The organism is Candidatus Jettenia sp. AMX1, assembly GCF_030263775.1.
Taxonomy (GTDB): domain Bacteria; phylum Planctomycetota; class Brocadiia; order Brocadiales; family Brocadiaceae; genus Jettenia; species Jettenia caeni.
In genome coordinates this window covers 1-57,671 of record NZ_SZPP01000027.1, presented here as the reverse complement: position 1 = coordinate 57,671, position 57,671 = coordinate 1, and the positions used below count along the sequence as shown (strand labels likewise).

At 38.9% G+C, this 57,671-nt stretch carries 50 protein-coding genes (1 of these 50 running past the window's edge); 15 read left to right on the top strand and 35 right to left on the bottom strand.

The genetic code is table 11. From position 1 onward, the window contains the following. Window positions 1-3,154, top strand: the 3' portion of a protein-coding gene (locus tag FBQ94_RS09660; RefSeq protein WP_007222978.1) for an HAD-IC family P-type ATPase. Its footprint begins 812 nt before the window's first position; 3,154 of the gene's 3,966 nt are visible here — the last part of the coding sequence; its start codon lies off the left edge, out of view; the stop codon is at window positions 3,152-3,154. Window positions 3,155-3,198: 44 nt separating this feature from the next. Here FBQ94_RS09660 and FBQ94_RS09655 read toward each other — a convergent pair whose 3' ends face one another. Beyond that, window positions 3,199-5,292 carry a PAS domain-containing sensor histidine kinase gene (locus FBQ94_RS09655; protein WP_285442110.1) on the bottom strand — a complete coding sequence of 698 codons (2,094 nt, stop codon included), beginning with the start codon at window positions 5,290-5,292 and terminating at the stop codon, window positions 3,199-3,201. Window positions 5,293-5,904: 612 nt separating this feature from the next. Here FBQ94_RS09655 and FBQ94_RS09650 point away from each other — a divergent pair. From FBQ94_RS09650 to otsB, 3 genes are all read left to right on the top strand, one after another. Next, complete coding sequence (locus FBQ94_RS09650; protein ID WP_007222980.1) at window positions 5,905-6,309, top strand: phosphate-starvation-inducible PsiE family protein; 405 nt, start codon at window positions 5,905-5,907, stop codon at window positions 6,307-6,309. A 460-nt stretch (window positions 6,310-6,769) separates the two neighbouring features. Further along, complete coding sequence (locus FBQ94_RS09645) at window positions 6,770-8,242, top strand: alpha,alpha-trehalose-phosphate synthase (UDP-forming) (RefSeq protein ID WP_040544907.1); 1,473 nt, start codon at window positions 6,770-6,772, stop codon at window positions 8,240-8,242. Further along, window positions 8,239-9,054, top strand: a complete 816-nt coding sequence (otsB, locus tag FBQ94_RS09640) for a trehalose-phosphatase (RefSeq protein WP_007222982.1) — start codon at window positions 8,239-8,241, stop codon at window positions 9,052-9,054. Before FBQ94_RS09645 ends, otsB begins: the two co-directional genes overlap by 4 nt. Here the strand turns inward: otsB and FBQ94_RS09635 are convergent. The 25 genes from FBQ94_RS09635 to argH all read right to left on the bottom strand — a co-directional run bounded on the left by FBQ94_RS09635 (window position 9,049) and on the right by argH (window position 35,128). Beyond that, window positions 9,049-9,834, bottom strand: coding sequence for a hypothetical protein (locus FBQ94_RS09635; protein ID WP_007222983.1), 786 nt, complete (start codon window positions 9,832-9,834; stop codon window positions 9,049-9,051). The genes otsB and FBQ94_RS09635 overlap by 6 nt on opposite strands. 870 nt (window positions 9,835-10,704) lie before the next feature. Continuing rightward, the gene (locus tag FBQ94_RS09630; RefSeq protein ID WP_007222985.1) at window positions 10,705-11,283 is read right to left on the bottom strand and encodes a hypothetical protein; all 579 of its coding nucleotides are present in this window, start codon (window positions 11,281-11,283) and stop codon (window positions 10,705-10,707) included. 4 nt (window positions 11,284-11,287) lie between these two features. Then, window positions 11,288-11,905 carry a reeler domain-containing protein gene (locus FBQ94_RS09625; protein WP_285442109.1) on the bottom strand — a complete coding sequence of 206 codons (618 nt, stop codon included), beginning with the start codon at window positions 11,903-11,905 and terminating at the stop codon, window positions 11,288-11,290. Window positions 11,906-11,987: 82 nt separating this feature from the next. Beyond that, a complete protein-coding gene (locus FBQ94_RS09620; RefSeq protein WP_007222987.1) occupies window positions 11,988-13,358 on the bottom strand; it encodes a trypsin-like peptidase domain-containing protein in 1,371 nt (456 codons plus the stop codon). A gap of 198 nt (window positions 13,359-13,556) precedes the next feature. Beyond that, window positions 13,557-13,892 carry a phosphoribosyltransferase gene (locus tag FBQ94_RS09615; RefSeq protein WP_285442108.1) on the bottom strand — a complete coding sequence of 112 codons (336 nt, stop codon included), beginning with the start codon at window positions 13,890-13,892 and terminating at the stop codon, window positions 13,557-13,559. A gap of 174 nt (window positions 13,893-14,066) precedes the next feature. Beyond that, on the bottom strand, window positions 14,067-14,807 hold the full coding sequence (locus tag FBQ94_RS09610) for a tetratricopeptide repeat protein (RefSeq protein WP_007222989.1): 741 nt from the start codon (window positions 14,805-14,807) through the stop codon (window positions 14,067-14,069). A gap of 21 nt (window positions 14,808-14,828) precedes the next feature. Further along, a complete protein-coding gene (locus FBQ94_RS09605) occupies window positions 14,829-15,782 on the bottom strand; it encodes a diguanylate cyclase (protein WP_007222990.1) in 954 nt (317 codons plus the stop codon). Beyond that, a complete protein-coding gene (locus FBQ94_RS09600; RefSeq protein ID WP_083849323.1) occupies window positions 15,733-17,679 on the bottom strand; it encodes an ATP-binding protein in 1,947 nt (648 codons plus the stop codon). The genes FBQ94_RS09605 and FBQ94_RS09600 overlap by 50 nt, the downstream gene beginning before the upstream one ends. A gap of 3 nt (window positions 17,680-17,682) precedes the next feature. Then, window positions 17,683-18,726, bottom strand: a complete 1,044-nt coding sequence (locus tag FBQ94_RS09595; RefSeq protein ID WP_007222992.1) for an ABC transporter substrate-binding protein — start codon at window positions 18,724-18,726, stop codon at window positions 17,683-17,685. 99 nt (window positions 18,727-18,825) lie between these two features. Then, a complete protein-coding gene (locus FBQ94_RS09590; RefSeq protein ID WP_007222993.1) occupies window positions 18,826-20,325 on the bottom strand; it encodes an alginate export family protein in 1,500 nt (499 codons plus the stop codon). Between the two features lie 11 nt (window positions 20,326-20,336). Next, window positions 20,337-21,263, bottom strand: a complete 927-nt coding sequence (speB, locus tag FBQ94_RS09585; RefSeq protein WP_007222994.1) for an agmatinase — start codon at window positions 21,261-21,263, stop codon at window positions 20,337-20,339. Between the two features lie 93 nt (window positions 21,264-21,356). Next, window positions 21,357-23,102 (bottom strand): multiheme c-type cytochrome, encoded by a 1,746-nt coding sequence (locus FBQ94_RS09580; protein WP_007222995.1) that lies wholly within the window; start codon window positions 23,100-23,102, stop codon window positions 21,357-21,359. Between the two features lie 106 nt (window positions 23,103-23,208). Continuing rightward, window positions 23,209-24,243, bottom strand: coding sequence for a multiheme c-type cytochrome (locus tag FBQ94_RS09575; protein ID WP_285442107.1), 1,035 nt, complete (start codon window positions 24,241-24,243; stop codon window positions 23,209-23,211). A 107-nt stretch (window positions 24,244-24,350) separates the two neighbouring features. Next, window positions 24,351-25,067: a hypothetical protein gene (locus tag FBQ94_RS09570; protein ID WP_007222997.1), complete on the bottom strand. Its 717-nt coding sequence runs from the start codon at window positions 25,065-25,067 to the stop codon at window positions 24,351-24,353. Window positions 25,068-25,122: 55 nt separating this feature from the next. Next, window positions 25,123-25,893 carry a cytochrome b N-terminal domain-containing protein gene (locus tag FBQ94_RS09565; RefSeq protein WP_007222998.1) on the bottom strand — a complete coding sequence of 257 codons (771 nt, stop codon included), beginning with the start codon at window positions 25,891-25,893 and terminating at the stop codon, window positions 25,123-25,125. An 81-nt stretch (window positions 25,894-25,974) separates the two neighbouring features. Continuing rightward, window positions 25,975-27,720 (bottom strand): NAD(P)-binding protein, encoded by a 1,746-nt coding sequence (locus tag FBQ94_RS09560; protein WP_007222999.1) that lies wholly within the window; start codon window positions 27,718-27,720, stop codon window positions 25,975-25,977. A 41-nt stretch (window positions 27,721-27,761) separates the two neighbouring features. Beyond that, the gene (locus FBQ94_RS09555; protein WP_007223000.1) at window positions 27,762-28,280 is read right to left on the bottom strand and encodes a QcrA and Rieske domain-containing protein; all 519 of its coding nucleotides are present in this window, start codon (window positions 28,278-28,280) and stop codon (window positions 27,762-27,764) included. Between the two features lie 153 nt (window positions 28,281-28,433). Then, window positions 28,434-28,679 (bottom strand): sulfurtransferase TusA family protein, encoded by a 246-nt coding sequence (locus tag FBQ94_RS09550; RefSeq protein WP_007223001.1) that lies wholly within the window; start codon window positions 28,677-28,679, stop codon window positions 28,434-28,436. Window positions 28,680-28,702: 23 nt separating this feature from the next. Continuing rightward, window positions 28,703-29,125 carry a M67 family metallopeptidase gene (locus FBQ94_RS09545; protein ID WP_007223002.1) on the bottom strand — a complete coding sequence of 141 codons (423 nt, stop codon included), beginning with the start codon at window positions 29,123-29,125 and terminating at the stop codon, window positions 28,703-28,705. Between the two features lie 32 nt (window positions 29,126-29,157). Beyond that, entirely contained in the window at window positions 29,158-30,114 is a 957-nt protein-coding gene (locus FBQ94_RS09540; protein ID WP_007223003.1) for a PLP-dependent cysteine synthase family protein, read from the bottom strand. Between the two features lie 19 nt (window positions 30,115-30,133). Next, entirely contained in the window at window positions 30,134-30,553 is a 420-nt protein-coding gene (locus FBQ94_RS09535) for a DsrE/DsrF/DrsH-like family protein (RefSeq protein WP_007223004.1), read from the bottom strand. A gap of 13 nt (window positions 30,554-30,566) precedes the next feature. Continuing rightward, complete coding sequence (locus FBQ94_RS09530; RefSeq protein WP_007223005.1) at window positions 30,567-31,457, bottom strand: ferredoxin-like domain-containing protein; 891 nt, start codon at window positions 31,455-31,457, stop codon at window positions 30,567-30,569. 154 nt (window positions 31,458-31,611) lie between these two features. Continuing rightward, complete coding sequence (locus FBQ94_RS09525) at window positions 31,612-32,247, bottom strand: precorrin-2 dehydrogenase/sirohydrochlorin ferrochelatase family protein (RefSeq protein WP_007223006.1); 636 nt, start codon at window positions 32,245-32,247, stop codon at window positions 31,612-31,614. A 50-nt stretch (window positions 32,248-32,297) separates the two neighbouring features. Next, the gene (lysA, locus tag FBQ94_RS09520; RefSeq protein ID WP_040544528.1) at window positions 32,298-33,584 is read right to left on the bottom strand and encodes a diaminopimelate decarboxylase; all 1,287 of its coding nucleotides are present in this window, start codon (window positions 33,582-33,584) and stop codon (window positions 32,298-32,300) included. A gap of 137 nt (window positions 33,585-33,721) precedes the next feature. Beyond that, the gene (argH, locus tag FBQ94_RS09515) at window positions 33,722-35,128 is read right to left on the bottom strand and encodes an argininosuccinate lyase (protein ID WP_040544530.1); all 1,407 of its coding nucleotides are present in this window, start codon (window positions 35,126-35,128) and stop codon (window positions 33,722-33,724) included. Between the two features lie 351 nt (window positions 35,129-35,479). On the opposite strand from argH, the gene FBQ94_RS09510 reads away from it, so the two are divergent. The 6 genes from FBQ94_RS09510 (at window position 35,480) to FBQ94_RS09485 (ending at window position 41,624) form a co-directional block, all read left to right on the top strand. Beyond that, a complete protein-coding gene (locus tag FBQ94_RS09510; protein WP_040544534.1) occupies window positions 35,480-36,436 on the top strand; it encodes a CPBP family intramembrane glutamic endopeptidase in 957 nt (318 codons plus the stop codon). Window positions 36,437-36,517: 81 nt separating this feature from the next. Continuing rightward, the gene (lpxD, locus tag FBQ94_RS09505; RefSeq protein ID WP_007223010.1) at window positions 36,518-37,558 is read left to right on the top strand and encodes a UDP-3-O-(3-hydroxymyristoyl)glucosamine N-acyltransferase; all 1,041 of its coding nucleotides are present in this window, start codon (window positions 36,518-36,520) and stop codon (window positions 37,556-37,558) included. Beyond that, a complete protein-coding gene (locus FBQ94_RS09500) occupies window positions 37,540-38,358 on the top strand; it encodes an LpxI family protein (RefSeq protein WP_007223011.1) in 819 nt (272 codons plus the stop codon). The genes lpxD and FBQ94_RS09500 overlap by 19 nt, the downstream gene beginning before the upstream one ends. A gap of 54 nt (window positions 38,359-38,412) precedes the next feature. Next, window positions 38,413-39,480: a WD40/YVTN/BNR-like repeat-containing protein gene (locus tag FBQ94_RS09495; protein WP_007223012.1), complete on the top strand. Its 1,068-nt coding sequence runs from the start codon at window positions 38,413-38,415 to the stop codon at window positions 39,478-39,480. 148 nt (window positions 39,481-39,628) lie between these two features. After that, complete coding sequence (locus FBQ94_RS09490; protein ID WP_007223013.1) at window positions 39,629-40,249, top strand: hypothetical protein; 621 nt, start codon at window positions 39,629-39,631, stop codon at window positions 40,247-40,249. 334 nt (window positions 40,250-40,583) lie between these two features. Further along, window positions 40,584-41,624, top strand: a complete 1,041-nt coding sequence (locus FBQ94_RS09485) for a tetratricopeptide repeat protein (RefSeq protein WP_007223014.1) — start codon at window positions 40,584-40,586, stop codon at window positions 41,622-41,624. Window positions 41,625-41,735: 111 nt separating this feature from the next. On the opposite strand, the gene ilvC is transcribed toward FBQ94_RS09485, so the two are convergent. From ilvC to FBQ94_RS09460, 5 genes are all read right to left on the bottom strand, one after another. Next, window positions 41,736-42,737, bottom strand: coding sequence for a ketol-acid reductoisomerase (gene ilvC / locus FBQ94_RS09480; RefSeq protein WP_007223015.1), 1,002 nt, complete (start codon window positions 42,735-42,737; stop codon window positions 41,736-41,738). Between the two features lie 26 nt (window positions 42,738-42,763). Beyond that, window positions 42,764-43,243, bottom strand: coding sequence for an acetolactate synthase small subunit (gene ilvN, locus FBQ94_RS09475; RefSeq protein ID WP_007223016.1), 480 nt, complete (start codon window positions 43,241-43,243; stop codon window positions 42,764-42,766). Between the two features lie 3 nt (window positions 43,244-43,246). Continuing rightward, on the bottom strand, window positions 43,247-43,885 hold the full coding sequence (locus FBQ94_RS09470; RefSeq protein ID WP_007223017.1) for an electron transport complex protein RnfA: 639 nt from the start codon (window positions 43,883-43,885) through the stop codon (window positions 43,247-43,249). Next, window positions 43,878-44,513, bottom strand: coding sequence for an electron transport complex subunit RsxE (gene rsxE, locus FBQ94_RS09465; protein ID WP_007223018.1), 636 nt, complete (start codon window positions 44,511-44,513; stop codon window positions 43,878-43,880). Before rsxE ends, FBQ94_RS09470 begins: the two co-directional genes overlap by 8 nt. A gap of 67 nt (window positions 44,514-44,580) precedes the next feature. Then, window positions 44,581-44,835 (bottom strand): glutaredoxin family protein, encoded by a 255-nt coding sequence (locus tag FBQ94_RS09460; RefSeq protein ID WP_040544537.1) that lies wholly within the window; start codon window positions 44,833-44,835, stop codon window positions 44,581-44,583. 370 nt (window positions 44,836-45,205) lie between these two features. Here FBQ94_RS09460 and purH point away from each other — a divergent pair, with 370 nt between their 5' ends. The 4 genes from purH (at window position 45,206) to FBQ94_RS09440 (ending at window position 50,356) form a co-directional block, all read left to right on the top strand. Continuing rightward, window positions 45,206-46,783, top strand: a complete 1,578-nt coding sequence (gene purH, locus FBQ94_RS09455) for a bifunctional phosphoribosylaminoimidazolecarboxamide formyltransferase/IMP cyclohydrolase (protein WP_007223020.1) — start codon at window positions 45,206-45,208, stop codon at window positions 46,781-46,783. Then, window positions 46,783-47,412, top strand: a complete 630-nt coding sequence (locus FBQ94_RS09450) for a phosphoribosylanthranilate isomerase (RefSeq protein ID WP_040544539.1) — start codon at window positions 46,783-46,785, stop codon at window positions 47,410-47,412. Before purH ends, FBQ94_RS09450 begins: the two co-directional genes overlap by 1 nt. A 101-nt stretch (window positions 47,413-47,513) precedes the next feature. Continuing rightward, on the top strand, window positions 47,514-49,283 hold the full coding sequence (locus FBQ94_RS09445) for a DEAD/DEAH box helicase (protein WP_083849325.1): 1,770 nt from the start codon (window positions 47,514-47,516) through the stop codon (window positions 49,281-49,283). A 2-nt stretch (window positions 49,284-49,285) separates the two neighbouring features. Continuing rightward, a complete protein-coding gene (locus FBQ94_RS09440) occupies window positions 49,286-50,356 on the top strand; it encodes a cell envelope integrity TolA family protein (protein WP_007223023.1) in 1,071 nt (356 codons plus the stop codon). A 268-nt stretch (window positions 50,357-50,624) separates the two neighbouring features. Here the strand turns inward: FBQ94_RS09440 and FBQ94_RS09435 are convergent, their stop codons facing one another. The 3 genes from FBQ94_RS09435 to FBQ94_RS09425 form a co-directional block, all read right to left on the bottom strand. Beyond that, window positions 50,625-51,734, bottom strand: coding sequence for a tellurite resistance/C4-dicarboxylate transporter family protein (locus FBQ94_RS09435; protein ID WP_285442105.1), 1,110 nt, complete (start codon window positions 51,732-51,734; stop codon window positions 50,625-50,627). 287 nt (window positions 51,735-52,021) lie between these two features. After that, on the bottom strand, window positions 52,022-52,420 hold the full coding sequence (locus tag FBQ94_RS09430) for a hypothetical protein (protein WP_007223025.1): 399 nt from the start codon (window positions 52,418-52,420) through the stop codon (window positions 52,022-52,024). 29 nt (window positions 52,421-52,449) lie between these two features. Beyond that, complete coding sequence (locus tag FBQ94_RS09425; RefSeq protein WP_007223026.1) at window positions 52,450-53,130, bottom strand: hypothetical protein; 681 nt, start codon at window positions 53,128-53,130, stop codon at window positions 52,450-52,452. 653 nt (window positions 53,131-53,783) lie between these two features. Here FBQ94_RS09425 and FBQ94_RS09420 point away from each other — a divergent pair. Next, on the top strand, window positions 53,784-55,634 hold the full coding sequence (locus FBQ94_RS09420) for a carboxypeptidase-like regulatory domain-containing protein (RefSeq protein WP_007223027.1): 1,851 nt from the start codon (window positions 53,784-53,786) through the stop codon (window positions 55,632-55,634). A 397-nt stretch (window positions 55,635-56,031) separates the two neighbouring features. Here the strand turns inward: FBQ94_RS09420 and FBQ94_RS09415 are convergent, their stop codons facing one another. Continuing rightward, window positions 56,032-57,543, bottom strand: coding sequence for a class I SAM-dependent methyltransferase (locus tag FBQ94_RS09415; protein WP_007223028.1), 1,512 nt, complete (start codon window positions 57,541-57,543; stop codon window positions 56,032-56,034). Window positions 57,544-57,671: the final 128 nt, after the last annotated feature.

The window sequence follows — 57,671 nt, the reverse complement described above, 5'->3', positions numbered from 1 at the left end:
GACGGCTGTTGCTGCCACCGTGGCGGCGATACCAGAGGGGCTTCCCATCGTTGTAACCATAGCAATGGCTATCGCTGTGGCAAGGATGGCAAGGCAAAATGCCATCGTAAGGAAGCTTCCCGCAGCAGAGACCCTCGGAAGTACTACGGTCATATGTTCAGACAAAACCGGAACACTCACAAAAAACGAAATGACCGTAAAGCTTGTCTACGATGGAAAACATACCTATGAGGTAACAGGAAGCGGATATGAGCCAAAAGGTGAAATACTCCATGAGGATATGCCCATCGAAGCAAAGGAAAAAAAGATACTCCTTCAGGTTTTACGCATAGGACTTCTCTGCAACGAGTCAAATATTTATGAGGAAGAAGATCAATACAAGGTTGACGGTGACCCTACAGAGGCAGCCCTTATTGTTTCTTCAATGAAGGCAGGTCTTAGCCAGGAAGAAGAAAAAAGGCACTATCCACAAATTGGAATCATACCCTTTGAGTCTGAACGCGGTTACATGGCAACGCTCCATAAACATGGAGGGAAAAAATTCATATTCGTTAAAGGGGCACCCGAAAAGGTACTTGACATGTGTACCGCATGCATGGCGGCTGATAACCTTAACAAGAAAGAGATATCACATATTGCTGCCAATTTTGCCAAAGAAGGCTTACGGGTACTTGCTTTTGCCTATAAAGAAGTTCCCCATGATACGGAAGAGATTAGTCACCATGATATAGAATCAGACCTAATCCTTGCCGGTCTCCAGGGGATGATGGACCCACCAAGACCAGAATCCATCGAAGCCGTTAAAGGGTGTAAAAAAGCAGGGATCAGGGTTGTAATGATTACAGGAGATCATGCCGTTACCGCAAAGGCCATTGCAAAAAGGCTGGATATCATTGGTGAAAATGCAGACGTTCTCACGGGCAAAGAACTCAATGAAATGAACGACTCAACACTTTTTGAAAAGGTCAAAACAGTCTCGATATATGCACGGGTAGCGCCAGAGCATAAACTGAGAATAGTAAAACAGTTAAAAAAACACGGCGAGATAGTTGCAGTGACCGGTGACGGCGTTAACGATGCGCCAGCCCTCAAAGAGGCACATATAGGCATCGCCATGGGGAGAACGGGAACTGATGTTGCAAAAGAGGCATCAGATATGGTTCTTACAGACGATAACTTTGCAACCATGTTTAATGCCGTAAAAGAGGGACGTGTCCTATTCGATAACATTCGCAAGGTTGTCTTTTTTCTTATACCAACAGGTATAGCAGCGATACTCTCCATTATTGCTACCATAATTCTGGGCGTACCAATGCCCTATGTCCCTACCCAGCTTCTCTGGTTAAATATTGTTACAAATGGTTTGCAAGATATTGCCCTTGCCTTTGAACCGGGAGAAAAAGGAGTAATAGACAGGCCGCCCCGGAATCCAAAGGAAGGAATAATGTCTCGTGTTCTTATTGAAAGAACTATACTTGTAAGCTTCGTAATCTCTCTCGGTGTTATCTTTAATTTCATCTCTGCTTTACATGAAGGGGTACCCATAGAAAAGGCAAGGACAACGGCACTAACGACTATGGTATTTTTCCAATTTTTTCAGGCATGGAATTCCCGCTCCGAGACCCAGTCTGTCTTCCGGATGAACCCCATAAGTAATCCCTTTCTCTTTTACAGCATGATTGCAGCCATTTTCGCCCAGCTTGCAGTATTATACGTACCCCCCCTTCAGTGGATTTTCAGGACACAACCGCTAACATCAAGTGAATGGATACATGTGGGAATAGCAAGTGTTACCATTATCGTTATTATTGAATTTGACAAATGGATAAGAAGAAGGAAAGGAAAAGCAGCCGTTATAGAAGCCGGAAGAAGAAAAATACTCACACCAGCAAATATACTTCTCTCATTCGTTTGTATTTTCCTTATGCTATGGATTGCTTATACATTTTTCAGGCCTAAAAAGGAGGATGAAATTGTTTTTAGCATTGGAGCTGAAAGCAAGGAGATTGATTTCATAAGAAATCTCTTAAACGATTTTGAAGATAAAAACCCTTCTGTAAAAGTTAAACTAAATATCCTTCCCGCACCTACTGATCAGCAACACCATTATTATCTCACTACTTTAGGAGCCAGATCAACTGACATTGATGTATTGAGAGTTGATACGATTTGGATTGCCGAATTTGCATCAGCAGGATGGTTAGAGCCATTAGAAACATATATCAATCCTGGATATAAAGCATCATTTATTCCCATAATTGATAAGACAAACAGATACCGTGATCGTTTATATGCCATTCCCTGGAATGCCGATATTGGACTTTTCTATTATCGACGGGATTTATTAAAGAAATATCAGGTATCTCCACCGAAAACATGGGAAGAGCTTATTGAAATAGGTACAAAAATTTCTCCCACTGAGCCTGTGTATGGGTATCTCTGGCAGGGAAAACAATATGAGGGATTGGTATGTAACTTTATTGAATTTATCGGAAGTAACAATGGAGAGATTATCAACGAAGAAGGAAAGATAGTTGTTAATTCTCCACAAAATAAAATAGCTTTAGACCTTATGCATGATTTAATATGGAAATATAGGATATCGCCACCCAATACCCCCGGTGAACTTATGGAAGAATCTTCAAGGCATCTTTTTCAACAAGAAAAAGGCCTTTTTCTCAGAAACTGGACTTACGTATGGGATTTAAGTCAGAGAGACCAATCAACGAAAGGTAAGATAGGCGTAACCCGGCTGCCAAGATTCCCGGATGGAAAATCAACATCGGTATATGCAGGCTGGCACCTCGCCATAAACACCAATTCAATGAAGAAGGAACAAGCATGGCAACTTATTAACTTCTTAACCTCGCGCCGGATACAAAAAGAGTTGGCCTTACATTTAGCATGGGCACCGACACGAAACGCATTATACAAAAATCCAAGGTTGCTTCGAAAATTACCTTTTCTCCCCATAGTAGAAGAATCTTTTCACACTATTCAAATACGACCCAATCTCCCATATTATCAGCGGATCAGCGACGTCATACAAAATGAGGTTAATAAAGTGTTATCGAATCAGTTAGACAGCCAAAAAGCATTGCAAACTATTCAGACAGAATTAGAACGGGTTCAACATGAATTTATCAAAGACTAAATTGCCTTACCCCTTCTTATTGACTGCTCTAAGGGAGTACAATTTTAGCTTACAGGCAGAATAATTGAAATGCTGGTAAATTTTCCCTCAGCACTATCAATGGTAAGCTTACCACCATGATCATTTATAATATTATGGCAAATACTTAAACCTAATCCTGTTCCTTCACCAGCAGGTTTCGTCGTAAAAAATGGGTTCATTACTTTATCTCTTATATGAGCAGGTATGCCAGTACCGTGATCATAAAAAGTAATCTTTACATAAGAATGACTATTTATAGCTATTTTTTCACCTAAAATTTCAAGGATCTTATCATCGTGCCGTCCCGGGTATTTTTGATTGAGGGCATATCGTGCATTATTCGTAAGGTTCAAGAAGACCTGGTGAATTTCTTGGGAATTCGCAAGTATTTTTGGTAAGTCTTCAGGCATATCTAACTTTATTTTGGTACCTTCTTTTCGTAACTGTGGTCCTGTAAGAATAAGGGCATCAGATACTATTTCATGTACACTCATTATACTTTGCTCCTTTTTATCCTTAGTCCTAGCAAAAGAAAGGAGTTTACTAACAATATGAGCGATACGATCCCCCTCTTTTATAATCCTGCGAGTAAGATCTTTTTCTCTACTTCCTTCACTCGCTTTATTAGATAACATCTGAGCACAATTAATAATACCTGTTATGGGATTATTGATCTCATGAGCTACGCCTGCTGCTAATTCACCTATTAGCGCAAGATGTCTAGACAGTTGTATCTCCTTTTCCAGATTTACTTTTTCAGTGATATCCAAGGAAGCGCCTAATATACCAACACACTCACCCTTTTCATTTTTTATAGGAATTTTAATAGTATGAACAATTAATTCTTGTCTATTTATAATATATGTATCTTCTATATCCTTTCTGTACCCCGATTCTATAACCTCCCTGTCATCTGTTCTATATTTTTCACTAAGTTCTTTAGAGAAAAAATCATAATCTGTTTTTCCTGTAATTTCTTCAGGCATTATATGTAAATCCCTGGCGTAATTTTCATTACAGGATTGATATACCAGATTTCTATCCTTATAGAATATTCTTAAAGGAAGATTTTCATAGAGAAACCGGCACTTACTTTCACTCACATGCAGCACTTCTGCAATCTGTTTAAGTTCATTGATTTTATTTGCGAGTTCTTCTGCCATAATATTAAAACTCTTACTCAAATTGCCAATTTCATCATTACGAATTATATTTATTCTGTAATCTAAGTCCCCTTTTGTAAATTTCTCTGTTACATCCCTTAAATCTACAATAGGTCTTGATGTTGAAAGGGCAAAGGTAACACCAACACTGGTAACTACAGCAGCGCAAATTATTCCTAAAGTTAAGACAATAGTATTCGATGTCTTTAAAGGTGCAAATACCTCTGATTTGTCTATCTTTGCCATAAGTATCCAATTATACTCTGGTATATCCATAGAGACACCAATAACAGGTATACCTCTGTAGTCCGGGTAAATACCGCCCCATTCTTTATTTTCTTCAATGATCTTACGAATTGGCATTGTATTTATCGTTTGCTTAAGGGGAAGATTTTCTACAAACTTTGATTTAGTAATCATTGTTTTATTATCTTTATTTACTAAATATACTTCGCCAGTATTTCCTATTCCTATAAGATTAGCAGTAATCTCATTTAGAAATGAAAGGTTGTAGGTATTGATAATGGCGCCTAGTGGCTTAGTATCATTGTCTGAAATAATCGGTGCTGAGATACATATGCAATTGATATCATAGTAAGAAGAAAAATGAGGCTGACTTACAAAGGTCTCACCATAACGCTTCATTATTCCTTGTATGAATGCTTCATCATGCGATATATCTCTACCAATTAACTTCTCATTCGTCGATGAAATAACCTTGCCAAATTTGTCTACAATAGTTACTGCAACAAGATGGGGTTGTGCTGGCACAATCTTTAAGGCATTTGAAAGATAATTATTTAAATTAGTTACCGTGTTTTGCATGGAAACTTCATTCTGAGTAATTGTTCTGAGTTCTTCTCTTATAAAGTTATCAATACTAAAATCAGATGTATGTATTCGCTCTGCCTCTATACAGTCCAAAACGTGAAGCCTTTTTGCTTGTACTATCATTTGTAAATCTTGAAAGGTTTTTTGTCTTAAAATACTTCTGGTATGAAAATAGTATATTGTAGTAATTATTACGATCGGTATAAGTGAAATAGAAAGACCAAAAGTAAGCATTTTAGATTTAATTGATGAGAATATTTTCATCTGAACACCTATATATAATGAAATAAAGATTATCTTTGTTATTATAAGACTTAAATCAATGTATAACTATCGTGGAACAAATCAGGTTTTCGAGATTTGAGTACCGATAATTTGAGAATTTTCTGCCAAAAGGGTATGTAATTTCTCTTGACAGAGACTGATGTCCTGAAGGAAGTTTAAGTACACTATCCTAAACTTTTCGTATGTATCATACTATGTATTATAAAGGGGCTTTTCGTAAAAGAACTTCTATTATTTGCTCACAAGTTTAGCCTAAATCGAGAAGAAGAACGGTATGGTTTTGATTCTGTCTGCGTTACGTTGAAATTGTTCTTTTTTGTACTCTTTTGAGTTCATTACGTTGCTCTGAATTCGGAAAATCTCCTATAATTAATGTGTAACAAATATTCATATGAATTGTAAGAAAAATTTTCGAAAAATAAATGCTTTTAGTTATAACAAGGAGTATATATGCTTGATTATTTAAAAAAGATCGAGAAGATAATTGTTATCTCGCTTATTCTGATGATGATAATTGTGCTGTTTCTCTCCACCTTGGACTTGGGTTTGATTATCGTAAAATCTATTCTTACCCCGCCACAATTTTTACTTGATATTAATGAGCTATTAGACATTTTTGGACTTTTTTTATTGGTTTTAATAGGCATTGAATTATTGGAGTCTGTCAAAACATACCTTTTGGAAAAAGAGATTCATGTTGAAGTGGTATTTACTGTGGCCTTGATTGCGATTGCACGTAAGGTTATCATTCTTGATATTAAAGAGATTCCAAGCAATACTCTCCTTGGCATAGCTGCTATCGTCATAGCCCTTTCAATCGGATATTATCTTTTAAAACAGAGTCACCGATGCTAAACTTCCAGCATGAAAACTCCAAAATGAACTAAATTATGCTTCTCCAAGGGTGCTTTAAATAAAAATATTACAGAGAAATTCAAAATAAATCTAGCCATTCAATTATCTTTAATTAAATTTTCCTATAGATGAATCTCAGGAAAAAATTAAAATTTTTTGCCATAAATTTTACTACTCAAATCTTATTTTTTCCCTAATGTATGGCTATTTATGTTCATTTTTAATGTTGAGACAATTTCCTTGCATAGGCTACCTATTCCACCTTATACTATCGTACTTATAAGTTTATAATAGTTAACATACAGGAGAATACAGCAATAAAAGGTCATAAGCAGAAGATAATAAGTTGAAAATGCATGACATGGTCTTTATAATACCTGCAGTCTCTTTGGTCATTATGATTGGTCATATGATTAAAAAGTTGGTAATTACTCAAACTAAGGATTTCTTTTAACTGGATATGATATCTACGCGTGAGTCATTAAAAGAGCTGATTTCGAGCAAGCTGAAAGGTTACAAGCTTATAGTGGTATCGAATCGTGAACCTTACATTCACAATTATGTTGGTGATGAGATTCATTATATTGTTCCTGCAAGTGGAATGGTTACGGCTTTGGACCCTATTATTCGTGCAGAAGGCGGAACATGGGTTGCTTATGGAAGTGGAGACGCCGATAAGGAGGTTGTCGACAGGAACGACCGCATTGCAGTACCACCAGATCATCCACAATATACCCTTCGAAGGGTTTGGCTTACCCGTGAGGAGGAAGAACGGTTTTATTACGGGTTTTCCAATGAGGCGCTCTGGCCTCTGTGCCATATTGTGTATGTCAAACCGAAATTTAATGAGGCAGATTGGTTAGCCTATAAGTCGGTAAATCAAAAGTTTGCCAAGGTTATTCTGGAAGAGGCAGGAAATGAAAAAGCGTTTGTTTTCATTCAGGACTATCATTTTACCCTGCTTCCGAAGATGCTCAAGGAGATTAGACCTGACTTGCTTGTTGCACAATTCTGGCATATCCCGTGGCCAAATAGAGAGGCGTTTCGCATATGTCCATGGGGTCAAGAAATTCTTGAGGGACTTTTAGGAAATGATCTTTTAGGATTTCACATACAATACCATTGTAATAATTTCCTTGATACGGTAGACCGGAATCTGGAGTCAAAGATAGATTATGGAATATTTGCAGCTACAAAGGGTGGAAAGACAACCCATATTCGTCCCTTCCCCATTAGTATTGATTTTGATGAATTAAACATGCAGGCACAGGGAAAAGAGGTTGAGTCTGAGATGGTCCGTATCAGGAAAGAACTGGGTTTAAAGGGACAGATTATTGGGATAGGACTGGACCGGGTAGATTATACCAAGGGCATTTCAGAACGATTTATGGCGATTGACCGATTTCTTGAAAAGTATCCTGAGTACCGAAATAAATTTACATTTGTTCAGGCTGGCACCTTAAGCCGGATTCATATTGCAGACTACCGGGATTATAACGATACGATCTACGATCAGATGAATGAGATAAATCATAAATACCATAGCGGCAGATGGACGCCAATACGGTTAGTAAAATCACATTTTCATCGGGTAAGTATTCAGGCGTTATACCGTTTATCGGACGTTTGTATCGTGAGTTCCCTGCATGATGGTATGAATCTGGTTGCAAAGGAGTTTGTAGCCTCCCGTTCCGATGAGCTTGGCGTGCTTTTACTCAGCCGGTTTACCGGTGCTGCTTCAGAACTTACCGGCTGCATTGAAATTAATCCGTATGCCACAGATACCTTTGCAGAGGCGATAAAGATAGCCATAGAAATACCTGAGGAGGAAAAGAGAAAAAGAATGCAGCGAATGAGAAAATACGTATCTGAACATAACGTGTACCATTGGAGTCAAAATATTGTAAACGAATTGACGAAATTACACCAATGAGATATCTGTTCGATAATATTCAAACGGTTCATGAACTTCTTCATAGCAAGAAAAGGATACTCCTTTTATCCGATTATGACGGCACCTTAACGCCGATTCAGGAGCATCCGGATCTCGCTATACCTTCAGAAAAAGTTCGTGAACTTCTCATAAAATTTTCTTCTCACAAAGCATTTCGTTTAGGCATAGTTACAGGACGTTCTTTACAGCAAATAAAAAAATTAATTAATATACAAAAAGCGCTGTATGTTGCAAACTATGGAGTAGAAATAGAAGGACCTGATATATATTTCATTAGCCCAGAAGCTAAAAAGGCACGCTATATCCTTTGGAACATTTACCTACAACTCTTGAAGTCTCTAAGACACATTGAAGGAGTATATATAGAAGATAAAGGTCTTTCCATCAGTTTGCATTACCGTTTAGTAAAAACAACCCATGATATGGAATATATCACGAAAACCTTTCATACTATAACAAAACCTTTTTTAGACAAGGAAATGCTTTGTCTAAGCACAGGAAAGATGGTTTATGAAATACGGCCTCCCGTGAAGTGGAACAAGGCAACAAGAATTACATGGCTGTTGGCTCATTATTTCCCCCCAGAATTCAGTAACGATGCACTCATTATATATTTAGGAGATGATAGTGCAGATAAAGAGGTATTTACAGCACTAAACGAAAAAGGATTAAAGATTTTTGTAGGAGAGCCGCCAAATACATCTTCGGCAGATTACTTTGTTCATTCCCCTGAAGAGGTAGTTGCTTTTTTAGAGTATCTCTATAAACAGAAATCACAAACTCCTTTATGAATATTCAACAACAACAGGATCGACGTCCAGAGAAAAACAAGTATCAGATACCAATTCAATCCTTGCAATACTGTAAGACAGAGAATAGAAAACAATCATCGGTGATAACACGTCTAAAAAAGGAGCACCCACGTGCAAATCATATTCAGTAATGAATCCCAACACATTCGTTGCAAAAAGATTCCGTATAATGAAGAATATATACAGCATGAGAGCAACAGCCTTATGTGCGGCTAAATATTGACAATACACATACACAAAAATAAGAGGGGAACAGAGCTTAATTATGTCATTCAAAATATTCAATGCAAAGGATGTTATTGTGGTATTCTCAATAAAGATTACCTCTAAAATAGGCGAAAAAAAATATCTTGAGAAAAAATATAATCCAAAACCTGTAATTGTTGTAAAAAAGAATCTTTTTGATCTCTGAAGACCATCCTCTAAATGCCGGGTGACTCCTCTATCATAGAGATACATCGGTATATCAGTAACAGTGTTTTTTAAGCGTGCAGATGTATGAAACAAATATGCAATCGTAAACACGATAACCATTACTGTCTCTCCACACATATCGGGTATGCTTGGTGTATGTATATCATACCTTTGATTCTGATCCAGAGGCTGCAGGATATTAAAGAAAATAAGGGCATTCATGATATTTTCCGTAATAAATCTTAGATTAATGCCTATAAACGTTAGTAAATCGCTTATTCTTAAATTCCTTAAAGCAGCATTGATAGTTGTGCGTTGGCCAGCAGGAGCTGGTATGCCAGGCACTGATTCCTCAGTTATATATGTCCCATAAGTTTTCATGTATTTTTTAGATACAAAAATTGAATTTTTTATACGATCCTATGGTAATGACAGATTAAGTAACACCTATAAAAGTAATAGCAGTGATATTGAGATTAATACCTTTTTTTATTAATCCTAACCCTTACCACACAACAGTAATTTTTCTATTTTCTTCAGGTATTATTGGATGAGTTGCAAAATGTGTAATTACTCAGGTTTTTTACAAAGATAGATAAACATAACGAGTAAACTTTGCATCAGGATTGTTGTTCTTTGATAATACTACTACCCCCCATTAACGAAGATTTAATGGAGAGTCAATGAGGGCGTTTTAATACCCTCTGTGGTCTTTCTGGATTGCTTGTGAACTGAGGAGATAAACTTCCGGATTCGACAAAAACATTCTGCCATTTCTTTATTGTAAAATGTTTCTGAGATCTTTTGTTTTAACCTGGCCATTCTCATATCGTGTTTGGCCAGTTTATTATTAAAAGACAGAAGCTGGTAAGTTTTTAAATAAGTTGGCATAGTTTTCAGATTTGTTCCCTATGGTATTGAAAATGTATATTTTCAACACTTCTTAATGATATTAAGATTTTTATTTTAATTAAGTTTAAGAGAATTCTCTTTCTGTATCCAGTAAAAAATTTAAAATATTTACTCGCTATTTAGCCTTATATCCAAAAAGGAGAGGACAGGTTTCATGAGAATGGCATTTACATCTCTGATATATGACGTTATGTATACATTTTGATAATCACTGGCATCTGGCACATCTGTTCATGTCATTACGATTGACAGCTTGCAGCTAAAGCAGACATTCTCACATCGTTTAAAAAATGTATCAATTCATCACCAATCTCTTGATTCAAACTCATATGAGCGATGAGAAGCATCTTTAGACATCCCATGCTCAATGAGTTTCCAATGATCAAACTCTTTTTCATAGGTGATTTTATAAGAATAATCAATCATCCTCCAACGCCAGAAAAAGAAATGGGATATGCCGGTTACAAATATATCAAGGCGTTTGACCTTTGGATCTATATCCTCAAACATCGCTATACAATGCTTTGTCGTTTTAGGAGCTAATTCCCCTTTTGCTATGATAGCACATTGATATTTTTTACCTTCCTGATAATCTTCATCCAGCTTTGCTACATGTTCCATAATGTCTGGATAGTAAGTATCCAGACATTTCTCTCCGGTATCCGTCATTAAAAATACTTCGATCGGTACTAGTATAGGTTTTTCTAAAGTATTTCCCAAATTATAGAACCATATTATATATCTGATTTCTCCGCTTGTACCTTCATTATGTACATACGTTTTCGGTGCATTCCATGAAAAATCAAGTGGAGAAGCATCAATTCTATATGATATACTCAGGATAATCATCAGAAATCCTACAAGTAGTATTTTTACTTTCATAAAATTACTCCTTCATTAAAGCCCGAACCTGTTTTTTTTGTTCTTTCTTTTGTTCTACAATAATAAGCCTTGTTGCCTTGTAAATATAATCACCCATAGCAGTACCATCATTGTCAGCCTCGATTCCCATCGCATAAAACCTTACGGGGTTGGCGATCCAAAAATCAGCAGGAGGTGCTTGCCATTTTACATGCCAAAATTTTTGTTGTGTTCCTTTCTTTGTATGAGTTGCATAATTTCCTCTCGCTTCCACCTGTGTATCTTCGTCATCCCCTACGTTAACAAATGTACCCACCAGTCGATTATAATACCGGTCCTGTGCAGTAATTTGAAAGCCATGAAAATCTGTATCTGTTTGTTTAAAAGAGACAAGGATGTCAACAATTTCTCCCGGCTCGCATTTATCCAGTACAAACAACATAAACTTACCCTTTCCGGAACCAATGGGATATTGATAGTGACAACCTAAATTACCACAAGTAAAATTATCCGGAGCATAAAAGTTCCAATTAAATTTATCAACCCCGCTGCCAAGACAGGACAAAGGAGAACCATCAGAATGTGCATATAAAGAGTTACAAAACATACCCAAGGTAAAGATACATAAGATTACAAAATACATCTTCCTGAATCTCCTTTTTGTAAGCCCCGCGCTATCCCTACCTTTATTTTTGATCAAAAAAGACAGATAACTATTTCTCATTTTAATCCTTCTTACTTAATGATGTTGATGTAATTGATTTAATCAGTTCTATACCGTAGCTGATCGGAACACCAAAACTTGATCCCCGAAATCCTGGAAAAATTCCGTAACTAATCCCAATAACCTTCCCTTTATTATTAAAGATAGGCCCTCCACTACCACCTGCAGTTGTTTGCGCATCATAAACAATCCTGTTTCTCATAACATCACTTAAATGACCCTGTGTTGAAAGTGGCCGTATCAAGCCCCAATTCGAAAGTTCCTGTACCAGGGGAATAAACGGCAAGTTAAAAAGCTGCTTAACAGTTTCAGGGTCTGCCTTTGCAAAAATGGCATTAACTCCTGCCGGATATCCCAGTAATACAATAGGCTCACCAACCACTGCGCCACTCCCCGTAGTATCTAATTCTAAAACAGGCATACGAGAACCACGAGGGTCTATACGAAGGAGTGCAACATCTACCTCTTCAGAAATCTTTTCAATTTTTAAAGAAAAAGGCTCTTTAACACCAGGAAAAAATGCCCTGAATTCTTCAAGTTTAGGTTTAATCGTAGGCCCTATATGGATGTAAGGAGACACTTCCATCTCCCACCACGGTTCAACAATATGGCGGTTTGTTAGAATCAGGCCATCTGCACTGACTAAAAATCCACTGCCTGTGTATTCATTAATACCCCGCGGCCCTCTCCCCATCATCATAAGTGTCTCCCCCGTCTCTTCATCAAAAAAATAAAAAGTTCCCTGGATAAAGCAAACACCATTACTATATTTTTTGATGATATTTTCAGCAACCGATTTTTCAATCTCAAAGAGCCGCACCTTTTCTGCTGTCTTTGAGAGTCTTACATATTGCAGGGAAAAAAATGTTATTACGATGCCAGAGGCGAGAAAGAGAACAATGAAAGCACTTACCTTGAAAAGCCGGGAGGATTGGGTAAACGCCTCCCTTAAAAGCTGCCTAAAAAATGCGGTTGCAGTAGTGAGTCTTCCCCTGGGAGATGTGCGAGCTATGCCTAAAGAATCCTCCAGCATCTCCATCCATGGTTTACATACATCAGCATCATCCGGCTTAATACGGAATCGAATTCTGGGGCCGCCAGAACCAAACTCTATCAAATCACCATCTTTCAATACAATTTCACTAACCAGCCTATTGTTTACTAAGGTGCCTTTTGAACTCCCTTTATCATGTAATACATAATCACAACCTTTTAATTGTATCTCAGCATGATGGTTTGATGTATTCTTATCCATTTCTGAATTAAAACAAAGATCATTTGAAGTGTCTGTGCCAATAGATATCTTTTCAGAAACAAAAACTTCTGTATTTCCACGGCGGCTACCTGACAAATGAACAAAAATGGCTTTCAACGAGGCCTTCCTTATATTTTAATTCATCCTGATACGATAAACTTTAGCGCCGGTAACATTCATCTTTGAGAACACCAATAAAGGGAAGATTCCGATATTTATTATTATAGTCTAATCCATATCCGACAACAAAATCATCCCCAATATCAAAACAACAGTACTCTGGATGAATGTGGTGCCGCCGCCTGCTCAACCGATTTAAGAGAACACAACTCTTGTACTACCCGTATCAATAATATCATCAATCACCAATACATGTTTATCTTCTATATCAATTTTAAATTGATGTACGACCTTTGTCTCTCCTTTGGGAAAAGTATATTCACCATACGTAGCGGCATCAATAGTATCTAATCTGATAGGAAAGGGAATTAACCGAATTAAATCAGCAAGAAATACAAGACTTCCATTGAGGATTGCAATGATCGTCCACTCTTTACCCTGATAATCATGAATTAGCGTCTTTGATAATTCGTGAAGTTTATTCCGAATCTGCTCTTCTCTGATTATTACCCTTGCAATATCCTTCTCCATTCCACGCCCTCCACCTCATTTTCATATTTTTAGAATTTAACAAGATCAGAAGCATCTTGACACTATCGCATAATAGACCCATTACGATATCATACTGCTCATTGATATCGCCTGTTTGCCTTAGTTTCTGGAGCAAGAGATCGCTCAAGTATTTTTAAATCATTCTCTCTATTCCTACTTTTTTGAATATCTTTCATCGTTCTCCCTTTCAAATGAGAGTTGCCTCAGGATACGATTTTGTTCCATAACCTCGTTAACCATTCCAAGCTTATCATAAATTACAGAAAGAACACTATGTGCCTTTTCTGATTTAGGGTTTAACTGAACGGCTTTTTTAAGCTCTGCTATAGAATCATCAAACATATTCTTTTTAAAATAGCAAACACCCATGAAATAATGTCCATCCTCCAGGTTTGGATTAATCTCCAGAGCCCTTTTACATGCAATAAAAGCCTCTTCATTCTTTTCGATTAAACTATACGTAATAGCCAGGTACAAATATCCCTCCGCCTCTTTTTTGTCCTTTTTTACTGCAAACAGATCTATTGCTTTTTGGTATTCAGAAATTGCATCCTCAAATTTCTTATTGGCTACATAAGCAAAAGCAATATTATAATGTGCCTTTGGCTCATCAGGATTTGCGTCAATTGCCTTTTTTAGTTCCGCTATCGATTCATTTACCATACCTTTTGTATAATAAACAACTCCCAAATCGAAACGGGCATTGTAATGGTTGGGGTTCACTTCCAATGCTTTCTTAAATTCTGCAATTGACTCATCATATTTCCTCTGATTATAGAGGGCAAGCCCTTTCCTGTCATGGTAACTTGCTTTATCCCCGCACCCTGTTACCAGAAAACATATCAGAAGTAATCCAGCGATTATCTTCACAAGAATTATATGCTGCTTTATCATAAATTCACCTTATAGAGTTATCTATTCAACTTCGACAATTACATCTTCCTTAAAATAACATACCCTATTTTTACCTAATCTTTTTGCATGATACATAGCATCATCAGCTTTTCTGATTAAATCATCTTTTGATAAGGCATCTTTTGGATATGCCACCATACCCATACTCATGGTAATCCCTTTGTTGGAGAGAATATCTGCATACATCCATTTTTTAGACCGTACTTCTTTCATGATCCGGTTCGCCACGCCTAAACCGGCATTTATAGTCGTTTCAGGTAAAACAACCGTAAATTCCTCACCACCATACCGGGCTACAAAATCTGTCTTTCGTGTTGTATTTAAAAATATAGAGGCTAACTCACGGAGTATTTCATCTCCGGCTAGATGGCCATTCAAGTCATTGTAGACCTTAAAATCATCAACATCGGCAAATAAGAGAGAGAATGTACTCGAATTTCTTTTTGCCTTTTGTAGTTCACGCTCTATAAATTCATGAAAATGTCTGTAATTATAAACCTTGGTTAGACCATCAGTAATGGAAAGATGCCTATAAAATTCCAACATCCGGGATTCCCGTAACAGCCACTGTCTTTCTACAGCTTTCTCTACAACGATTTTCATCTCTTCCAGTTCAAAGGGTTTACAAATATAGTCATACGCACCTAACTTCATTGCATTAACTGCCGATTCTACCGTACCATAGGCAGTCATAATTAATACACATACATCAGGGTTCATCTTGAGTACATGCTGTAATAATTCTATACCACTTATGCCAGGCATCCTAAGATCAGTAATCACGATTTCAAAAGGCTCATTTTCAATTTGCTTAACCGCATCTCTTCCGTTTATTGCAACCTTTACTTTATATCCCGTTTGGGAGAGCGCATCATAAAGTAAATCACGAATTATCTCTTCATCGTCAACAATGAGTATTCGTACAGGTTCCTTCGCCTCTATCGATTTGTTCATTACTCTCATCATCCTTCTGTATCGGTACTGGCAGTATGATAGTAAAAATAGCCCCTTTTCCCATTTTACTACTCACCATAATATTTCCATTATGCCTTTTTATAATATCATAGCATATTGATAATCCAAGTCCAGTCCCTTTCCAATCCATCTTTGTTGTAAAAAAAGGTTCAAATATTCGCTCCATATGTTCCTCAGCAATTCCACAACCCGTATCTTTAAATTCAGCCTCTACAACTCTGCCCTTTCTTCTCGTCGAAATAAACAGATGTCCTCCTTTAGGCATTGCCTGCTGAGCATTCAGTATTATATTAATAAATACCTGTTGTAGCTGATTAGCATTTCCATCAATCGGATCTACGTCATTCACTAAATTCTTCACCACTTCGATCTTATTCGCTACCAGCGGGCCTTTTATGAGAGATAACGTATCTGCTATAACATTGTTTATATTCAAAGGTTCAAAAATTTCATTCGATTTTCTTGCGAATTGAAGCAAATTTTGCACTATATCCCTGCAACGATATGTGCTATTTTCTATGTGTTGTAAACACTTCCTAAAGGTAGAAATATCTTCTGTCCTTACATTTTCCTTTGATACTTTCTCTAGCATATATTGTGTATAGCCCAGGATACCTGTCATGGGATTATTCAACTCATGAGCAACACCAGCCCCCAACTGACCAATAGCTGCCAGTTTACCAGACTGAATCAACTGAAATTGTTTTTCTTTCAATTCTTTCGTCCGATGCTCTACTTTTTTCTCCAGATTAACGTTTAATTCGTTAATTTGGTTAAATGCATCGCGCAATGCCTCTGTTTTTCTCTGTATTTCAGCCCTTGCTTTGCCTAACCGCATTATCATATCGTTGAAAGATATCCCTAACAAGCCAATTTCATCTCTATTCTTTATATTTGTTTTGTAGTTTAAATCACCATCAGATACTTTCTCCATCCCGTGAATCAAGGTATGTATAGGTTTTACTACACCTTTTGAGACTATAATACTCATGAGTATTACCAATAAAAAGCTACTGCTTAAAACATATACAACATTTTTTTTCAACCTCAATATATTGGATAACGCATCCCTTCTCTCTTGTGCAACAATAACCCGCCAGTTAGGAAACTCATACTCTGAGTTACCCACGTATCTCTCTGAACTGTAAATAAACGTTTTAAAATCAGGTTCTATCGCATTAACAACCCCGGATTGTTTATCCGGATCAAAAGGTGCATGCTGAAATAACTTCTTCTTTCTGGGGTGAGCAATGAAGTAATGTAAGTTATTAACAATTGCGATAATCCCGGTATTCCCTATGGTTATAGTATCTACAATCTCCCATATACGTTTCATATTAAGCTGTCCAACAATGGCTGCCTGTATCTTCCCCTTATCATCCACGAGCGGAACAGCAATGGCAACGACAACCTCATAAGGATCAAGGATAATATGTGCATCAGAAATATATACCTTACCGTTTATCGCCTCTTGAAACCATTTTTTCGATTTCCATTCACCCTGATAATTGTATGCTGTAGATGTTATTACACGGCCTTTTACATCGATCATCGTAATATCTTCAAAACGCTTGTAATATTCTTGGATTCTTTTCATTTCAGATAATTTCTTATCGACAGATATATGTGTACTTCTCATACTTTCGCTCTCTGCCAGCATTTTCATATCTGTCACGCAGCTTTCTATAAAACGATGTATCTCTTCTTTTGTATTTTTAGCTAGCATGCCAAGATTGTTAAGGACTTCATCTTTTATAAAACTCTCAGTACTTTTAAACAAAAAAAATAAACCAATAAACAACGGCAAAAGCCCTACAAGAGAAATACATGAGGCCATTTTAAACCCTAATCGTCTAAATACGCTTATTTTTCTCATTGCCTAATCTGAAACGAGTTCTGCCCAACATTCATTGAACTTTTTCTGAACATTAGAATTCAAAATTTCATATACTTCCAACGTATCGATTATTTTTTCATTTATATAAATATAAGGATTCTTTAACAATTCCTTATTAACAAACACTCGCGCCTTTTTATTACAATTTGCATAATAAGAATAATTAGTATGCTTTCCACTAATTTCCGGACGAAGCATAAAATTAATAAACTTTTCTGCAAGTCGTTTGTGTTTTGCGCCAATAGTAACCGCTATGTTGTCTGTCCAAAAGCCTGTACCTTCTTTCGGTAATATGAACTTTATGGCATTATTTCTTTCATTAACGAATGCAGCATCTCCATTGTAACACTGAGCAATCCATAATACTTCGCTTATTAACCCTTCATCAATCTTATTATAAGAAATAAACCCCTCTTTCAGAAGGAGAGGTTTTAATGTTTTCAATATCTTTAATGATTCGTCTGCATCCTTAGGATCCGTAGGTTTTAATGAATAACCCAACCCTTTTAGTCCGACAGTCATTACATCGTACATATTATTTGAAAGCGCCATCCTGCCCCTATATCTTTTGTCCCAAAAAACACCCCAACTATCAACGGGACCTTTCACGTATTTTGTATTATATGCAATACCAGTAACACCCCAATCAATAGGAACGCTGTATCTTCTCCACTTTCTATTTGAAATAGTCCTGAATCTTGCTTTAAGATTTTTCTTATTGGGTATCTGATGCATATCAAGTTTTGATAGCAATTTAGATTTTATCATCACATCCGTTAAGGAATCACTCGGAAAGATAACATCGTATCGTTCTGGCTGCGATTGAACCAAAGAAAACATTGCCTCTTCATCATCGTAAAAATCAACATGTACTTTCACATGAAATTCTTTCTCAAAATCGGAAAAGATCTCAGGATCGATATAGTCGACCCATGTATATACATTAAGCTCTGTATCAGAGCCACATACATGAGGAATAATGAACCCGAACCATATGATGAAGACAACAGGAAAAAGTATTTTCATTGCATTTTTTATATCCAAAACGCATAAAGATGTTCAAGGAATAATTTTGCTTAAATTTACTTCTCTTCAATAACTCTATGATGAAACAATCTCTTTATTTCAAAATATGATTTCCGTTACCAATTCAATTTGATAAGCAGGGTCTGCATCTCCATCAAAACGAGGCGCAGGTGCTAAACCCAAAATGTCTCCATCATTCCTCTTTTCATGATAATATCTACCGGGAAAGAAAATACCTGTCTGAAGACTAAAAGAAATATGATCCGTTAAGTCATAGCTGCTATAAAAATCCAATTCATGCCCTAAATCAGAGCTTAAGGTAATAGGATGATTATTAAGAATGCCTATGGCATGTTCAAAACTTCTCAGGTACCAATAATCAAGAGATAATAACCATGTATCTGTTATTTGTATATCTATTCCTATATTCGGTAGAATAAGATTATTCAACTGATACGGGTCACCAAAAGTGCCTGGCCGAACAATACCATAATTCAAGCCGTAACTTCCGCCTGTTGCTACAAACGGACCATAAGCTGCCGGATAGATAGTATCCGAAAGGTTTATATTTGTAGGAGAATAAACAGAGAAGGCATTGTTACTATGGGAATTGAAACAGCCTTGTACTACATCATCGGCATCCATCTTATTACCGGAACTCATAAGCAGTTTTGACCTGGGCGTAAATTTTTCAAAATTATAAAAAATATCGGCATAGGCCATATATCCTTTATGGATTATATCATCGCGATCATCTAAAACATTTGCACTACCAAAATTTTTTGCAACTTCAAATCCAACATGGAGTGTATCAAAATATATTTCTGTATCAATACCAATAGTAAACAAATTATCCTCATTTACAGGAAAAGGAATCGTGCTAACCCTGCGATTGCTTGGTGTTGTATCGTGCAACAATCCAATATAAGGTTGAAGTAAACCATTATCGCGCTTCATAAGAACATCAAAACTCACAAAATGGGCGTTAGAATCGTATTCTACATCTAGAGACCTTTCTTGAGGCACTTGAGGCCCCAGGATAATTTTATTAACAACATCGGGTTTTACGTAAGAGAAAGTCCATTTGAAATCTTCGCTCATACTGTAGGCACTAAAACCACAATTCTCATAGTATCCTCCAAGTGCATAACCATTCCCCACGTGATAGGCATATTGCCCTAATTTAAGCCTTGCAGGTAAATGAAAAATTAAAGAGTCTATCCAATACTCTTCAACCCGTGGAATTATTTCAGGAACACTATAATTATCAACTTCTCCAAAGAGGGTATTGACTTTTTTGTCTGATAGAATTGGAGCATCATAGTCAAAAGGGCCGCTACTCTCAAATCTTATAAAAGATATCAGGAAATCTTTATAAGTAATATTAAATTCCGTATCATACGTGTATCCTACATAAGTAACGCCATCACTCTTTTTGCTATCTAAGTCCAGGTTATTTCCTATAGAATTACCTGAAAATCGCAGGTGGTTTTTTATAAAAAGTTTTAGATTTGGGGATATGTTACAGAACGTTTCAGAGAAAGTAAAGGGGGGAAACACAAATATCATGACAAGGATATAGGGAATCTTTTTTATCATAACTACTATAGTTAAGATAAAAGGGTATATTTATTATAGAATCCTATATTTTTATACACAAGATTGGCAGCTAAAAAATTTGGCGCTTCATTTCCCGGATTGGGTTTCAACTCAACCACATCGAATCCAACCACTTTTCGATTCGTATATACTTTGCGTAAAAAATCCAGTGTCCGATACCATCCCAAACCACCAGGAACAGGCGTCCCTGTAGCAGGCATAATCGATATATCGAAGCCATCCACATCCAAAGTAATATATACATAATCTTCTAATGTTTCTATGGCTTCCTCATGCCAGTCATCATTATTATAAATATCTCTTGCATAAAACACAGACACGGCGTTTTTACTCTTTTCTACAAACTCCTGTTCTTCCTTCGATACCACTCTTACGCCAAAACTGGTCACTTTACATCTCAGGTCTTCAGCAACCCTTCTTGATACACTCGCATGGCTGTAGGGAGTACCGCCAAACTGCTCCATTAAATCAAGATGCGCATCCAGTTGAAGCACAGATAATTTCTTGTATTTTTCTTTATATGCTTTTATTACACCTTGTGAAATCGAATGTTCACCACCTAACGTTACCAAAAACTTACTATCTTTTACAATTCCTTTACTGACATGGTAGACTGCCTCAATAACCTTTTTTGCATCCGTATGAATTTCCTCTAAATTAAGTATTCCCACAGTAAAAATACCTGCAGAATAGATATCACCTAACTCGTCATCATACGGTTCTACATTAATAGATGCATTAAGTATCGCATAAGGACCTACTTTGGTTCCTGTTTGATAGGTAGCCGTACCATCAAAAGGTACTCCCATAATGATAATCTTAGAATGTTTGTAAGCATCACTATCACTTTTAAAATCGTAAGGAAATGCCCCAAACTGTAATGAACTTAGCACATATTGTCTGATATCACGCAGCATAGAATTCTCCAGCATAAATAAAATAGCTATAAAACAAAAAAGGCATCTTCAACAAAGATGCCTTTTTTTGCCTCTATTCTAAAAACACTACTCTTATTCGTGATTAGTCTCACGTCTCTTTTTCCATAATGCAGCGCCAAACATTAATACCGCAACGATTCCAATAATACTTCCTATAATACCAGCAAATTTTTTCCTGTCCTTAGCTTTCAGGATCTCATGAAACTCTTTATCATGTTTAAGTGCAGCGGCCTGGCTTTCCAGTATATTAATCTTCTGATATACCTTGGCAGCGCCATACCACCATGAAATATCCTGCTGACCATGAGCTACACCTTTATAGGCGTGAGCTTTATCCCCAAACCACATATCAGCATAGGTAATTTCAATTTCTGAAGGATTATTTCTTCCCGTTGCAAACAAACCATGCAAGCCAAGGATAGGTCCAATAACAGGCACTTTTCCAGCCTTTGTTTTAAAGGCTTTATACACTGACTCTCCCAACAATCCAGGCCCAAGCGCATCGGCAAGTATATCTCCAAGCGGAAAGATGTCTCTCTCTTTAATAGGTACCTCGAAAGCGTCTAACTCAACAATTTCGTCTAAGATAAGCTGGGCTCTGTCCTGCAACTTCCACATCTCGAACATGAAATCGTTTAAATTTTCACGATATAACCTGGCAAATCTTGGGCTGTGACATTTGCTACACACTGCAACCCATTGCTCTGACCTTTGTTTATTTTCAGGAGAATAAATATCAAGACTATAATTCAGAGGGGGAAGATTGATACCATGCGGGTAATCTTTTAACGATGATTTGTAATCTACCCCTTTTGGTGGAACTGTTCCCATCCTCCACACACCTTTTGTAACCGGGTTGTGGGCGAACTTGCCATTTCCTTGGTCAAAATGGCAAAACTGGCATGTTGGTGTTCTGTAGTCTTTACCAGGCACAATTTCTGCTAACGGTTTTTCCCAATCCCAGTGCTCTCCCTCCAAATGATAAATATATCCCATCTTTGATTCACCATAGGTTTCTGCATCTGGATGATCAAAACCCATATGACAACTCATACAGGCCTCCGGTCTTCTGCCCTCTGCTGCTGCAAACTTATGTCTTGTATGACAAATGTTGCATCGATCGGTTGCATGGCAAAGGTCACATCCAAACTGAGCTGTTGGATACCCCCTCCGGAACATCTCGGGATACCAGGGTGGAATAACGTTTGCTGCCAGTCCCTCAATATGATTTGGACGTCCACGATCAGCCTCGCTCATAAATTCAGTTGTTTCCTTAGGATGACATTCTCCACACTTAGCTGGTGTAGGCATAACAAGCTCTTTATGGTCCTGACCATGGCAATCTTTACAGAGCACTTGTTTTAGTTCTCTGCCAATTAACTTCTCTATTTGTTGCGTTTTTTCTGCAATTCTAGGATTTTTCCGTAAATTTGCATGTGTAGACTCTTCCCAGTCGTGTACAAAACCAGGCGTTACCTCTTTATGACATTCTACGCAATCAGAGGGTTTATATTTTTCCAGCAATTGATCATAATATGTCCCGTCAGGCTTTACGTAATGCCTTACAGGAAACCAATACATTTGTAATGGTACAGGCTTATAGATATTTTGCCAGGGGCCTGCACCCTTCTCCAGTCCAACATTATTAACAAACCAATCTTTTAACGTATCAGTTGGATACAAAGCATCATAGTAGCTCATAGCCTTTTTTTGCATTTCTTTTAATTCAGTTTCTGACTGTGCTTGTAGGCTTCCAGTCAGCGAACCCCACATTAAAGGGGCGGCAAGTAAAACCGCTCCCAACCTCATTAAATTCATTATAAGCCTCCTCCCCTTAAAATCTGCAAATAGTATATACTAATTCTAAGTAGTTCGTTGTAGTTCGTTTTTAGCTAGCTGCTCTTTACAATACACACATCGATTTTTAAAAGATTTTTGGCAATGGCTCTGGTCCAGATGCTTCTTTTTTTTCCATAAGACCTGTTTTATACGGCCTTGTATGTTCGGGAAAAAACCACTCATCAGGACTATTTTTTTCCTGGAAAAATTTCAGTCGCATTTCATGGTTACGCGTATGATGACAAGGCCCGCATATATTAAATGCTGTACCGTATGTTCCTACCTTAGCTATCTTCTGTCCTTCCGGCGCCTTTCCAATATCCATAAAATAACTAAACACTTCTCCTGCCCCATGACAGGCCTCACAAGTAACGCCCTCCTCTGAGTATTTTCCTGTGCTCTCATCATAACCAGTTGTATGACATTTTAAACATGTCTTTCGATATGCATCATTTCCTGCAATATAATCAGGAGCTTCTTTTACACGATCAAAGGTTTTAAACTTGATCCTCATCCATCTTTCAACATGCGGGGATGTTAACCCTGTATGGCACTTGAGACATTTTTGACTGCCTACATAAATAGCTTTATCTCCTGTAATGCTATATTTTTTAAAATTGCCCATTTCTACCCTTTCATTCGGGTCGGTCTCTTCTGGCGTTAAAGTTGCCAATTCTTCCCAAAAGTCAAACATTGCCTCAGCCACAACGAGTTTCTGCTCCATCTGCCTTTTATGATAATACATGCCCTCATGTGCGCTCTCCTCGCTCAATGCTCTTCCATTCCCCCCGTGGCATACAGTACATCCGTAAACATCAAAGGGTAATTCCTTTGTATGAGAATGTTTTGCTTTCAGCTTATCCTCGTCAATATGACAGGTCATACAACGGTCAACCTTGATTCCATTTTGCTTTTTTTCCCAACTGTAGTCACCTTTGAGCAGGATCTGTTTAATCTCATAAAGGGGATAACGCATTGCCGTAAGGCGCTTACCCAACAACTCCTTTTCTTTTACAGATGAGGCTGCTAAAAATTCCTTCTCAACCTTCAATGCCTGTTCTTCATAATACTCCTTTTGGTATTTTTTCCAATTTGGATTAAATTCATCTTTAATCCACATAGAAGAGCCTATAAAAAACAAAACGCTCAAAACAAAAAAAATAAACCTTTGTAAGCTCATAAATCACCTGTTCTAAAAATACTCAATGTTAAGTATCTTGAAATAAATTATATATTGATCCAAGGTGTAGCAATGATATATTTTACATTAAACGCTAGCCTAAAAATCATTTTAATTACCGTACCTATCATGGTTAGAAGAAGCCCCATCGTTAATACATACCTGACGACACCAAGTTTATAAAAAAAATCTTTTTTTACAAGCGCAGGAAGAACCAACCCTAAGAAATAAAATCCTATCATGAGCGCAATTCCCAATGGCAAGGGTAAATCATGTAAAGGTGGCGGGGTAGGAAAATCGTGTGTCCACTTTTCCCAAGGCCAGAAAAATGCCCAGAATGGACCTCGAAGCGCAGTGCCAATGTATATCAAAACATACCAAAAAACATAGCCGAAAACAAAGACAGATACCGCAAATTTTCTCTCTTTAAATGTATAATAACCATTCCCTTTAGGATTATTGTCTAAATAGGGGATGAGTATTAAGCCAAGAATGATAATGCTGGGAAGTACAACACCAGCATACCATGGATCAAAATAAACTAATGCCTCCTGTAAACCTAAAAAATACCACGGCGCCTTTGCCGGGTTCTCGGCTTGCCCGGGATTTGACAATTCTCTTAACGGAGCGTCCACTACATACGAATAAAAAAGCAGCCCTACCGTGACAAAAATAGCAGCTAAGAACTCCTTAGCCACTAAATTGGGCCAGGTAAAAACTCTATCATCTTTAACTTCTCTTCCCTTCTCCTCCATAACCTCCATGGAATGACTCCTCAGAAATATCTTCAGTTAACTTATAGAAACTTCAACGATAGAACTATAATGGACCTGAAATACCACCATCTTTACGCACTCTCCAGAAATGCACCATCATCAGCGCTGAAGCCATCACAGGAATTGCTATACAGTGCCATACATAGGCTCGCAGTAAGGCAGGAGCTTCAATCATTGTTCCACCTAACAAAGCAAAGCGAACATCATTGTCAGCTCTCATACCCAGTATGTAGGAGAATGGTCCCTCATGGCCTAAAAACGGTGTCGCACGCGCCATATTCGTACCAACGGTAATAGCCCAGTATCCTAATTGATCCCAAGGCAACAAATAACCGGTAAAACTTAACAAAAATGTAAGAACTAACAGGATCACACCAACCACCCAGTTAAACTGCCGTGGCGGTTTATATGAGCCTGTTAAGAAAACCCGAAACATATGGATACTCACAGTAATAACCATTGCGTGAGCACCCCATCGGTGAGAATTTCTTAAAAATCTGCCAAAAGGTACTACATACATTAAATCCACAATATCTGCATACGCCCTGTTTACATCAGGAACATAGTAAAACATTAGCAGAATACCTGTTATTGTCTCAAACAGGAATATAAAAAATGTAATCCCTCCCATACACCAGGTAAAGCGAATCTTCGTACCATGCTCTCGCACCTTTGCCGGATGTAAATGCAACCATATATTGCTGATAATCTGAAGAACCCTGTTTCTAGGCGTATCTGCATATCCATGACGAAATACAGATCTCCAAATTTCATTATCTGTAATTTTCTTTATTAAATCAGGAATTAATTTCATGTGAGCAACCCTCTCTCCTTTTCACTTTTTCGCAATTTCCCTTCATAACGAAAAAAATTATCTTTCTGCTTCTCCCCTTTCTTATAACATTTTATTAATTTCTTCATTAGGTTTCCAAAGCACACGCTTTAAGGATATAACACTTACCGGACAATCCTTGCAATTTCCACATCGAATACACTTATCAGTATATTTAATTACCATGCCGTCTTTGCTAACAAACGGCTGATACCCTTTATTTTCATCATACGCATCAACTTGCTTCAATGCACCAACAGGACACACCATACTGCACCGGCCGCACAGTACGCATTCGTTTGTTTCTACATTAATATTAAGATCGCATTTCAAACAACGTAATGCTTCAATTTTTGCCTGAGCTTCGGTAAGACCGAGTTCTACTAAATTAAAAGTGCCCTCTCTATCCTCCACAGGCAGCATTTGCATCTGCTGGCGAGGAACGGCATCATAATTTTCTTCACGTAAATCAAATTCATTATCTAAGAGTGTAACCCAGGCTTTTTTCTTAGGTTCCTGAATCTCTTCTCCTCTTATGAATCTATCAATGGCCTTTGCAGCAACATGTCCTTGCGCAATACATTCAATGACAGTACTTGGCCCTAACGTTACATCGCCTCCGGCAAAAATCCCCTTTTTATTGGTCATAAGAGTATCACTAACAGCAAGCGTTCCCCATTTTGTAACATCTAAACCATGATCGTCTCCAAGAAACTTCAGGTCTGATTCCTGACTAATTGCGGTAATGATGCAATCTGTTTCAATGGTAAATTCAGAATTAGGAACTGGCTCTGGTCTTCTTCTTCCGCTATTATCAGGCTTACCTAATCGCATCTTGATGCACTCCAAAGCCTTTACCCTCCCATTTTCAGTTAAAACCCTGACAGGCGCTGCTAAAAAATGGAACTGGATCCCTTCATGATCAGCCTCTTCGACTTCCCATGGTAAGGCTGGCATCTCTTCTCGTGTCCTTCTGTATACAATGTAAACTTCAGGGCCCAGCCGGTGAGCAGTCCTCGCTGCGTCTATAGCAGAATTTCCACCACCAATAACAACTACTTTTTTACCCGGACTTCTCGTATCGCCATCATTCACATTTTTCAAAAACTCCAAACAATCCACGACCCCTTCTGTTCCGTCTTCTCCGGGAATTTCAAGCCTTTTTCCTTTTTGTGCACCGACAGCTATGAATACGGATTTATATCCTTCGTTAAATAAATCAGAAATCGTTTTTCCCGGACTTCCAATCGGCGTATTCGTCCTGATATCAACACCGCGCTCTAAAATATGGCTTACATCAAACATAATTTGATCACGGGGAAGTCTGTATGAGGGAATCGCCCACATCATCATGCCGCCTACTTGGGATTCTTTTTCAAAAACAGTTACCTTGTACCCCATACCGGCAAGGTCATTGGCAGCAGTTAGTCCTGCAGGACCAGCTCCAATGATAGCAACTTTTTCCTCCCTTTGCTTTATTTTTAGAGAGGAAACCCTTATCTTATTTTTGTAAATATAATCCGTAACAAACCGCTTTAAAGCATCAATTGCTACAGGTCTGTCAAAATCGCCACGTTTACATCTGCTCTCACAGGGATGCGGGCATATGTAGCCACAAACGGCTGGAAATGGATTAGTCTCTTTCATCAATTCGTAAGATTCTCGGTACTTTCCTTCCTGAATCAAACGAATATAACCGGGCACATCCATGTGCGCCGGGCATCGGTGCTGACAACGAATATTTTCCTTTAACCAATCCAAATCAACAAGCGCCCGTATTCCCCGTTTTGGTAATGTTGCTTGTTCCATAAATATAACCTTCTTTAAAGAATGTCTATTGAAATTTCATACTAAACAATTAATTCTGTCTCAATAGGTACAATTTTACTTGTATCTACAACTAATTTTCCACTATCGGATAAAACAACTTCAAAGTGACTTAAAGGACGGGGAGCTGGTCCGGCAAAATTCACACCGTTTCGATAGTATTTACTTCCATGGCACGGACACTCAAAGATATTCTTTTCCTTTGAAAATTCCACCGCACATCCCAGGTGTTGACATACTACCGAAATCGCCTTAAAACTGTTGCCATCTCGCACAACAAATATCTTTCTTGATTTAAGCGTGGTTACCGAATTTTCAGGAAAAGATTTAGGCTCTCCTACAGCAAATTTCGGTGAAGGCTCGAAAAGTACCTTAGGATAAAAAAAACCCTTATATCCGAGAATTTGCGATAAATAAGCACCTATGGTTGCAAAAAACAATCCCCATCCTGCTACTGTTAAAAAATTTCTACGGGAGAAATTAAACCAAATCCTTCCTTCGGTTTCCGACGTATTGCGTCTGGTCTTTTCTTTCGCTTCCATAATATAAACCTCCTGCTAAAATCCTTATCTAATTACTTAAATTGTATTATTTTTATATTTTTCCAAAACAAAATTTCTTATAGTACTTAAAAGCCGCATATTATATTTAACAATGAAAAAAGTCAAGTACATTTTAGAGAACTCAAATATAGTTTATGCCTTTTTAACGAGCAAACGGTAAGCACCTCGAAGATTTTCTACTTTAATAATTTTATGACCCTCTTCTTTCAAACTTCGAGGAACACTTCTTATCGGTTCTCCATCGTCTAATATTACTTCTAAGACCTGACCAGAATCCATCATTTCCAGTTTTAACTTTGTTTTTACAAAGTTAATAGGACAAAGCACCCCTCTTAAGTCAATCTGCTCATCAGGATTAATGTTTCCATCTTCTACCATGTATAAAACTCCAAATATTTATGTTATATCCTAGTTATCTCTTCTTCCTCAAACTGCTTCTTTACTTCATCATAAATCCATGATCTGACTTCAATCTTTTTGCCTTTCTCGATAGCAATAATCATGTAGGAATAACCAAACCATGCGTGTTCCGTATCAAAAGCAGATGGTATTGCAGGATGGTCCGGGTGGGAATGGTATATTCCTATAATCTGAAGACCCTTTTTTGCTGCTTCCTTATCAACCCTTGTAAACTCTTTGCCGTCTATTTCATATCTATCATGGGTTCTTTCTGTATTTTTGTTCTGTACAGGATAAACTTCAACCACCTTTTTTTCAGATGTATTTGTACCAATTAACAACCCACAACATTCCAGAGGATAACTCTTTCTTACCTCATTCTCTATGTCGTAAAGTTTACGAGCATCAATACACAATGATCCCATGGATTCCTCTTGAATTCTTACAGATTTTACCTTTACACACCTGCCCAAAAACTTGTACTCAAATAACGGTCTCCCCTATCAGGAAAAATCGTAACAATCAGACCTTTCTCGAGTTCACTTGCCACTTTCAATGATGCCATAAGTGCAGCGCCGGAAGAATATCCCACAAAAAATCCTTCTTCTGCTGCAAGTTTCTTAATAATCGTATAAGCATCTTCTGTCTCTACTGCAATTTTTTTGTCAGGGAAATGATCATCATAAATACCAGGAACAACAGAGGTACTCATGTGTTTCATACCTTCCAGCCCATGAATTGAGGCAGAAGGCTCGACCGCTATTACTTGAATGCAAGGGTTATATTCTTTAAGGCGCCGCCCGGTACCCATAAGAGTACCACTTGTCCCTAAACATGCAATAAAGTGAGTTACCTCACCCGCCGTTTGTTTCCATATTTCCACACCCGTAGTATCATAATGCGCTTTCCAATTTGCAGGGTTATTATACTGATCGGCATAAAAATATTTTGAAGGATCTTCGTTTACCATTCTTTTCGCTTCTAACATTGCACCGTCTGAACCAAGCAATGGATCAGTAAATATAATCTTGGCTCCAAAGGCACGTATGATCCTCTTCCGCTCCTCACTAACATTCAAAGGCATCACTAAGGTTACTTTATACCCTCTTGAAGCACCAATGAGAGCATAGGCAATGCCCGTATTCCCCGATGTTGAATCTATAATAATCTTATCGTAGTTAAGCTTTCCCGTTTTTTCAGCTTCTTCTATAATTCGCAAAGCTGGACGATCTTTTACAGAACCTCCCGGATTAAACCATTCGGCCTTGGCATAGATCTCCACATCTTTATCTCTCAATTCCTTTGCAATTCTATTAATTCTTAAGAGAGGAGTATTTCCTACATTATCCAAAAGTGAACTATTCGGAATCCGCTTTGATATGCATTTTGTATTCTTTATAGCAGTACTCACCACGACACTACCTCATCTTGCGTTATATAAATAATTGTGTTTCTGCACCATCTGCTAGTTCCAATAAAGTAGTTAATCCCACAATATCATCTACTTTAGATTTAACTACAGATTCCTCTAATTCCATAAGCTTCACGGCTGTAGTGCAGGCATAAATTTTTAAATTCCCCATCGCTCGCACATCATCGAGTATTTCTTTCAGTGAAATCGGATTGATCTCACGAATCCTCCTGGATAACTGTTCACCTTCCTTGCCAAACTCATTTGATAACTTTGTTAGATCAAAATCTTCATTCACGAACCTCTTCAATGCCCAAAAGAAGAGGAAAATATACGTATCCCTTCCCATAGAGGCCGCTGTAATAGCTAAAGTAACTATCTGATAGAGCTTATCATAAGTACCGCTATGAGCAAATATAATAAACTTCTTTCTACTTTTCATCGGGGGTCCTTCATTAGGTTTTTTCAAATGTATCCACAACTTCTTTTTTAAATTTGTCTAATCCTATGCGTTCTATAGAAGTACCGATTCTTTCCTTCGGCTTGCCATTCTCTTTATACCATTTCAAAGTTGCTGCAATAAAATCATTTACTTTGTGATCAGGGAGAAAATTAATTACCTGATCAGCCTCTCGGGGGTGTCTGCCATGTTTCCCGCCAGTACGCACAAGCCAGCCCTTCTTCTTATCCTTCCAGGCATCGGTAGGACATGCTCTTATACAATCCCCGCAATAGACACATTTCGATTCATCGAAGACCGGTTTGCCCTCTTTATCTGCAATAATTGCGCCTTCCATACAGGCTTTGGCACACAAGGTGCATCCCGTACATAAATCTTTACTCCATTCCGGATACACCACGCCCTGAAACCCTAAATCCATCTCTCTCGTCCTTGTACAATCAATAGGGCAACCGGAAAATCCCATCTTAAACTTATGAGGACATGGTATACCAAAAAACTTCTCATCAACTTCCAGGGCCTTCGCTTGTGTATCCATAATCCCGTTGGGGTTATATTCACAACCCCCACATGCCGTAGGAACCCTTACCCTCGGACCACAGGATGCGATCTTTTGCCCTACGGTAGCCAGCTCCTTTATCACTGCATCAAAATCGTCAATATGAACACCAATAATCTCCACAGATTGTCGAAAACTCAAATGACAGTAGCCTAACCGACTATATTTCTTTGCAACCTCGGCAATTTTTGTCAACTTTTCAGGTGTAATTCTCCCGCCCGGAACTTTTAATCGGACAGTAAAAAGGTCTTTCTGTGTCTGTTTTATGAAACCACCTGATTTTAATTCATCGAGATTAATTCTTTGCTTTCTCTTATTTTCTACCATTCAAACTCCTAAATCGATACAATTATCTATCTTTATAAATAATTAAGCAAACGACAATTATATACATATAATCAAACCAATATTTTACAATTTTTAATATTAGCACTTCATAAAAAATCTTGCAAGAGAAAATAAGTCTATAGACATTGTCAACTTATTTCAAAATTTTTTCAGAAATAATCTCTAACATCCTTTTTTTTGCTTCAAGGATACCTCTTTCTTTAACAACTTCAAGCATATCAAGCGCCGCAATCTGTTGCAAGATATCGCGTCTTATAGATTCATCCACTATCTCAGAAAGCACCTTTCTTCGCATCTCCGATAAAAGTTTTGTAAATTCATCATACTCCTTCCCAAATTGTTTTTCCAAATACTCCCGGATGTTCCGGGCTAATGCAGGACTTGCACCACCCGTTGAGATACTAATACGGAGATCACCCCGCACCATGGATGAAGGTACAATGAAAGAGCAAAATTCAGGTTTATCAACAACATTTACCAATATTCCTTTCTCCATGGCATCGGAATAAATCTTCTTATTCACTTCCTCATCATCCGTAGATGCAATAACTACCAACGCTTCTTTTAAAAATTCTTTATCATACTTTTGTTTGATCCGCTCAATCTCTGTTTCTTTTTCCAATTCAGGACAAAATTCAGGGGATACTACCGTTACCCTTGCGCCTGCTTCTTTTAGACTGCACACCTTACGCCAGGCAACATTACCACCGCCTATCACCACACATTTTTTATCCTGTATATTCAGGAATATAGGATAATATTTTGCCATTGCACCTCAACACCATATAAAGTTCTTGGTAATAACTTAATAACTTACTGTTATAAATTCTCACCCTTGACTAAATCCTCGTATGTCTCCCGTTCCCTGATAATGCGATACTTATCCCCTTCTACCAGCACTTCACATGGACGGGGACGGGAATTATAGCTGGAACTCATGGTAAAACCATAAGCACCGGCACTGAATATTGCCAATAAGTCCCCTTCTTCAACTTTGGGTAAAGCCCTTTTGGTTGCAAAAGCATCACTCGTTTCACAAACAGGGCCAACAATGTCTACGAAGTACATCCCCTTTTTTATTTCAGGTTTATTAGGTATTTCCACCTTTGGCATTTTTACACGCGGATTTACAGGCCATATCCTGTGAAAAGCATCATAAAGGGCCGGACGTATTAAATCATTCATAGCAGCATCACAAATAATAAACTTTTTACCATGTAGGGTCTCCTTTGTATAGGTTACACGGGTAATTAAAATGCCTGAATTTCCCACGATAAATCGCCCCGGCTCCATAATAAGATTACATTGCATTTCTTTCACAAATGGTAAAATTTTCGATGCATACTCTTTTGGCCGTATTACCTTTTCTCCCGTATAAGAAATACAATAGCCACCTCCAATGTTCATGTATTCAATATCAAACCCCGCATCTTTACATCTACGAACAAACGCAACGATCTTCTTAAGGGCATGCACATAAGGGGCAACCGTATAAATAGGAGAGCCAAGATGTACATGTAACCCACAAAGATTGATGTTTACATATTTTGTTGATTGCCTGATAATTTTTTCAGCTTCGGTAAGGTCTATACCAAATTTGTTCTCTTTTTTTCCCGTCGTAGTCTTTACATGAGTTTTTGCATCGATATCCGGATTGATTCGCAAGGCAACCTTAGGTATCTTACCCATCTCACCAGCTAACGTATTAATATGTTCTAATTCTGAAACAGATTCTACGTTAAACATAAAAATATCGTTTCCCAGAGCATACCGTATTTCCTTGTCCGTTTTCCCTACCCCTGCAAATACAATCTTTGACAGGTCACCCCCCGACCTCATAGCGCGAAATAACTCTCCTCCGGAAACTACATCAAAACCCGATCCTTCCTCTGCCAGTATTTTACATATAGATAAGTTCGAATTAGACTTTACAGAAAAACAAATCAAGGTATTGGCATTTTGAAAAGCTGATTTTAACTCACGATACCGTGTTAAGATTGCATTTTTACTATAAATATAGGCAGGAGTTCCTACCTTGGAAATAATATTCTCTATCTTTACCTTTTCACAAAAAAGTGACTTATCTTTGTATTCAAAATCGTCCATAAAATAATCATCCATTAAAAATCGTAATCATTCACCACTATACTCAAAAATCATACGAAGAGATATTGCGAAACTACAAATATAAAGATTTAAAATCCTCAGGGTAACGGTCATCAAACTTAAGCATCTACCAAGCACTAATTCGCATATTTCGGTACTGAGTTATCACTTAGCTTCTTCTCCCAGTATGCAATTCGTTTTTTAACAAATCCCGGTGCTGTAGAACCGTAACTTTTATAATTCTTAATACAGTTTTCAACCCCCAGTACTTTATAAACATCCTTTTCTATGATAGAAGAAAATGCTTTAAAACCCTCCAATTTCAAATCCATTAAGGTACAATGTACCCGTATGCACTCTCGTACTATATTTCCTACAATCTCATGAGCTTTACGAAAAGGTAAACCCTTCTTGACAAGGTACTCTGCCAGGGCAGTAGCATCAATAAAACCCTTCTCACAAGCCAACATCATCCGTTCTTTATTAAAATGTGTGTTTGTCACAAGTTCCGTAAGAATAGATAACGAGGCCTGAACAGTATCTGTCGCATCAAAGAGCGCTATCTTATCTTCCTGCATATCACGGTTGTAGGTTAATGGTAATCCTTTAAGCAGAGTAAGCAAAGATACCAAATGTCCAAACACACGACCACATTTACCCCGAATCAATTCCAGCACATCAGGATTCTTCTTTTGAGGCATAATACTGGAACCTGTACAATAGTCATCACTTATCTCAATAAACTTGAATTCATCATTGCACCAGATAATCCATTCCTCACAGAAGCGGGAGAGATGCATGGCAATCGTAGAAAGACAAAATGAGTATTCAACACAAAAGTCTCTATCACTTACAGCATCCATGCTATTTTCGCAAATCCCTTTAAAACCGAGCAGTTTTGCCGTAAGCATAGAATCGGTTTGCAGTGTCGTGCCTGCAAGGGCACATGCACCGAGAGGCGATTTGTTAAGTCGGATAAAACAATCTTGGAGACGTGTTTTATCCCGTTCAAACATCTCTATATATGCTAATAAATAGTGGGATACTAAAACAGGCTGGGCATGCTGAAGATGAGTAAAACCAGGCATAATAAAACTAAGATAATTTTTCGCTTTTTTAACAAACTCTCTTTGCAACATTACCAGGAGTTTTATCGTTTGCTGTGTCTGGTCACGTGTCCAAAGTCGGAGATCAAGGGCAATCTGGTCATTTCTACTTCGTGCAGTATGAAGTTTCTTGCCAACTTCGCCGATCCGATCGATTAAAACAGATTCGATATTCATGTGGATATCTTCAAGAGACTTTTTAAACTCGAACTTTTCAGCAAGAATATCTGATAAAATCCCTTTAAGACCTTTAACGATGGTATCTTTTTCTTTTTCCGTAATGAGCTTGCACTTAGCAAGCATAACTGCATGGGTAATACTTCCTTCAATATCGTACTTATAAAGTCTCCAATCAAAAGATATTGATTCAGTAAACGATTCTACTGAGGCTGCTGTTTGTTTTGTAAACCTCCCTCCCCATAATTTTTTTTGTCTCATGTCATTCGTCTTTCTATAAACCTGCACAATGAATCAAATCTTCATTTCACCTTCAATAATTATCTATTTCTGAGCCTATTTCTATTTACATTGCAAAAGAGGCAATTTACCAATGTTTTTGAATATAAAGATAAAGGAAGTAATATAGCTAAACACCCTGATCTAGTCAACACAATTCATTAAACAGTCAAACTTTGTGATCGTAGAATCACGGAAGATGCCAAATAAGCAAATATTACAGAGTTTTATTTAACCACTGTTACAGACAAAAGGAAATTAAGTGTGTATATCACACCTAAATAAAAAGTATTTTCAGTTGACAACTTCTTTTTACAACACTATGATTTTATGATGAATTCATTTGAAGGTACGAAACAATATAAAAAGATTTTTTTATTATTTCTCGTAATACTATGCGTAAGCAGCATTCTTGCACCCTTTATAAAAGCACTTCTCGATTCTCTGGTATTATTCAGCCCTTTCGTAGTTGATTTACTCCATTATAAACAAGAGAGCTATGATTTTGGGAAGGTCATGCGGCGTATCATGCTGGCTGTAGCTATTCTCATGATTTTCTTATTCAGAAAACCACTCATGATTAGCTCCTTTGCCACCATAGGTATAAAACACACCCAAAAATGGCGGGAACAGTTACAAATGGGATTCCTCTTAGGCGCCGGTATGCTGACTTTGTATATTGCCTTTTTATATAGTGCTGGTACAAGGATATTAGATATAGATGCAAAATCGTTTGGTGATCTCATTTTTCAGTTAGCTAAGATATTACTCATTGCCGGTCTTGTTGGATGTATTGAAGAGCTGTTTTTTAGAGGATTTATCCTTCAGAGCCTATTAAAGGATTTACCAGCCATACTTGCTGTTTGCATCACGAGTATATTTTATTCCTCATTACACTTCCTTAAGGTAAAACTCATTGTGTCTCCTGGTATTCAGCCATATGTAGGTTTTATGGTAATTTATCAATTTCTCAAAAACTTTGTAGTAGATTTTAACACCATTTTGCCTTCCATGGTTGGCCTCTTTCTCGTTGGTGTAGTATTATCCTATGCCTGTCTGAGAACAAACTCATTATATCTCTCTATCGGACTTCATGCAGGATGGGTATTTCTTATAAAGACAAATAGCCTATTCTTCGATCACGTACACAGAAACTCAAATTGGTTATTTGGTGATAGCAATGTAGTTACCGGCGTACTAGGATGGGTCCTTCTCATTATTACATTAATCATTATACGATTTGTGACAAAAATGCCACACAATACAGATATTACTCCATACCACATATAATTACTATCTGGACAGTAACGTCCGTGATTATTTCTAAATTTGACTCATTTGGTAAAAGATAATTTCTGGATAAAATTCTCAATGGAAAAAACATTACAAGAACTCGCTGAATACATCGGCGGTACAGTTGTGGGTGACCCTCTTATAAAGATTCGTGGTATTATGGGTATCGATGAGGCACAGGAGGGAGATATTACTTTTATATCGAATGATAAATATACAAAGAAAATCCATCTAACTCACGCATCCGCTATTATTGTCTCACCAAAATTAAAAGAAATAAAAAAGAACCTTTTGGTATGCAACAACCCTTATCTTGCATTTGCAAAGCTAGTAGAACTTATGATATATAAAAAGCCAACATACGCTAAAGGTGTCGATAATTCTTCCAAAATCAGCAAAACTGCTACAATTGGCCAGGATGTTTCTATTCAGGCTTACGTGCACATAGGCGAAAATACCCGTATTGGCAACCGCGTGGTCCTGCATCCATGCGTTTATATTGGTGATCATTGTGCTATTGGTGATGATACTATCATTTACCCAAATGCTGTGATTTATCATGATACGGTAATCGGTCAACGTGTAACTATTCACAGCAATACAGTTATCGGTAGCTGCGGCTTTGGATACGCACCAGACGGCCAGAGTTATTATAAAATACCACAGGTCGGTATTACTGTAATTGAAGATGATGTAGATATTGGAGCAAATACAACGATCAATCGCGCTGCTTTGGGAGAAACGATTATTCGAAAAGGTACAAAGATTGACAGTCAGGTTGTTATCTCACATAACGTTGAGATAGGAGAAAACTCCTTAATTGTATCCCAGGTAGGTATTGCAGGCACAGCCAAGATTGGAAAACATGTAACCCTGGCTGGTGGAGTTGGTATCGTTGGACATATCAAAATAGGTGATAATGTCACTGTTGGCGGACGTTCTGGCGTAGCAAGCGATATCCCGGATAATGAAATTTATTTAGGAGCACCTGCACTCCCTATTCAGCGAATGCGCCGATGCTATGTCATTATCGAAAAATTACCCGAAATGAAAGAGTATATTAAAACCCTTGAAAAAAGGATAGAGAAATTAGAAGCGTCATGGAAAAACTTGGATTAATAGCAGGAAACGGCCGATTCCCAATATTATTTGCAAAAGGAGCACGGGATAATAATGTTCCCATAATTGCTGTGGGAATTGATGGGGAAACCTCTCCTGAAATTGAATATTATGTGGAAAAACTGTACTGGGTGGGTGTTGCTCAAATTGGAAAACTGATTAAAATATTTAAGCAAGAGCAGATATCAAAAGCAGTTATGGCAGGTGGGATAAAAAAAACCAACATGTTTTCCTCTTGGAGAAATATGAGGTTTATGCCGGATTTGAGGACAATCAATCTCTGGTACCGAACGGTAAAAAAAAGAGATGACCACTCCTTACTTGGAGCTGTTTCTGAAGAACTGCTAAAAGACGGTATTGTATTGCAAAACTCGACACTGTACGTACCGCAACTCCTAGCCCAAAAGGGAATATTAACGAAAAAGCAACCCACGGAAAAGGAAATGGAGGATGTTTATTTCGGATGGCCTATTGCCAAAGAAATTTCAAAATTTGGTATAGGACAATGCATTGTAATAAAAGAAAAGGTAGTTTTAGCCGTCGAAGCTTTAGAGGGCACTGATGAAGCTATCCGCCGAGGTGGAAATCTGGGAAAGGAAGATATTATCGTCATAAAAGTCAGTAAACATGATTTTGATCCACGATTTGATATTCCTACCGTTGGACTAGAAACTATCAAATCACTCAGAGAATCTTCTGCATCGGTCCTTGCTCTCGAGGCGGAAAAAACGCTTATTCTGGATATCGAAGAGACCATTGCAGCAGCCGATAATGCGCATATAGCTATTATTGGATTGTGATATTGGGAAAAATACGGAACTCTATTATAAAAATCCTGCTATTGTACGCAAACTATGAGATCAATTACAATCCTTTCTATCGGTGTTCTTTTCGTTTTCTATCAGTTTTTTACTGGCAACTCCAGTGTTGCAGATGAGTGGAGTCTGGAAGAACAAACACTAAAATATGAATGGGGACTGGAAAAACAAACACAGAAAAATGAGTGGGGTCTAGAAGAACAGATAACGAAACACGATAAAAGCGATAGTATTATACTCCATTATGATGGAAAAACATGGGGCTGCATTTATAATGGATACAGTGTATGGCTTAACAATATTTATGGGTTCAGTGATAACGATATCTTTGCTGTTGGTGAACACGGTGTTATACTGCATTTCGATGGTAAATCATGGATTAAACAAGAAAGTCAGGTTACTTCCAGATTAAATAAAATTTGGGGTAGCAGCCATAATAATATCTATATCTCCGGAGATTATGGTACTATTATCCATTATAATGGCAAGGAATGGAAAAGATATAAGATGAGAACCAGCAATTGGTTTAGCAATATTTGGGGCTTTGATGAGAAATATATATTCATAGTAGGTGCTTTAGGAGAGATATTGCATTACGATGGAAAGACATGGAAAGAACAAAACAGTGGTACCATCAATTGGCTCTATGGTATCGGAGGTAATAGCAAAAATAATATTTACGCTGTAGGAGATTATGGTACTATACTCCATTATGATGGAAGGGAATGGAAGATATCTGCTTTAAACACAAATAAAAGGCTTACGAGTGTTTGTGTTACAGATTCAAACAATGTATTTGTTGCAGGTGCGGACGGCTTGATCCTTCATTATGATGGAATAAATTGGATACGGCAAAGAAGCGGCACAAATAACTGGCTTCGAAGAATATGGGGTATTAACAACAATACCATTTTTGCTGTAGGAGATCATGGAACAATACTTCATTACGATGGTACAAAATGGAATAAGCAAAAGAGTAGTACTAATTATTTATTGCTAGGAATATGGGGTAATAAAAAGGATAATGTATATGTTGTTGGGATAAAATCGGATAGTTATTACGATCATCTTTTAGATGTATCATCCCGTAAAAGTGGTAATTAGCAAACATTGCATAAGAACCTCTAAAACCCTGAATCTCATGAAACTCATACACATTCGGTTCGCAAATAAAAAAGGAAATGTAATTATTTTTATCACAGATTGGTTTTTCGCCTGCCAAATTACTTTTGGAGCAGATTAGTTCTTTTCTATGCAGCATACAACAGTTAGCCTCATAGCAGCAACATTCTTCATTGCTTTGACCCATGCCATAATGCCTACTCATTGGATGCCCTTTGCCTTGATAGGAAAGGGACAAAAGTGGAGCCTGACGAAAACTATCTTTGTCACCGCAGCAGCCGGACTAGGTCATTCTCTGATAACAAGTATTTTGGGTTCCGTTATTGCCCTCCTTGGATTTCATATGACAAAATATATAGAAACCATTGCAGAGCCTCTATCCGGTTTCATCTTAATTGCCATTGGTATTACCTTTATCCTTATAGGAAGGTTAAGAACAAGCCCGCACAATCATGATCATTCAGCATTCTCCGATAAAAGCATCATTATCTCATTATTCTTAATGTTAAGCTGTTCACCTTGTGTCGCCTTATTACCTATATTTTTAGCTGCAAGTACACTCAGTTGGGCTATGCTTTTGGTACTTTCAATTGTCTTGTCGGTAACAACTATTTCCGGTATGTTAGGATTAACAGTACTTGCTTATAAAGGGGTAAAAAAACTACATATTTGTAGCATCGAACGTTACGAAAAAGAGATTATTGGGGGAATACTGACCCTTATAGGAATACTATTTCTCGTAATCCATTAGATGTGTTAACAGAAAAATTCTCATATTCCTTTGATGTAGAAGAGCGGCTTTAGCCTTGCTTCCCTTCCCCGCCTGAATACCTGATCGGGAATAGCAGTCTTATAGGATTGAAGCTTCTATACATTAAAAATAGGGTATATCACAGCCTGTATAGGAGACGTATTGTTCATCCATTGTAACAGCGATCTTGCATTCCAGCCGCCACTCTACATGCTATAAACCTGACTATTCTCTTCCATCAAAATGCAAATTTGATTTTTCTTGACAATTCATCTTGTAACACTAAAATGCTGTAAAAATTATTAATTTTTATAAAGGGGTTAGAATAAGAATTATGAAAAATCCATCTCTTTTTCAGACTTTATGTCCTTTAAAATCAGTTTACTATAGCTTAGCTCTTCTCGCAGGTGTTTTTCTTATTATCTGTTGTGGATGTGGAAAAAAAGAAAAGGAGGTTGAAGAGGCTATAGAATTCAAGGATATTATTTCAACTACCTATGAGAAGTTGACACCAAAAGTAGCCGAAGAGACTATACCTGTTGAGACCAAACAGCCTATTCCAGAGCAACCCGCTATTCCGGTACAATCTATCCAAATCAAAGAAACACCACAACCAAATCCACCGGTAATTGATAAGCCGGTTACCGTACAAGTTACGGCACAAGATTTCTTTAACGAAGGCTTGGAATACTTTAACCAGGGCCAATTCGAAGAGGCCATCGAATCGTTTAGCAAGGCAACCGAAATAGAAAGTACCATGGTTGAAGCTTACAGACTGAAAGCTTTAGCGTACAGCAAGCTTGGAAAGACAAATGAGACCGCTATCTCATTGAAAAAGATTGTAGAGCTAGATTCAAAAGATTCTGGAGCAAACCTTAATCTGGGAATTTTTTATGCTAAGAAGGGAATGACTGACGATGCTATCACAGCATTTGAAAGGTCTATATCATTAAGTCCGAATAACGCCAAAGTTTATTATAATTTGGGCTGCCTTTATAACAAAAAGAAGTTAACCGATAAGGCAATCACGGCTTATCAAAGGGCAGTAAAAATTGATCCAAACTATGCTAATGCATATTACAATCTCGGTGTTATTTATAATAATAAGCAGAAGTATGATGATGCCATAAAAACTTTTAAAAGGGTTTTAACCCTGGACGCTGAACATCACGAAGCCCGTTATAATCTTGGATTTGCATACAATCAAAAAGGACTCTATAATGAGGCTATAGCTACGTGTGAAAAGCTTCTAGAATTAAGCCCGGGAAATGCTCATGCACACCTTTTATTAGGTGATAGCTACAGTAAGCTAGGTAAACACAAAGAGGCAAAAGAAGAATATGATATCTATAAAGAATTAATTTTCATTGAATAACATTTGTAGGATATCATTTTAAGTTGGTGATAAATACTCGATATTAACAGATGACACAGATTTTTGTTCATAAGCATAATCTGTGTCATCTTGGAATTTCCTTACATTTCATTATAGCTCTTTAGCATTAATCCACTTCATCATCTTCCGCAATTCTCTACCGACTTTTTCAATAAGATGACCTTTATCCTTTTTCTCCAGGGCATTGAAGACGGGTCTTCCTGCCTGGTTTTCTAATATCCATTCTTTGGCAAACTGACCAGTTTGTATCTCGGTTAATATACGTTTCATTTCCTTCTTTGTTTCTTCTGTAACAATGCGCGGACCACGTGTCAGGTCTCCATATTCGGCAGTATTGCTAATTGAGTATCGCATATAACTCAGACCGCCCTGATAAAAAAGATCTACAATCAATTTTAACTCATGCATGCATTCAAAATAGGCAAGCTCAGGCTGATATCCTGCTTCTACCAATGTCTCAAACCCTGCCTTAACAAGAGCGGCTGCCCCTCCACATAATACCGCTTGCTCACCAAAGAGGTCTGTCTCAGTTTCTTCTGAAAAGGTCGTCTCAATTACACCCGCCCGTGTACCTCCAATCCCGTGTGCATAAGCCATAGCCTTTTCCTTCGCCTTTCCCGTAGCATCCTGATGGATAGCCATAAGGCACGGAACACCGCCACCTTTTTCAAATTCACTGCGGACAAGATGTCCAGGCCCTTTTGGCGCCACCATTATAACATCTATATTACTTGGAGGTACGACCTGTCCAAAATGTATATTGAAACCATGCGAGAAACATAATGTCTTCCCTTCTTTTAAATAGGGTTTAATTTGTGTCTCATAAACCATCCTTTGTGTCTCATCCGGTATAAGTATCTGAATAAAATCGCCCTGTCGAGCTGCCTCGTCCACAGTAACTGGTTTAAACCCATGTTTAACTGCTAACTGATAATTAGGTGTACCCGCCCTCGTGGATACAATTACATCCATGCCGGATTCTTTTAAATTCTGTGCTTGCGCATGTCCCTGACTGCCGTACCCGACCACAGCAACCTTTTTCCCTTTCAGCACGTTAATATCAGCATCTTTTTCATAATAAATTTTTAGCATATCTCTTCCTTTTTTGTTCTCTCTCGTTATTTTGTACCGCGTGCAATAGCAATACTCCCTGTCCGTACTAACTCTTTAATTCCATACGGTCTCAATAAGCTTAGCATCGCCTCAAGTTTATCCTCTGTACCAGCAATCTCAATGACAAGGTCCTTCTGACCTACATCCACAATCTTTCCTCTGAAGATAGTTACTATTTCAATAATTTCCCCACGTTTTCCAAGAGGGCTGTTCACTTTTAGCAGCATTAAATCCCGCTCAATAAATTCCTCGGTAGTAAAATCGATTACCTTAACCACATCGATAATCTTTCCTATCTGTTTTCTTACTTGTTCCAAAATGGCATCGTCACCTCTCACTACAATGGTAATTCGCGAAAACGCAGGATTTTCTGTCTCTCCAACAGCAAGACTATCAATATTAAATCCTCTTCCGCTAATAAGACCAGTAATACGAGCTAAAATGCCAACCTTGTTTTCTACTAAAATAGAGATAACGTGCCGCATATGTTATTGAACCATCCCTGAAAATCCTAAAAAAGCCAGAGCCATAAGGCCAGTACAAATAAAGGCAATGGGAATACCTCGCAAGGGCTGAGGTATATTGACCAAAGCTAAACGCTCCCGAATCCCTGACATCAAAAGCATAGCTACTGTAAAACCAATCCCTGCTCCAAATCCCTGTATCGTAGCCTCTAAAAATCCCAAATGTTTTGGAGAATCAGTCGTATTTAAAAGCGCAACTCCTAATACTGCGCAGTTGGTAGTGATCAATGGTAGATATATACCAAGACTCTCATAGAGAGCCGGCACCATCTTTCTGAGCAGCATCTCAACTAATTGCACCAATGTTGCGATAACAAGAATATAACTAATAGTCTTCAATACCTCGATAAGACCAGTTTCCCGGACAGAGGGAAAGATGGTTGCGATAATATTTGCATCGCCTGGCAGAAGGATATAGTTATATACAATCCATGTAATCGCAGAAGAAAGAGTCATGACAAATGTGACCGCCACACCCATTCCCATAGCAGATGATGTTTTTTGAGAAACACCAAGGAATGGACAGAGCCCCAGAAACTTTGCCAGAACAAAGTTATTGACAAAAACGACACTTACAATAATGAATGCAATTTCCTTAATCATTTTTCATATATTCCATCATGGCTTTTTCACTTTTTTTAAGCTTTCTCCAGTTAAAAAAGCCCAATAACAATCCCAATACAATAAACGCCCCTGGAGCCATAATCATAACTGAGGCAGGATTATATGACTCGGATACTTTTAGGCCAAAAAGCGTCCCGGCCCCTGAAATTTCACGTATGGATGAGACAATGCAGAGCGAGAGTGTCCACCCTAAACCCAAACCAGCTCCATCCAAAACAGAAACGAACGGTTTGTTTTTATATGCAAAGGACTCTGCACGATACATGATAATACAGTTAACAACAATAAGCGGTATAAATATACCGAGTGATGCATTCAGCTCGGGCGGCAGATACGCCTTCATAAGCAATTCCACCATAGTTACAAAGGCAGCAATAATAACAATAAAACAGGGGATACGAATTTCGCGTGGAATAAACGACCGGACAAGAGAAATAATATAGTTCGAGCAAACAAGTACAAAGGTCGCAGCCCCTCCCATTGCAAGTCCGTTTTTTACCGATGTTGTAACCGCAAGGCTGGGACAAAGTCCCAATACCAGCACAAACATGGGATTGTATTGAAAAAATCCCTTCGTAAATTCTTTCAGATTATTTTCTTCTGCCATATCAATCTATAATTCCAAAAATCTTCAAAAGGCTAAATGTTTTATAGATAAAAGTCAAGGATAAATTTTAGTGGAGATATTTGCCAATTTCTTTCTCATCAAAACCGAATAATACTTTATCACCAATAACCACAATAGGCAATTTGTCGAGCGATTCAATATCATCGGTTCCTACAATTTTTATTACTTCTCTTCTTGCAGTATCATCTTTATCAATATCATAAGAAACGTAATCCGCTTTTTTCTTGTTTAGATAAGCTAACAATTGATTGCACTTTGGACAAAAGGGAGTACAAAACACCTTAAATTTATTCTTAGTCATATTATTTCTCCCAAGGAAATAAGGCCTTCGGGAATCTTACCTTTTTCATAATACCAAAAGGTATGCTGGTAGCTCTATCGTTATTGTTAGAATCCCCGTACAATTATAAATTTAAAAATTCTGTATAGAGAAAAGATTCAAACAAAAAAGATAATAACAGTCAACGAAAAAAAATACCTACGAGATAAATTACGATAGTATTTATCCTATTAGTATCCAGTAGTATACAGCCAGAGTTATTCTTTTGACTTGATTTTTCTATTCTGCTAAAATCACAGAACAGAAAAACAAACTACAAAAAAGACGGAGAAAAAGCTTATTAAAGCTGGTATTTGCATAAGTTTATCTACCAATAAAATGAGGAGAAAAGATGACAAGAGTAGAAAGGGCACTCATTAGTGTCTCGGATAAAACAGGCATTGTAGAGTTTGCTAAGGAATTACAACATTTGGGTATCGAGATTGTTTCAACTGGCGGTACGTCCAAATTACTGAAAGAGAACGGCATCCGTGTAATAGAAATATCTGAATATACAGGCTTCCCTGAAATCATGGACGGACGTGTAAAAACATTACATCCAAGGGTGCATGGTGGATTATTAGCGTTAAGAGACAACGAAATTCACAAAAGGCAAATGAGAGAACTGGAAATCAAACCCATCGATATGGTTGTAGTCAATCTTTATCCTTTCGAGAAAACAATTGCCAAAAAAGACGTAAGTATGGAGGAGGCAATTGAAAATATCGATATCGGAGGTCCTTCTATGATTCGGTCTGCCTCTAAAAATTACAAGCAGGTAATTGTCGTTGTTAACCCTAAGCGCTATAATTTTCTTATTGAAGAACTGAAGGCAAATCATAACGATATTTCAGAAAAGATGCGTTTAGAACTGGCTATTGAAGCATTCAGGACAACAGGCCGCTATGATAGAATTATAGCTAACTATTTTGATAGTCTGGGTGAGGAAAAGGGAGGCTATCCAACAGCCCTCTCACTCGACTATATAAAGCGGCAAGCCCTGCGTTATGGTGAGAACCCGCATCAAACAGCCTCATTTTATATTGAAGAAAATGTTCAGGAACCTTGTATCTCCAACGCTCAGCAATTATATGGGAAGGAACTTTCCTATAATAATATCATAGATCTCAATGCAGCCCTGGAACTGGTAAAAGAATTTGAGCGGCCTTCTGCTATTGTAATAAAACATACGAACCCTTGTGGTTCCGCATCGGCAGATACTTTAGCCGAGGCATTTATAAACGCATACCGTGGCGATCCTGTATCTGCATTCGGTTGTATTCTGGGGTTAAACAAGATCGTAGACAGTAAAACTGCTGAAGCTATCACAGAGCCGGGCCATTTTGTAGAAGCAATTATTGCACCAGATTACGAGCAAGAGGCTATAGAAATACTCACAACAAAACGGAAATGGGGAAGCAATTTAAGAATTTTAAAGACAGGTGAATTATTGGCAAAATCGATAGACCCTCATGCCTGCGATATGAAGAGGGTAATAGGAGGAATGCTTTTGCAGAGCAGGGATTTAACCATATATGATTCTACAGCCCTTAAGATTGTTACCAGGAAAAAGCCATCCGAAAAAGAAATGGCTGATCTTCGATTTGCCTTTATCGTTTGTAAACATGTAAAATCTAACAGTATTGTACTGGCAAAAAATGAGGCGGTAATAGGTGTCGGCGCCGGTCAAATGAGCCGTATTGATTCCACGGAAATTGCTATGAAAAAGGCAGGCGAAAGGGTGAAAGGAGCTGTAATGGCTTCGGATGCCTTTTTCCCCTTCAGGGATAATGTGGATGCGGCTGCGAAGGCTGGTATAATTGCAATCATTCAACCGGGAGGATCTACGAAAGACGACGAATCAATCGCAGCAGCGGATGAACATGGAATTGCCATGGTATTTACCGGTCAACGGCATTTCAGGCACTAATTATGAGGGTTAAAATTTGTGGAATTACGAATAGTGAAGATGCGCAAAATGCTGTCGAGCTGGGCGCAGATGCGCTGGGATTTGTCTTTGCAAAAAGCCCCCGTCAGATAACGAAGGATCAGGCCAGAGACATTATTAAAAACCTGCCGCCCTTTGTCTCTGCTGTGGGAGTTTTTGTTGATGAACAGGTAACTAGTATTAAAGAGATATGTGAATTTTGCAATATACGCACCGTTCAGCTTCATGGCAATGAACCCCCCTCGTATCTGAAAGATCTGGATACCTATGTCATTATAAAAGCCTTTCGGATTAGAGATGATGATGACTTAAAACCTATGGCAATTTACCAACCTCATGCCTTTTTATTGGATAGTTATGTAAAAGGAACCATGGGCGGAACCGGAGTCTCATTCAAATGGGAAATTGCCAAACAGGCGCATAAATACGGGACTATTATTCTATCAGGTGGTTTAACACCCGAAAATGTTAAAGAAGCTATCCATACGGCGAGACCGTATGCAGTGGATGTATCGTCAGGTGTAGAATTGTCACCAGGCAAGAAAGATAAGACATTCATAAGACGTTTCATGAAAAATGCAAAGGAAGAATCAACGTATCTTAAACTATAATACGTACACATTTCCCCCCTTTCAAAGGGGGATCAAGGGGGATTATGTATCCATATAATTTTTGAAGAGTAACAATTTTAATAAATTTTTTTGTGTTTCCTATGGAAGTATTCAACGTTGCGGGCATGCCCGTCCCTTTCATCAACAGCATTGATATTAAAGAACTCACTCCTGATTCACGTTATGAATCGTACCGGTTGTTCAAACTCAATTATGAAGCGCACACATTAGCACTCCATCCTGCCTTTGACACCTTATTCTCACTGAACCTTGCCCGGGGAATTATCCCATTCGATCACCAGGTAAATTCTGTAAAAAAACTCCTCAGCAGGTTTCGGGGCAGAGGGATGCTTTGCGACGAAGTAGGACTGGGCAAGACTATCGAGGCGTGCCTTGCTATGATGGAACTTATTACACGAGGGCTTGTTAAACGAGTCCTCATTTTAGTTCCACCGTCTTTGATAGAACAATGGAAAGAAGAGACATTTTTTAAATTCAATCTCGAATTTATCACCTCTGATGATAAAAGGTTTAAAGACTGTAGAACCGATGCATGGGGAGAATTTGATCGTATTATCGCATCCATCCACACCGCCAAAAAGATGCCTCATAGCAATGCAATTTCGCAACAAAATTTTGATCTTATTATTGTAGACGAGGCACACCATCTGAAAAACGCAAACACCGTAGGATGGAAATTTCTCAATTCCCTCAGGAAAAAATACATCTTTTTATTAACTGCAACACCCGTCCACAATAACCTCGAAGAGCTTTTTAACCTCGTTACCTTAGTATACCCTGGTGAACTGGGCACATTGAAATCCTTTAAAAGGAACTATGTATCATCCGGTGACCGCCTGACCCCTAAAAATTACGAATCACTGAGAACACTACTGAGTGAACTTATTATCCGGAATAGACGCGCTACCAGCGATGTTAAATTTACAAAACGGCATGCGCGTACCATTCAAATCCATATGAGCGAACCGGAAAAGATATTCTATGAATCCGTATCCAATCTGGTAAAGAACCAGTACAAGGGTTCCCCGCAGCAGATAAAGATGACGTTAAGAATTTTACAGGAAGAGATTGGGAGCGTTCCTGCTGCAGCCGGCTCTACCCTTGAAAGTCTTATGGATAAACTCTCAGATAGCATAACGCTTAAAGAATTAATTGAACAATGCAACAGCATAACCTTCCCTGAAAAACTAAGGACATTGATCGAGGTGATCAACAAACTTACTGACAAAGTAATTGTCTTTACCAAGTTCAGACCATCCCATGCCCTGATAACCGAAACATTAAAAAAATGTGATATCCCCTACTCCCCGCTTCATGGTGGAATGACCAGGATCGAAAAAGAATCATCAATTAAGGATTTTCAAAGAAAAACAAAAGTACTCATCGCAACCGACGTAGGAAGTGAAGGGAGAAACCTTCAGTTCTGTAACAATATTATCAATTTCGATCTTCCGTGGAATCCTATGAGAATAGAGCAGCGTATTGGGAGGATTTCACGTATTGGGCAGGAAAAGGATGTGCATATTTTAAATCTGTCTACAAAGGGCACCATTGAAGATTATATCCTGTACCTCCTCGATGCAAAGATCAATATGTTCGAATTGGTCATTGGAGAGGTCGATGTTATTCTTGGCAAATTAGATGAAGAGACAGAATTCGAGGATCTGATTATCGATGCATGGACAAAATCTGCAAACATGGCACAGTTTGAAAATGAGATAAATACGTTAGGGGAAAACCTGCTCGCCGCAAAACAGAAATATTTTACCCTGAAAGATACGGAAGACAAAATATTCGGCAACCAATTCACTACCGCAGTTGCTGAAGAATCTCAACCAGAAGAGGAATGAAAATGAGCACATCATTATTTGAAAACTTCCTTATCGATTTCGTAGAAGCAAGCGGAGGAATAGCAGAACAAAGCAGTGAAGGAACCTATACAATCCTTTACGGCCCTCAGCATACCTTAAAAACAGTAACCCTTGAATTAGAGGCCGCAAAAGAGAATCCCCATACAGAATTGTTCCTGCCCGGAAGCGATTTTTTTGAGACAATTATACATGATGCAACTACAAAAGGAAGAATTTGTTCGACTTACGTATTGGGATCGTTGCCAATCATGAAACTCATTCAATCGGATGCAATAAAGATGTTCAGCTTCATGGAGCACAAAAAGGAAGGCGTAAAGAAAATAGAACCACAGAGGTCTCCTTTTCAGCCTTATAACCTCAAGGTGTTGTCATTTACTTTTCAGATACGTATCACAACGGACATTATCGAAGAAAGCTTATATACGGTCTCCGTTGACGCCCGTTCCCTGAAAGTGCTCAAAAATTTTATCGAATTGATAGACAAATTTCACCATTATGAGCACTATGAGGAAGACACCCCCGATTATCGGGCGCATACTCCACCTGAATGCTACCAAATTGCTATAGATAACATACAGCAGAGATTAACAAGTCTAATTGCACGAAAAAAACAGGAAGTGGTTAATTTGAGAAATAAAGAAGCAGAGCGTATTACAAAATACTATGAAACACTCTTTCAGGAGGCAGAAGAACTTTTGATGAAAAAGGCGCACGATAAAAAAGCAGTTGAAGAGATTCAGACAAAACAAAAAGCAATCCAACTCCAAAAACAGGCTGCCTTAAGCGACATTGAGCTTCGATACAAAATGGACGCGCATTTATCGCTTGTTTCTGTACTGGTTACAAACTACCCCTGTTATGTCTCAAATATATCTGTACCATTTTCATCACAAGCAATGGAATTTGATATCCTATGGAATCCGCTTTTTACCCGATTCGAACCCTTGAATTGCCCGGCATGTAAAGGTCACACCTATCAACTCACCGTGCTTCGTTCTGGCATACAATGCCAGGTATGCCTTCATAAGGCACCTACAATCCAAAAAAAATAAATATACCAGTTTCCCATATCACCCCTTCGGGGTTTAACGGCCTTTTTCTGTTTTTTCCTATAATATAATCATGACATCCCTACGGGATTGAGCAGGAAAATAAGTAGAGACGCAAAATCTTGCAATCTCTACGATGAAACCGAATACGCTAATCAATCGTTGATCACAATAATCCAAGCCCAAAGGGCTGATATGATTATAGACAATGAACAATCACGAATAAATAACTCCGATAGGGGTGAAATGATTGTAGAATCATACGATTTATTTAAGATTTCGAACGGCCTCGCTTGTTTACAAAGACAATCAGATGGCTCATCAGGATATAAACCAGTCCGGAGAATGCGGCCAGCCAGGTCAATAACGCTATGTATACAAAACAGCGCGGAATTACATACAGAAATTCCAGGTCCATCGCCCGGGCCATCTGGAATGTACAAGCAGTATACATACCCAGAGGGAAGATCGCTCCCCAATAGAGAGGATCGTACTTCAACGGGAATCGCTTGTAGACATACCTCCACATGGCCAGAATAATAAGCATGGGAATCCACCACGTACCGGTCGCCCAATAAAATATGGTAAAACCCTTCAGAAAAGGGAGTAACGACCGAAGGAAAGGAGCATCAGGCGAGTTGGCAATGAGGAGAGAGCCGGCGAGAGTAGAGATGGCCATTGCCCCCATGTTGATCCAGTAAGGCGGCGTCAGGTCACCGGGGGAAAACTTAAAGAACGTATAACGGTAGAAAATAAGGGAAATCATCCAAATATAAAGCATACCGCCCCACAACCACATGGAGAGGGCGAAGAAGTTTACTTCAAGCTTGTAAGGCTGTTTCCAATGAGAGGCTATAAGGGCGCTCAGGGCAGCGATCGATTGGGTAGAGACGACAGCAAGTAACCACGCACCGGTAATGCCCTCACCCAGAGAAGGTTTATTCTCCTTAATGGTAAAGGCGGTGAAAATGGTGTAAGTCAGACATAGCCAAAGAATGATTCCCATGACCCATAAAAATATTGCTACCCGATAACTTCCTGAGATCAGCACAAATTGACTGCCAAGAACACAGGACCCGGCAACAAACGTGAAGAAACCCGGACCACGTTTGTGGTCAACCATGTCGCTAAAGAACTGGCTCGAAAACCAAATAATCCGCAGCACATTGAGAAACCATAAGACCAGGTAAACACCAATGTTCAGCCAGAACAGCGCAACAGCGATAAACGACATCCCTAACAAATGGGCTGCGATGGAAACAATACCCGTAGCCATGACCATTGCAAAATAGGCCGGGACCAACCCCTTTACTGTCTCTTTCAAACCGTTCAGGAGAGGTAAATAATCGAACTTCGGATAATTTTCAGGTTTTAGAGACATTGTCATAGTCTGCCGGTAAGATCATTATGAAATAACGAGTAAAATATCTTTATCTTTAATAGGTGTCATAAATATCAAACTAATCCTTCGCGGGTTCAAGTTTGCAACTTGAACCCTACAGTTAGAGTGTTGATTTAACTATAATTTTATTAATAGGGTTTGTAGCCGATCATGTGAGAATAAGATAATACATTCTTAAGGAAACTTTTCGCAATCAAAATTAAGAATTCAGGTTTCAAACATAAACCCGTACGCAACTAGCGGCAGAGGAGCAGCGTATATGCTTTTTAAATCAACTTAGCATGACGTATCCGATCCCGTAAAGCCGGTCGGTTTGAATACGTCTGTTGAATTTCTGCAACTCGCTGTTTAAATTCTTCCAGCTTTCCCCGGTATTCCGCAAGTTCCCGCAAATCTTTTAACAGAGCAAGGGCGCTATCATATGATTTGGGCTTCTTTTCTTCGATCAAAGACTCTACCTGTTGCCACATTTCATTTTCTTTTCCTCCTAACTCCTCTAGCCAACGTTTTCTCACAAGTTCCGCTTTACGTTGTTTGTTCTTTTGTTTACGGTCTCGCCATTCCTCCACAGCTTGAATCAATTCGGCAATCGTCCTTTGCCCTGAATCTACATTCTTCTTGGGAGACTGCACCTTATTGGCTAACTCATGAAGGCGTCTGTTCAAAAGTACCGACAGATTAGGCTCTCCCCGACTTAAGCGTATGAGAAACTCATGTTGTTCTTTTGTTGATAATTTTTCGAGTTGCAGAGGTCTTGCTTGCGATCCTCACTCCTTTGGGCCGCTACCGCAAGCATCGCTTCGTCAATTCCAAAAAACCTGACAAAGCTCTTTAAGGCATCAGAGAGTTTGTTTAATCCTGTTGGAACAGGAGGCTCCAAAGTATCCCCATCAACATCTTCAAGCCCCAACGCATTTTCTGCGGCTTTCAGCCATGCCAGATAGAGCATCCGGAAATCTCCCTGAAGCAGTTCCTCTCTCAATCCGACAAGTTCGTCTAACCACCCCTCACCTTCAGTCCATTCGGCAAGCTCTTCATCGTGAAAGTTCAGATCCAAAATTACATACTCTTTCGCCACTACTTTATTGATTTCATCAGAAATACAATATCGTCCGACTTTTTTCATATCAATCAGGGTTTGAGTTATACGGAACATCAAACGCCTTGCACCCCAATTGGCCATGTATAACATGGCATCAAAATAGTCCCTCATGAGTTGTTCAGGGTCTCCCCGGAAATCTCCGTAGCTATAGACAAAAGAGGCTGAGTGCGAGGTTACCCGTACCCGGCTAGAAAGGGCAGAAATCTCCGACTTCTGGCTTTTTGTTAGAGGACGGTCAATTGTGCGAAATTCATAATATTGATACTCACTCATGGTACATAGTCCTCTACCTGGTATCGTAATTAATCAAAATAAAATGCAAAATCCATGTAGAAGCGTATAGTAATACGCCCTGCAAATAACATAATTAAGATTTATTTTTATCTTTATTTTATTAATTGTCAATATGTTATTTTATGACATAACGAGTGTTAAGCAGAATCATCAGGGATTATGGTCATTGTTCGATTTTATTATACTTTTCCTTATCAATAGTTCGGACATTCCTTTATTGAAAAGATAAAAATTGACAAACAAGAGTTAAGTGGTATAACCTATACTAAGTGACGTATCAAGAACTGTCACCATCGGACATGCAATAGAGAATGATGATAAGGTCTCTGGCCTACCAAACACCTTCTCATCGTTTCTCTTACTTCCTATGCCTGCTTACCGCGAAACAGCTCTGAATATAGGTGTAAGGAGAACAGCGCTTATGAGTATCAAGAAACGTGAGAGTCTGTTTATTTCTCCTCTGGAAAGAGACAAAGTCCTGCTGCTTTCACTTACATCAGTTCTTCGCTTGATGTATATAGACACTCCCCCCACAATAGTTTTGAAAGGAGGAACAGCCATCTATTGCTTATAAAAAGAAGAGAAACTCTTAAGGCATTAATACCAACAATATTTTGAAAGGAGGAATAATAATGGCTTATATCTTTCGCGGGAAGCTTTGCGGGTTGATTTGCCCTGAATATCCAGAACCGCTTGCGAATGTAACTGTGCGGCTCTACCGCAGCCGTAATGTGCAAACTGTGGTAGCCTTAACTGTTACTAGTCCTAAAGAGCCTTTTGTCATCTTAACCGAAGAGCAGGTTAAAGAAAAATCATCTGCGTTGATCGCCGAAACCAATACCGACGAAGAAGGTAACTTTACCTTCGAGTTGGGTGACAACGAGCGCTACAATGGTGAAGTGTTTGAAGTTGATGTCTACTGCACTACAGTGCCACGGCTTAAACCGAGTTCACAGATACCAACGCCGCTGCAATTTTCAATCACAACCTTACAACCTCGCTGGCGGCAAACGGAAAAAGGCTTTGTGTCTGTATGGAATTACTGCCTTCCGCATCGCTTCTGGTGTCTGGTTCGCGGGCGCTTCGGTGCATGGACAATCTACGGACGGGTGACGCACTGCGCAACCGGTGCGCCGATTCCCAACGTAAGGGTACGCGGCTTCGATGTTGATTGGCTTCAGGACGATAATCTCGGCTCAGCGATCACAGACACCAACGGCAAATTCCGGATCGATTATCTTGCCTCAGATTTCCAGCAGACCATCTTTTCCTCTTTTCAACTAGAGTGGGTAGGAGGACCTGACCTCTATTTCAAAGTTGAGACTCTCAGTGGTACCCCCTTGCTTACAGAACTGCCATCGCGTGGCCGTGACCCCGACCGGGAAAACGCTGGCCCGTGTTTCTGTGTAAACCTTTGCCTGGAAGAACAGCCCGAACCGCAGACCGAGCCACTTCCGGTATTCACAAAATTGGGCGGCTATAAATATGCGTCACAGATACACAGCAGCGTTCCCGGCACTGGTCTGACGGTAGGAGATAACCGCGCATTTTATTCCACCGTGCGGCTCAACGGTATCCTCTCTAAGAAACTCAACGGCCAGCCGATGGAATACCGTTTCGAGGTGCGCACAACCGATGCAACTGGCGGAAGTCCTGGTCCCTGGATGGCCATTCCGATGTTTCAAATCGCCCGCACGGTGATTGGCGATCTCGAGACATATGCCCCTGATTTTCCAGGGGATCCAAACCCTATCAAGACCAAAGATTACACTATCAACGGCGTAGCCGGACCGGATGAACTGGTAGCCTCCGTCACTGCCGATGGGTGGATCCAGGTACCCCAGGAGAGCGACGTCTTTAGCCCAGGCGGATATTTTCAACCCAACGGGAATATGATCAATCTGATTACCCCGATGCTTGCCGTCTTTGGCACAAAGGACATGACTGGCGTCCTTGCCGGGAATAGCTCAACATCGAACGGAGCTACCCTCGCGGCAAATCATCACTTTTCGTTACGCATGCGGGTACGGCAAGCAGGCAATCCGGCAACTGAGATCACAGCCGGGTTCTGCCCCCACGTGGCAATCAATAACACTGGTTACGACAACGTGAAACACCATCCGTCATGGGCTGGCTTCACCGACCCTCCGAAAACCATCGGCGTACGCTTGCTTGACATTCAGCAGTTGATCACCAATGGGTGCGTAGAAATCACCAACGCCCTTGATGTGCTCTTCACAGCCACACATCCCGATCTCGGCTCTGTATCCGTGACAATGAGCGGCCCTGGTGGTCCTTACAATTTTACGCTCCCCGCCGCAGTACCAGGGGAACGCTTCGGCACAGCAACACCCTCCGGCTGGACAGTGGCTTCACTTCAGCCCTGCGCCTACATTGTACGGCTCTCGGTCCAGCTTCTGCTGACCACCGGCGATAGCATACCGGATAACCTTTACGATGATATCGCGTTCTGCAAAAGCTAACGCGCCGGCCGTGGGGTAATACCGTTGACAACTCACAAGAAAAGAGGAGGCGTAACTATTGCTACGCCTCCTCTCTGATAAAGCAGGAGTCTACAAGGGATGAAGGTCAGGTTTCACAATCCAAGACCAGGTCAGACCTTCATAATTCAGTTGCCAAACATAAGAGATAAAGAATTATAAATCTGAAATGTAATGTAGGATATCGAAACTTACTCTTACGAGGTCTGGAAAAAGTCCGTGCGGAATTTAATCGGTGTCTTCCGTCAATGTTACCTCCCCAACAAACGGCGGAAGAGAAACTCGCCGCGCAAATAATTACGTGTATGTTTGGATGGATTGTACTGGTTCAGGCTCTGGATAAAGGCCTCGATTTTCGCTTCTGAAAACCCGTAATGGGTTAACAAAGGAGGAATGTCGATATGCTACAATAAAACTTTAGCCCCCTTGCAATATGCAGTAAATCATGCCACGCGAATTTCTTCCCCGTAATCGACTTGGAGAACAGAATCGATTGCGCCATATCAATAATGTAAAAAGTTGGTAGAGTTGCAGGAGTGGCAGTCACAAGAATATTTCTAGGACTAAGGGCCCCGTGATAGATTCCCACCTCATGCATTTGTCGTATATGCTGGAACAGAATTTCAAGCTTAAGCAGATCTGTTTTTTTGTCAACTTTCTGTAGAAACTCTTTGAGCGAAATGGTATTAGGTATTTTACGCGTTGCTAAGGCTTCAATGCGGCCAAATTGGGTGCAATTACCATATCCCCAAAACAGCGGCTGGCTAGTAGGAATATTCGTCTGGTACAGCATGGACAAAGCTTCTAATTCCCGTTCTACGCGAAATTGAAATGTTTTTTCTCTCCAACGAGCCAGAAAACTGCGATGGCGATAAACCTTGATAATAGCTTCTACGTCCTGAATATTTTGTTCCCAGATTAAGGTTTCGTCTTCCTGTTTTAAAAATGTTTCCGGATAAAAAAATCGCAACGTGGAATCAACCAACTTCACAGAAGAGTTACAAGCGAAAATCTGAATTTCAGCCTGGATCATTTTTTTACAATCAATGCATAGCGATGGCCTTGAACCAATAATCGATAAGGACGGATACGTTACTAGTTCGCCTCCATTTTTTCTGGCTATTTCCCCAATTTGCTGGATGGTCATGGTGTTCTTGGGTTTTTTGTGGCGTAAACAACTTCTCATGCGACGCAACGTATTCTTGAACGAATGATAATCAAAGAAGGATATGATTACGAATTTCCGTGCAACCCGCAATAATTCGCCAAGCAACCGCTCGCGCTCTGTAGGCATAGGCAAATGATGGCAAAGCCGAATGCAAACTATAGCGTCGATGCTCGAATTTTGGAAAGGGATATGGAACGCCGAGGCGGTCATCCAGATGCGGCGCGCGGGCACGTGCGAGTTTGCTTTTCCATAGAGAATTTGGCCAACGGCAATATCTGCTTCAATGAGTAAATCAGTAAAAGGCGCTAATTGCGGGCTTAACCTTCCTCCCCCGCAAGGCAAATCCAGCATGGTCGCGCAATGTCCTTGCCGGGACAGAAGCTGGTTTAATAACCGGTACTCTCGTTTGGTACTTAAGCGTTTTAAAAAGTATTTTTGGTACTTCAGGTTGTAATCTTGGGCGTCCTGCACTTCCTGGTAGTTTTGTTGGTAGGATTCACTGGTAAGTTGTTCGCGCGTTTGTCCCCAGGAATCAGCAGATCCAGCGCGGGCAAAAAGCGGTACGCCCTGGTAAACAGGGTAAGTGTTATTACATTGTGTGCACCGGACCGTTTGTTCCTGGATTTGAATCCGGGCCAGACAAAAAGGGCACTGAAGCATATTTGCAATTAGCGTTAAATCTTCTTGCGAGTTTTTGGTTTTGTTAGTTTCGGGTTTTATCATGATCGTTTCCTTCCGTACCGTAAGCATCTGATAAATTAAGGTAGAACGGACAGTTACCCGACCGCCCCCTCACAGATCCCAGCGTGCGGTACTACCGCACCGGGCTCTTCGAAACTGTTCACTTTCGC

Coding starts and splice junctions, on each gene's coding strand:
- rsxE (WP_007223018.1), bottom strand. CDS start 44,513: ATGGCAGAAGAAAATAATCTGAAAGAATTTACGAAGGGATTTTTTCAA.
- FBQ94_RS09440 (WP_007223023.1), top strand. CDS start 49,286: ATGAGCACATCATTATTTGAAAACTTCCTTATCGATTTCGTAGAAGCA.
- FBQ94_RS09630 (WP_007222985.1), bottom strand. CDS start 11,283: ATGAAAGTAAAAATACTACTTGTAGGATTTCTGATGATTATCCTGAGT.
- FBQ94_RS09530 (WP_007223005.1), bottom strand. CDS start 31,457: ATGGTAGAAAATAAGAGAAAGCAAAGAATTAATCTCGATGAATTAAAA.
- FBQ94_RS09545 (WP_007223002.1), bottom strand. CDS start 29,125: ATGGGATCATTGTGTATTGATGCTCGTAAACTTTACGACATAGAGAAT.
- FBQ94_RS09435 (WP_285442105.1), bottom strand. CDS start 51,734: ATGTCTCTAAAACCTGAAAATTATCCGAAGTTCGATTATTTACCTCTC.
- ilvC (WP_007223015.1), bottom strand. CDS start 42,737: ATGCTAAAAATTTATTATGAAAAAGATGCTGATATTAACGTGCTGAAA.
- FBQ94_RS09565 (WP_007222998.1), bottom strand. CDS start 25,893: ATGAAATTAATTCCTGATTTAATAAAGAAAATTACAGATAATGAAATT.
- FBQ94_RS09595 (WP_007222992.1), bottom strand. CDS start 18,726: ATGAAAATACTTTTTCCTGTTGTCTTCATCATATGGTTCGGGTTCATT.
- FBQ94_RS09650 (WP_007222980.1), top strand. CDS start 5,905: ATGCTTGATTATTTAAAAAAGATCGAGAAGATAATTGTTATCTCGCTT.
- FBQ94_RS09615 (WP_285442108.1), bottom strand. CDS start 13,892: ATGGAGAAGGATATTGCAAGGGTAATAATCAGAGAAGAGCAGATTCGG.
- lpxD (WP_007223010.1), top strand. CDS start 36,518: ATGGAAAAAACATTACAAGAACTCGCTGAATACATCGGCGGTACAGTT.
- FBQ94_RS09495 (WP_007223012.1), top strand. CDS start 38,413: ATGAGATCAATTACAATCCTTTCTATCGGTGTTCTTTTCGTTTTCTAT.
- FBQ94_RS09625 (WP_285442109.1), bottom strand. CDS start 11,905: ATGTATTTTGTAATCTTATGTATCTTTACCTTGGGTATGTTTTGTAAC.
- FBQ94_RS09560 (WP_007222999.1), bottom strand. CDS start 27,720: ATGGAACAAGCAACATTACCAAAACGGGGAATACGGGCGCTTGTTGAT.
- FBQ94_RS09600 (WP_083849323.1), bottom strand. CDS start 17,679: ATGAGAAAAATAAGCGTATTTAGACGATTAGGGTTTAAAATGGCCTCA.
- FBQ94_RS09510 (WP_040544534.1), top strand. CDS start 35,480: ATGAATTCATTTGAAGGTACGAAACAATATAAAAAGATTTTTTTATTA.
- FBQ94_RS09590 (WP_007222993.1), bottom strand. CDS start 20,325: ATGATAAAAAAGATTCCCTATATCCTTGTCATGATATTTGTGTTTCCC.
- FBQ94_RS09550 (WP_007223001.1), bottom strand. CDS start 28,679: ATGGTAGAAGATGGAAACATTAATCCTGATGAGCAGATTGACTTAAGA.
- FBQ94_RS09610 (WP_007222989.1), bottom strand. CDS start 14,807: ATGATAAAGCAGCATATAATTCTTGTGAAGATAATCGCTGGATTACTT.
- speB (WP_007222994.1), bottom strand. CDS start 21,263: ATGCTGCGTGATATCAGACAATATGTGCTAAGTTCATTACAGTTTGGG.
- FBQ94_RS09470 (WP_007223017.1), bottom strand. CDS start 43,885: ATGATTAAGGAAATTGCATTCATTATTGTAAGTGTCGTTTTTGTCAAT.
- FBQ94_RS09605 (WP_007222990.1), bottom strand. CDS start 15,782: ATGAACAAATCGATAGAGGCGAAGGAACCTGTACGAATACTCATTGTT.
- FBQ94_RS09525 (WP_007223006.1), bottom strand. CDS start 32,247: ATGGCAAAATATTATCCTATATTCCTGAATATACAGGATAAAAAATGT.
- FBQ94_RS09500 (WP_007223011.1), top strand. CDS start 37,540: ATGGAAAAACTTGGATTAATAGCAGGAAACGGCCGATTCCCAATATTA.
- FBQ94_RS09415 (WP_007223028.1), bottom strand. CDS start 57,543: ATGATAAAACCCGAAACTAACAAAACCAAAAACTCGCAAGAAGATTTA.
- otsB (WP_007222982.1), top strand. CDS start 8,239: ATGAGATATCTGTTCGATAATATTCAAACGGTTCATGAACTTCTTCAT.
- ilvN (WP_007223016.1), bottom strand. CDS start 43,243: ATGCGGCACGTTATCTCTATTTTAGTAGAAAACAAGGTTGGCATTTTA.
- argH (WP_040544530.1), bottom strand. CDS start 35,128: ATGAGACAAAAAAAATTATGGGGAGGGAGGTTTACAAAACAAACAGCA.
- FBQ94_RS09575 (WP_285442107.1), bottom strand. CDS start 24,243: ATGTGGATTAAAGATGAATTTAATCCAAATTGGAAAAAATACCAAAAG.
- FBQ94_RS09485 (WP_007223014.1), top strand. CDS start 40,584: ATGAAAAATCCATCTCTTTTTCAGACTTTATGTCCTTTAAAATCAGTT.
- FBQ94_RS09460 (WP_040544537.1), bottom strand. CDS start 44,835: ATGACTAAGAATAAATTTAAGGTGTTTTGTACTCCCTTTTGTCCAAAG.
- FBQ94_RS09490 (WP_007223013.1), top strand. CDS start 39,629: ATGCAGCATACAACAGTTAGCCTCATAGCAGCAACATTCTTCATTGCT.
- FBQ94_RS09570 (WP_007222997.1), bottom strand. CDS start 25,067: ATGGAGGTTATGGAGGAGAAGGGAAGAGAAGTTAAAGATGATAGAGTT.
- FBQ94_RS09425 (WP_007223026.1), bottom strand. CDS start 53,130: ATGAGTGAGTATCAATATTATGAATTTCGCACAATTGACCGTCCTCTA.
- FBQ94_RS09655 (WP_285442110.1), bottom strand. CDS start 5,292: ATGATAGTACAAGCAAAAAGGCTTCACGTTTTGGACTGTATAGAGGCA.
- FBQ94_RS09535 (WP_007223004.1), bottom strand. CDS start 30,553: ATGAAAAGTAGAAAGAAGTTTATTATATTTGCTCATAGCGGTACTTAT.
- FBQ94_RS09645 (WP_040544907.1), top strand. CDS start 6,770: ATGATATCTACGCGTGAGTCATTAAAAGAGCTGATTTCGAGCAAGCTG.
- FBQ94_RS09555 (WP_007223000.1), bottom strand. CDS start 28,280: ATGGAAGCGAAAGAAAAGACCAGACGCAATACGTCGGAAACCGAAGGA.
- lysA (WP_040544528.1), bottom strand. CDS start 33,584: ATGGACGATTTTGAATACAAAGATAAGTCACTTTTTTGTGAAAAGGTA.
- purH (WP_007223020.1), top strand. CDS start 45,206: ATGACAAGAGTAGAAAGGGCACTCATTAGTGTCTCGGATAAAACAGGC.
- FBQ94_RS09445 (WP_083849325.1), top strand. CDS start 47,514: ATGGAAGTATTCAACGTTGCGGGCATGCCCGTCCCTTTCATCAACAGC.
- FBQ94_RS09420 (WP_007223027.1), top strand. CDS start 53,784: ATGGCTTATATCTTTCGCGGGAAGCTTTGCGGGTTGATTTGCCCTGAA.
- FBQ94_RS09580 (WP_007222995.1), bottom strand. CDS start 23,102: ATGAATTTAATGAGGTTGGGAGCGGTTTTACTTGCCGCCCCTTTAATG.